The sequence below is a fragment of the Psychrobacter sp. TB55-MNA-CIBAN-0194 genome (assembly GCF_040309505.1).
GTDB lineage: Bacteria > Pseudomonadota > Gammaproteobacteria > Pseudomonadales > Moraxellaceae > Psychrobacter > Psychrobacter fozii.
The window spans coordinates 1-57,671 of sequence record NZ_JBEOOW010000009.1 but is presented as its reverse complement, the minus strand read 5'-3'; the positions used below and the strand labels follow the sequence as shown (position 1 = coordinate 57,671).

The 57,671-nt window shown below is 41.5% G+C and carries 49 protein-coding genes, 1 tRNA gene and 1 pseudogene; 27 read left to right on the top strand and 24 right to left on the bottom strand.

Annotation, left to right across the window (positions count from 1 at the left end; genetic code table 11):
- Positions 1–389: 389 nt before the first annotated feature.
- The 6 genes from AAEY75_RS11260 to AAEY75_RS11235 all read right to left on the bottom strand — a co-directional run bounded on the left by AAEY75_RS11260 (position 390) and on the right by AAEY75_RS11235 (position 7,771).
- On the bottom strand, positions 390–1,346 hold the full coding sequence (locus tag AAEY75_RS11260) for a MetQ/NlpA family ABC transporter substrate-binding protein (protein ID WP_352259613.1): 957 nt from the start codon (positions 1,344–1,346) through the stop codon (positions 390–392).
- A gap of 229 nt (positions 1,347–1,575) precedes the next feature.
- The gene (locus AAEY75_RS11255) at positions 1,576–2,262 is read right to left on the bottom strand and encodes a methionine ABC transporter permease (RefSeq protein ID WP_352259612.1); all 687 of its coding nucleotides are present in this window, start codon (positions 2,260–2,262) and stop codon (positions 1,576–1,578) included.
- 18 nt (positions 2,263–2,280) lie between these two features.
- The gene (locus tag AAEY75_RS11250; protein WP_194198161.1) at positions 2,281–3,051 is read right to left on the bottom strand and encodes a methionine ABC transporter ATP-binding protein; all 771 of its coding nucleotides are present in this window, start codon (positions 3,049–3,051) and stop codon (positions 2,281–2,283) included.
- Between the two features lie 256 nt (positions 3,052–3,307).
- Positions 3,308–5,395: an ATP-binding protein gene (locus AAEY75_RS11245; RefSeq protein ID WP_352259611.1), complete on the bottom strand. Its 2,088-nt coding sequence runs from the start codon at positions 5,393–5,395 to the stop codon at positions 3,308–3,310.
- Between the two features lie 106 nt (positions 5,396–5,501).
- Positions 5,502–6,224: a response regulator transcription factor gene (locus AAEY75_RS11240; RefSeq protein WP_110924036.1), complete on the bottom strand. Its 723-nt coding sequence runs from the start codon at positions 6,222–6,224 to the stop codon at positions 5,502–5,504.
- A 278-nt stretch (positions 6,225–6,502) separates the two neighbouring features.
- A complete protein-coding gene (locus AAEY75_RS11235; protein ID WP_352259610.1) occupies positions 6,503–7,771 on the bottom strand; it encodes an efflux RND transporter periplasmic adaptor subunit in 1,269 nt (422 codons plus the stop codon).
- A gap of 692 nt (positions 7,772–8,463) precedes the next feature.
- Here AAEY75_RS11235 and pilG point away from each other — a divergent pair.
- The 9 genes and pseudogenes from pilG to AAEY75_RS11190 all read left to right on the top strand — a co-directional run bounded on the left by pilG (position 8,464) and on the right by AAEY75_RS11190 (position 21,732).
- On the top strand, positions 8,464–8,841 hold the full coding sequence (gene pilG, locus AAEY75_RS11230) for a twitching motility response regulator PilG (protein WP_110924035.1): 378 nt from the start codon (positions 8,464–8,466) through the stop codon (positions 8,839–8,841).
- 281 nt (positions 8,842–9,122) lie between these two features.
- Positions 9,123–9,485, top strand: coding sequence for a response regulator (locus AAEY75_RS11225; RefSeq protein ID WP_110924034.1), 363 nt, complete (start codon positions 9,123–9,125; stop codon positions 9,483–9,485).
- Positions 9,486–9,488: 3 nt separating this feature from the next.
- Positions 9,489–10,019, top strand: coding sequence for a chemotaxis protein CheW (locus AAEY75_RS11220; protein WP_110924033.1), 531 nt, complete (start codon positions 9,489–9,491; stop codon positions 10,017–10,019).
- Positions 10,020–10,544: 525 nt separating this feature from the next.
- Positions 10,545–11,591, top strand: a pseudogene (locus tag AAEY75_RS11215) (methyl-accepting chemotaxis protein); the annotation flags it as partial.
- Positions 11,592–11,708: 117 nt separating this feature from the next.
- Complete coding sequence (locus AAEY75_RS11210) at positions 11,709–12,683, top strand: CheR family methyltransferase (protein ID WP_197218208.1); 975 nt, start codon at positions 11,709–11,711, stop codon at positions 12,681–12,683.
- 30 nt (positions 12,684–12,713) lie between these two features.
- On the top strand, positions 12,714–19,565 hold the full coding sequence (locus AAEY75_RS11205) for an Hpt domain-containing protein (protein WP_352259609.1): 6,852 nt from the start codon (positions 12,714–12,716) through the stop codon (positions 19,563–19,565).
- On the top strand, positions 19,555–20,559 hold the full coding sequence (locus AAEY75_RS11200; RefSeq protein ID WP_197102165.1) for a chemotaxis protein CheB: 1,005 nt from the start codon (positions 19,555–19,557) through the stop codon (positions 20,557–20,559). The genes AAEY75_RS11205 and AAEY75_RS11200 overlap by 11 nt, the downstream gene beginning before the upstream one ends.
- A gap of 17 nt (positions 20,560–20,576) precedes the next feature.
- The gene (locus AAEY75_RS11195) at positions 20,577–21,074 is read left to right on the top strand and encodes a hypothetical protein (RefSeq protein WP_110924028.1); all 498 of its coding nucleotides are present in this window, start codon (positions 20,577–20,579) and stop codon (positions 21,072–21,074) included.
- A 139-nt stretch (positions 21,075–21,213) separates the two neighbouring features.
- Positions 21,214–21,732, top strand: coding sequence for a cytochrome b (locus AAEY75_RS11190; protein ID WP_197102163.1), 519 nt, complete (start codon positions 21,214–21,216; stop codon positions 21,730–21,732).
- Between the two features lie 257 nt (positions 21,733–21,989).
- On the opposite strand, the gene minE is transcribed toward AAEY75_RS11190, so the two are convergent.
- From minE to yihG, 5 genes are all read right to left on the bottom strand, one after another.
- Complete coding sequence (gene minE / locus AAEY75_RS11185) at positions 21,990–22,283, bottom strand: cell division topological specificity factor MinE (protein ID WP_110924026.1); 294 nt, start codon at positions 22,281–22,283, stop codon at positions 21,990–21,992.
- A 2-nt stretch (positions 22,284–22,285) separates the two neighbouring features.
- Positions 22,286–23,098, bottom strand: a complete 813-nt coding sequence (gene minD, locus AAEY75_RS11180; RefSeq protein WP_110924025.1) for a septum site-determining protein MinD — start codon at positions 23,096–23,098, stop codon at positions 22,286–22,288.
- Positions 23,099–23,430: 332 nt separating this feature from the next.
- Positions 23,431–24,261, bottom strand: a complete 831-nt coding sequence (minC, locus tag AAEY75_RS11175) for a septum site-determining protein MinC (protein ID WP_352259608.1) — start codon at positions 24,259–24,261, stop codon at positions 23,431–23,433.
- Between the two features lie 146 nt (positions 24,262–24,407).
- The gene (locus tag AAEY75_RS11170; RefSeq protein ID WP_352259607.1) at positions 24,408–25,505 is read right to left on the bottom strand and encodes a hypothetical protein; all 1,098 of its coding nucleotides are present in this window, start codon (positions 25,503–25,505) and stop codon (positions 24,408–24,410) included.
- Between the two features lie 443 nt (positions 25,506–25,948).
- Positions 25,949–26,911, bottom strand: coding sequence for a 1-acylglycerol-3-phosphate O-acyltransferase, YihG family (gene yihG / locus AAEY75_RS11165; RefSeq protein ID WP_352259606.1), 963 nt, complete (start codon positions 26,909–26,911; stop codon positions 25,949–25,951).
- Positions 26,912–27,511: 600 nt separating this feature from the next.
- Here yihG and AAEY75_RS11160 point away from each other — a divergent pair.
- From AAEY75_RS11160 to AAEY75_RS11130, 7 genes are all read left to right on the top strand, one after another.
- Entirely contained in the window at positions 27,512–28,168 is a 657-nt protein-coding gene (locus tag AAEY75_RS11160) for a YiaD family glycine zipper/OmpA-like lipoprotein (protein WP_110924021.1), read from the top strand.
- Between the two features lie 423 nt (positions 28,169–28,591).
- Positions 28,592–30,052, top strand: coding sequence for an imelysin family protein (locus AAEY75_RS11155; RefSeq protein WP_197218218.1), 1,461 nt, complete (start codon positions 28,592–28,594; stop codon positions 30,050–30,052).
- Positions 30,053–30,494: 442 nt separating this feature from the next.
- A complete protein-coding gene (locus AAEY75_RS11150) occupies positions 30,495–32,144 on the top strand; it encodes a di-heme oxidoreductase family protein (RefSeq protein WP_352259605.1) in 1,650 nt (549 codons plus the stop codon).
- Between the two features lie 116 nt (positions 32,145–32,260).
- A complete protein-coding gene (locus tag AAEY75_RS11145) occupies positions 32,261–33,412 on the top strand; it encodes an imelysin family protein (RefSeq protein ID WP_197218222.1) in 1,152 nt (383 codons plus the stop codon).
- Between the two features lie 3 nt (positions 33,413–33,415).
- Entirely contained in the window at positions 33,416–35,089 is a 1,674-nt protein-coding gene (locus AAEY75_RS11140; RefSeq protein WP_197218224.1) for a DUF1513 domain-containing protein, read from the top strand.
- 25 nt (positions 35,090–35,114) lie between these two features.
- Positions 35,115–35,777, top strand: a complete 663-nt coding sequence (locus tag AAEY75_RS11135) for a M48 family metallopeptidase (RefSeq protein ID WP_352259604.1) — start codon at positions 35,115–35,117, stop codon at positions 35,775–35,777.
- 112 nt (positions 35,778–35,889) lie between these two features.
- Positions 35,890–36,492, top strand: a complete 603-nt coding sequence (locus tag AAEY75_RS11130; RefSeq protein WP_197218228.1) for a methyltransferase domain-containing protein — start codon at positions 35,890–35,892, stop codon at positions 36,490–36,492.
- Here AAEY75_RS11130 and AAEY75_RS11125 read toward each other — a convergent pair.
- Both AAEY75_RS11125 and AAEY75_RS11120 read right to left on the bottom strand, forming a co-directional pair.
- A complete protein-coding gene (locus AAEY75_RS11125) occupies positions 36,466–37,170 on the bottom strand; it encodes an HD domain-containing protein (protein ID WP_197218230.1) in 705 nt (234 codons plus the stop codon). The two genes, AAEY75_RS11130 and AAEY75_RS11125, sit on opposite strands and share 27 nt — an antisense overlap.
- 23 nt (positions 37,171–37,193) lie before the next feature.
- A complete protein-coding gene (locus AAEY75_RS11120) occupies positions 37,194–38,102 on the bottom strand; it encodes a hydrogen peroxide-inducible genes activator (protein WP_110924015.1) in 909 nt (302 codons plus the stop codon).
- Positions 38,103–38,418: 316 nt separating this feature from the next.
- On the opposite strand from AAEY75_RS11120, the gene ahpC reads away from it, so the two are divergent.
- A complete protein-coding gene (ahpC, locus tag AAEY75_RS11115; RefSeq protein WP_110924014.1) occupies positions 38,419–38,985 on the top strand; it encodes an alkyl hydroperoxide reductase subunit C in 567 nt (188 codons plus the stop codon).
- A gap of 163 nt (positions 38,986–39,148) precedes the next feature.
- On the opposite strand, the gene AAEY75_RS11110 is transcribed toward ahpC, so the two are convergent.
- The gene (locus AAEY75_RS11110; RefSeq protein ID WP_110924013.1) at positions 39,149–39,397 is read right to left on the bottom strand and encodes an HP1242/YdcH family protein; all 249 of its coding nucleotides are present in this window, start codon (positions 39,395–39,397) and stop codon (positions 39,149–39,151) included.
- 479 nt (positions 39,398–39,876) lie between these two features.
- On the opposite strand from AAEY75_RS11110, the gene ahpF reads away from it, so the two are divergent.
- Both ahpF and AAEY75_RS11100 read left to right on the top strand, forming a co-directional pair.
- Positions 39,877–41,454 (top strand): alkyl hydroperoxide reductase subunit F, encoded by a 1,578-nt coding sequence (gene ahpF, locus AAEY75_RS11105; protein WP_352259603.1) that lies wholly within the window; start codon positions 39,877–39,879, stop codon positions 41,452–41,454.
- Between the two features lie 116 nt (positions 41,455–41,570).
- Complete coding sequence (locus AAEY75_RS11100) at positions 41,571–43,400, top strand: SIR2 family protein (RefSeq protein WP_352259602.1); 1,830 nt, start codon at positions 41,571–41,573, stop codon at positions 43,398–43,400.
- 79 nt (positions 43,401–43,479) lie between these two features.
- On the opposite strand, the gene AAEY75_RS11095 is transcribed toward AAEY75_RS11100, so the two are convergent.
- The 6 genes from AAEY75_RS11095 to AAEY75_RS11070 form a co-directional block, all read right to left on the bottom strand.
- Positions 43,480–44,340, bottom strand: coding sequence for a bile acid:sodium symporter family protein (locus AAEY75_RS11095; protein WP_352259601.1), 861 nt, complete (start codon positions 44,338–44,340; stop codon positions 43,480–43,482).
- 140 nt (positions 44,341–44,480) lie between these two features.
- Entirely contained in the window at positions 44,481–45,236 is a 756-nt protein-coding gene (locus AAEY75_RS11090; protein WP_352259600.1) for a glutathione S-transferase family protein, read from the bottom strand.
- 202 nt (positions 45,237–45,438) lie between these two features.
- A complete protein-coding gene (locus AAEY75_RS11085; protein ID WP_110924009.1) occupies positions 45,439–45,771 on the bottom strand; it encodes a protein tyrosine phosphatase family protein in 333 nt (110 codons plus the stop codon).
- A 155-nt stretch (positions 45,772–45,926) separates the two neighbouring features.
- Complete coding sequence (locus tag AAEY75_RS11080; protein WP_197218235.1) at positions 45,927–46,253, bottom strand: protein tyrosine phosphatase family protein; 327 nt, start codon at positions 46,251–46,253, stop codon at positions 45,927–45,929.
- Between the two features lie 162 nt (positions 46,254–46,415).
- Entirely contained in the window at positions 46,416–48,125 is a 1,710-nt protein-coding gene (locus AAEY75_RS11075; RefSeq protein WP_352259599.1) for a SulP family inorganic anion transporter, read from the bottom strand.
- A gap of 72 nt (positions 48,126–48,197) precedes the next feature.
- Positions 48,198–48,569 (bottom strand): ArsR/SmtB family transcription factor, encoded by a 372-nt coding sequence (locus AAEY75_RS11070; protein ID WP_265090873.1) that lies wholly within the window; start codon positions 48,567–48,569, stop codon positions 48,198–48,200.
- A gap of 268 nt (positions 48,570–48,837) precedes the next feature.
- On the opposite strand from AAEY75_RS11070, the gene AAEY75_RS11065 reads away from it, so the two are divergent.
- From AAEY75_RS11065 to AAEY75_RS11055, 3 genes are all read left to right on the top strand, one after another.
- Positions 48,838–49,710 carry an MBL fold metallo-hydrolase gene (locus AAEY75_RS11065; protein WP_197218237.1) on the top strand — a complete coding sequence of 291 codons (873 nt, stop codon included), beginning with the start codon at positions 48,838–48,840 and terminating at the stop codon, positions 49,708–49,710.
- Between the two features lie 159 nt (positions 49,711–49,869).
- Positions 49,870–50,490, top strand: coding sequence for a class I SAM-dependent methyltransferase (locus AAEY75_RS11060; RefSeq protein WP_197218238.1), 621 nt, complete (start codon positions 49,870–49,872; stop codon positions 50,488–50,490).
- Positions 50,491–50,588: 98 nt separating this feature from the next.
- A complete protein-coding gene (locus AAEY75_RS11055; protein WP_197218239.1) occupies positions 50,589–51,026 on the top strand; it encodes a thioredoxin domain-containing protein in 438 nt (145 codons plus the stop codon).
- A gap of 140 nt (positions 51,027–51,166) precedes the next feature.
- Here AAEY75_RS11055 and AAEY75_RS11050 read toward each other — a convergent pair whose 3' ends face one another.
- From AAEY75_RS11050 to AAEY75_RS11035, 4 genes are all read right to left on the bottom strand, one after another.
- Complete coding sequence (locus AAEY75_RS11050; RefSeq protein ID WP_197218241.1) at positions 51,167–51,568, bottom strand: hypothetical protein; 402 nt, start codon at positions 51,566–51,568, stop codon at positions 51,167–51,169.
- A gap of 147 nt (positions 51,569–51,715) precedes the next feature.
- The gene (locus AAEY75_RS11045; protein ID WP_197218243.1) at positions 51,716–52,075 is read right to left on the bottom strand and encodes a SirB2 family protein; all 360 of its coding nucleotides are present in this window, start codon (positions 52,073–52,075) and stop codon (positions 51,716–51,718) included.
- An 89-nt stretch (positions 52,076–52,164) separates the two neighbouring features.
- On the bottom strand, positions 52,165–52,488 hold the full coding sequence (locus AAEY75_RS11040; protein ID WP_197218244.1) for a BolA family protein: 324 nt from the start codon (positions 52,486–52,488) through the stop codon (positions 52,165–52,167).
- A 360-nt stretch (positions 52,489–52,848) separates the two neighbouring features.
- Positions 52,849–53,661, bottom strand: a complete 813-nt coding sequence (locus AAEY75_RS11035) for a M48 family metallopeptidase (protein ID WP_197218245.1) — start codon at positions 53,659–53,661, stop codon at positions 52,849–52,851.
- A gap of 676 nt (positions 53,662–54,337) precedes the next feature.
- Here AAEY75_RS11035 and AAEY75_RS11030 point away from each other — a divergent pair.
- The 5 genes from AAEY75_RS11030 to AAEY75_RS11010 all read left to right on the top strand — a co-directional run.
- A tRNA-Gly gene (locus AAEY75_RS11030) sits at positions 54,338–54,412 on the top strand.
- A 245-nt stretch (positions 54,413–54,657) separates the two neighbouring features.
- A complete protein-coding gene (gene nhaC / locus AAEY75_RS11025) occupies positions 54,658–56,043 on the top strand; it encodes a Na+/H+ antiporter NhaC (protein ID WP_352259598.1) in 1,386 nt (461 codons plus the stop codon).
- Between the two features lie 515 nt (positions 56,044–56,558).
- The gene (locus AAEY75_RS11020; RefSeq protein ID WP_110924444.1) at positions 56,559–56,918 is read left to right on the top strand and encodes a hypothetical protein; all 360 of its coding nucleotides are present in this window, start codon (positions 56,559–56,561) and stop codon (positions 56,916–56,918) included.
- 181 nt (positions 56,919–57,099) lie between these two features.
- Complete coding sequence (locus AAEY75_RS11015; RefSeq protein WP_352259597.1) at positions 57,100–57,348, top strand: BLUF domain-containing protein; 249 nt, start codon at positions 57,100–57,102, stop codon at positions 57,346–57,348.
- Between the two features lie 6 nt (positions 57,349–57,354).
- Positions 57,355–57,671: hypothetical protein (locus AAEY75_RS11010; RefSeq protein ID WP_352259596.1), on the top strand; the 317-nt coding region annotated here is incomplete at its 3' end.

Below are 57,671 nucleotides of genomic sequence, written 5' to 3'. Positions count from 1 at the left end.
TTTAATTTATCAGTAATAGTTATATTTAATTTTGCCTAGTAACTATTTACCTAGCAACTATTAAGCTCATCTACTATAAGAAAAATTTGTGTGAAGTGAAAGAGCGAGTGACGGTTTCCTACAAAGGACTAACAGGTTGTAACGTCATTTTCACTATATAAGTTATTCCGTTATAAAAGTATTACTGCGTTAATCTTGTTTAATCTCCCACTTCTAGTACTTTCACTGGGCTTCGTTATATCCAAATTATGTTGGATAGACTACGAGTAATTGTTTGCCGTTCATAAAACTGAGATCAAAAAAAGCCCATCATTCGTGAATAATGGGCTTTTACTACTTAAGCTTAAAAATGGTTTATTTAGAGCAACCATTTTTGAGTGTTAGTCTACTTACTGAGCAGCTGCTTCAGCTTCAGCAGGTGCAGCGGCGTCAGTGTGCGCACCATGATCAGCGCCCCAGATTTTTGGATATTTATAACCTGGGAAAGTGTCATGAGCGTACTTTTTGAAAGCTTCTGAGTTATAAGCGTTGGTTACGTCTTCAACCCATTTTTTGCCAGTATCAGCAGACTTAATCGCTGACCAGTTGACATAAGAGAAGCTTGGCTCTTGGAATAGAGCTTCAGTTAGCTCGATACCCGCATCCGTTGCATAGTTACCGTTAATAACGGCAAAGTCAACTTCATCACGGGCGCGTGGCAACTGAGCTGCTTCTAATTCAATGATATCGATATCGTATTTACTGTTATCAGCGATATCAGCTTTTGATGCAGTCAATGGATCGATGTTGTCTTTTAGGGTAATCCAACCAAGATCATTCATCATAACCAAGGCACGTGCAAAGTTACTTGGATCGTTTGGTGCAGAGACGCTCATGCCTTTGAAAGCAGCGTCAAGCGTGTTCTTTTTACCTGAGTAAATACCAAGCGGAGCCGTTGGTACTTGGAATGCTTCTACTAGATCAAGATTGTTTTCTTTTTTGAAATTATCAAGATAAGGCTTGTGCTGGAAAATATTGATATCCAAATCACCTTCAGCCAATGCAAGGTTAGGGCGCACATAGTCAGTAAAGGCAATCAGTTCAACTTCATAACCTTGAGCTTCAAGTGAGCCTTTTACTTGGTTACGTACCATATCGGCAAAGTCACCTTCGGTAGTACCGATAATGATTTTTGTATGCTCAGGATCGATATCACTAGCAGCAGTTTCTGTAGTTGATCCTTCAGTCACAGGCTCTTGGGTCGCTTCTGGTGCTGATGAATTGCTACAGCCAACTAACACTAGGCCTGATACACCAACAGCGGCAAATGCAGTCGCCAACTGACGGCTGATATCTGTTAATTTCATGGAACTTCCTTAATAAGAGATATGGGATAAAGGGTTAAATAATGACCATTAAAAAAGCAACATTATCAATAGTAATGCTGCTGAGTTAACGGCTGTTAATTTAGTAACAAAATTAAAGGGTCTCAGTAACAAAGTCAAGCGTTTTGCTTAGTATGAATCGGCATGAAGCCTTGAATATTCTTCATATAAGCATTGTCGTACTTAGTTTTGTTTTTTATTGGAACCGTTTTTAGCGTTTATCCAAGCGAGTGGCTAACCAGTTACCAGAGGCTTGAATCGAAATGACCATTATCGATAATACGATGACGATAAAAATCATCACCTCAGTTTGATAACGATAATAGCCATAACGAATGGCCAAATCACCCAGACCGCCACCACCAATCATACCCGCAGCTGCTGAATAAGAGAGCAGGCTGATACAAAGTATAGTCACGGACAATACCAGTCCTGAACGGGCTTCATTGAGTAAAACCTTGATAATGGTCAAAGGCCGTGCGCCCATCGATTCAGTGGCTTCAATAATACCGCGCGGCACTTCACGTAAGTTTTGCTCGACCAAACGGGCAAAGTAAAACGAACCCGCGATAGCGAGTACTAATGATGCGGCAATAGGGCCAATACCAGTACCTACAATGGCCTTAGTAAAAGGACTCATGGCAATCATTAGAATCACAAAAGGGAAAGCGCGCATAAAGTTGGTGATACCACCAAGCACGCCATACAGCGTCTTATTTTGCAAAAACTGTCGATCACTGGACAAAAATAAGAATATGCCAAACAGTCCGCCAATGATAATGGCGACTGTTGTAGAGATACCGAGCATAATAAACGTATCAATAAAGGCACTTATAATTTCTTTGCGCAGCACCAACAGTTTATCTATCGAGGCGGATAATTCACTACCAGTTAACATGTTTTTTCTCCTGCCTCATTAGTCTTCGTGCACTAAGCCTTGGCCAATAGGGGTGGTTGCCTGAATCAGACCGTCTCTTACATCTGCAACTTCTAGTAGTTGTCCTTGATGTAGCAATGCAGCGCGATCACAGAGTCTACGAATGACACTCATCTCATGAGTCACAATGACAATGGTGACACCAAGTTGCTCGTTGATATCACGTAAGCATGTCAGCAAACTACGGGTCGTCGCAGGATCTAGTGCACTGGTTGGTTCATCGGCCAATAGTACTTTTGGACTGGGTGCGATTGCGCGGGCAATACCAACACGCTGCTTTTGTCCACCTGATAGCTGGGCAGGGTAGTGGCCAGCACGGTCGGTTAAGTCAACGATTGCTAGACAATCCATAACCCGTTTATGAATGTCACGGCTTGGATAACCAGAGATTTTTAAGTTAAATGCCACGTTATCAAAAACAGTTTGATTAGACATCAGGTTAAACTGCTGAAAAATCATACCAATATTATGACGTGCGATACGCAATTCACTAGCAGATAACGTCGTTAAGTCAGTACCATCGATGATGACTTGACCAGCATCTGGGCGTTCCAGCATATTAATCAGACGCAATAAGGTTGATTTACCGGCACCTGAATATCCCATTAGGCCGAATATTTCGCCTTGTTGGATAGTGAGGGATGTCGGCTCAACGGCAGTAAACCAATGCGGTTTGCCGTTTTTGTCCTTGATTGATCGGTCGCTTAAAAAGCTTTTGGTCACATCGTTTAAGACAATCATGTCATTCATGGAGGGCTCAAAATTCAATAATATTTTAATAGTCATGAACGTATTGTTTCGCCTCTACTACTGTGTAAGAAGCCAATTAAAAAACAATCGTTAATAACCCTATAATAAGGGGCGCTAATATAGCATATTATCAAGCACTTTGGATATGCACATCCGTGACACGCTTATGACTAATAGCTATTAGTAGTGAGAACTTTGAGGAAGTGAGAGGGTAGTGAGGTCGTGATAGGAAATGTGCATTTGATAGCACGATTAACTAATCATGCTGGTGGTAATGTGGATCATGCTCGACTGGTATGATGACTAAAAACCGAGTATGGCCATTCAGGGTATCAGTGAGAATACGGCCTTGGTGGGCAGTGACAATTTGCGACACGAGAGACAAGCCTAGTCCAGAGCCTTTGTTTTTTTGCTGCAAACGTACAAATGGACTGAATACTTCTTCACGTTTGTCTTCAGGAATACCTGTACCTTCATCAATCACTGCTAGTACGGCATATTTCGGTAATGGGCGTACAGGTTCCGCTTTGGCTTTCTTTATATGCTTGGCAAATAGGCTTTCTTTGCGTGGTGAACTCTGAGTTTCAACGACATTTTGATCATTATCTTTAGAGTCATTCTGCATGCTGGTTTTGGTGTTATTTTTCGAGATGCCAGAATAAATAGATGCCTTATTCGTTTTTTGACCGTCTTTTGAATGAATGCTTGTATCGCTATCAGTAGACACCTCAGTATCGGGGACGATTCTCCAAATAACTTTTTTGATTCTATCGGTCAAATCATTGGTAAAGCTATAATAGTCGGCAATCAATGAAGATTCGCTACTGGTCTCAACTGTGTCGCTGAGGTTTGTTGAATTTTTAGTAATATCAGCATCAGTCTGTTTATCGTTAGCATTGTCTTCTATAAGAGTAACACTAGTTTCTAGGTTTTCGTCATCAGTATCTGGCGTAATGCTTGTACCGTTTTTATAGATAGTCGGTGCTGGTAATATATCTTTCGTATCTGCTATTTCAGACTTGCTCTTATCGATAGTATTCAACGAATCATCTAAATCTGAAGCGTTGTGAGCGCCATTTTCGCTGACATCGATGGGTGCATCATATGATTCGAAATCAGAGCTACCATAATCAGCAAAGCTGTTGCATAACACGGTTTGTAGCAGATAATCAGGAACGTTATCAGCTTCATCGATCGTTTGAACACCGTACAGTAATACTGTCACTGGCGGTTTGCCATGTAACATTGCATTGGTTAGTAAGTTGCGGATTAAGTGAGTCAACATCGATGACTGGCCATCAATGACGATGTGCTCACCAATTAGAGTGGCTTCAGGGTAATGCTGACGCTCTTGATTGACTAAGTCGTATAAATCTAAATGCTCAACTTGTTGCAGGGCATGACCAGCATCTAAACGGCTGACTAGTAATATACTCTCTACTAAATCATTAAGTCCTGATAAGTCGCGATTGATTGCATGAGCACGCTTATCAAATTTTGCTTTGGTATCGGTTGGTAACGAACCAGTCAGCATGTCCATCATTTCGATTTGCAGGCGAATACGCGTAATGGGCGTACGTAGCTCATGAGAGGCGTGTGCTAATAGTAAATTATTAGCATCGATAAGATGTTCGATTTTCTGTGCAGCTTGGTTAAATCCGCGTGCCAATGATGCAATCTCATCGTTACCGCGAGCATTCACTCGTACCGTAAAGTCGCCATCACCCAATTGAGTCATCTGTTGGCTCATCTGATTGATACGCCAAGTAATGGTTCGAGCAATCCACCATAGGACACCTGCCATAATGAATAGCAGCAATAGCGTGCCTGTGAATAAATTCAGGGCAGCAGAGAGTACGGGTTTTTTGGGTGGTAAGCGTGATTCATATAACAGTGTATAGCCAGTAGCACTATAGACCTGAGCTTGCTTGGTAGGAGACGTTTCTGCAAATGAAGGGAAAACACGAGATAACAAAGAAGGCGGTTCTGGCAGCTCTAGCGGTAGGTCACTGTTGTCTGTTTGCATGAGCAACCGACCTTGACTGTCATACAAGCCCATCTTAGCTTGTAACGACTCATCAAAGATATCAAAGCTTTTTTTGACCACTGCCAACATAAAGCGAGACTGTAAGCGATTGTCTCGGCTAATGGAAGTATTTAGTTCGTGCAGGAACGGGTCTATCTGTCCCAAAATTTGTGTGGCGAGTACTTCTGAGCGAATACCTGCATCTTTATCATGCACAAGTTGCGTCAACAGCACCATAGCCACTGCAAATAAGATAAGTGCCATCATGACACTGGCAAACAACTTGGCAAATACGGAACGAAAACCCAACTGCTGCATTAAACCATCTCTATTATTGGACGCTTATATCGATGCATCCTGTTGATTTTGTAAAACTGAATCAATAGGATGGTCGTTTTCTCGATCCGTCAGCTGTTTTCTATGATCAAACCTGATCAGTGGCAAATTGATAACCAACACCGCGTACCGTGATGATACGTTTTGGCTGGCGTGGATTGTCTTCAATTAGAGCTCTCAAGCGTGAGATATGAACGTCAATGGCACGATCGATATTGTCCGAGCTATCATCGTTTGGCATGGCTTGCCAAAGCTGCTCACGATTCAGTACTTTACCAGAATGTGTGGCAAAATAATGCAACAATTGGAACTGATGCGTCGTCAAACGTACAGCTTCATCATCGATAGTGACTTCATGGCTATCAGGGAATACGCTCAAACGGCCAAAGGTCAAACTGTCTGACTGGCTATCTGCTTGATTCGGTTGCTCGTGACGACGAATGACAGCACGAATACGTGCTAGCAGTTCACGCGGTTCAAAAGGCTTAGAGATATAGTCATCAGCACCCATTTCAAGACCTAACACGCGATCGGTTGTATCACCTTTCGCTGTCAGCATGATGATTGGCACTTTGTTGGTCATGTTGTTTTTGTTGCCGCGAATTTTTTGACATACCTGCATACCATCCATATCAGGTAGCATCAAATCAAGAACAACCAAGTCAATATCACGCTCTTTGGTGTCTAATAATTCAAGACCTTCTTGACCAAGACCTGCATGATGCACATCATAATAGTTCATGGTTAGATAGTCGCTGATCAATTCAGCTAAATCAGGATCATCTTCAATCAATAAAATTTGCTTACTCATGGGTTATCCTCTAGTTGTTGTTATGGTTTATCAAAAGTTTCATATGCTCTGATATTTAAATCATGACAAATACATCAATGATTTTAATTTCTAAGGCATTCAAACTATCAAGCCTCTAAGATTTCAAAGTTTCTTTCATGGTTAGCTAGTATCTAGCCAGTAATTATTAGCGATTTATAATACTATCTATAGTACCGCTATATTGCCTAATTAGGCTGTTACAAAACAAGAGAGGCTTTGTTAATATTTCTACACAATGTAACTGTCAGTATAGAGGACTACGAAACATTGACCTTTTTACCATCAGAATCAAGCGGCAAATCAGCCAAACAAATCAGACTGTCATTGCTAATACCTGCAATCAAATATTGTTCTGTCGAGGGGTTGTACTCGACTACCTCAATAGGATATCGCTTTAAATGCTGATCTTGTCCGATAATCCAGACATTAGCCGTCAGTGGCTTGAGTGGTTTATACGGTGGCGCTTGCAACTCTGTCAAGTCGACATCGTGTAGCGCGCGCTTTGGCACAATAGTACCCACGTCTATCTGACCATAATTGACTCGCCCGGTTACTTGCATATTTGGTAATAACTGCTTACGACTGACCTCATTGTCAATAACATCAACATTGACCATAAGTCTTTTCGGTTGACTGGTCGCAGTCAGCTTACTGATTTGTCCCGTAAATTTTTCTAAGATATTTTCAGCAGTAAAATTGACAGTCTGACCTACCGACAGTTGGGGTTCAGCTTGGATAGGTAGCATAGCAGTAAAGTGTAATTTAGTCTCATCACTAAATTTCAGGAGTGGCATTCGAGCTTCTAGCTTTTGACCCGCTTTTGCATACAGGTTTTCTACACGTCCTGAAAAGCTTGCACGGATAGTAATCAGTTTATATTGAGGCTTTGAGTTCTCTACACCCTTACTACTATTAACCTCATCATCATCACCATCACTTGAGCTAGTTATAGCTGCATTTGTCGTTAATGGCTCTGTGCCATCAGATAAAGCCTTCTTAATGGTTGTATCATTATTTACTGCAGGTTGATTGGGTTTAGCGTTTGCGCTGGTATCTTGAGCATTAGTCTGTTTGGCAACATCAGTACCACTTTGCACCTCAGTGTCTTGATCAGGCTTACCGGAATCTGCCGCTGTATCGTCTGATGTATTAGATGAGTTGACCGTTTTACTTTCTGTTTCCAATCGTCTGACAATGAGTAGTGGTGTGCCTTTTTCTACCCATTGGCCTTTAGTAACCAAGATCTCTTCTACATTGATAGGATGTACTGTCACAAATTGGGTCTGCTTAATAGGTTCAATATTGCCTTGTAGGCCAAGACTAGGCTGGTAACGTGAAGGTTTTATACTCAATATATGATCAGGTGTAATGGTCACACTATCATCGGTAATGACAACGGGAGTATCTACTGCCGGATTGTTTTCAGTGGCCGCTGGATCATCGGTAGGCGCTGGCGGCTGACAGGCAGCAATGAGTAAAGCACTCAATAAATAGCTGCTGTTTTTTAAAATTTTGGAAACTGTCATCGCGTTCACCATAGTAGTTATCATTTTATTATATATTGAATTACAGTGCGGTGAAACGGCTGCTAAACACTTACTTCATTTTATAAATATGCGATGACCAGACCTAATAATGTTAAAAATAACAAATATAGCTAGCAAAAAAATGCTCTACATTACTGGTCAGTTTGTATATTGACTCGATTATGACTAGAAAAGGATCGATAATTGTGCTAAAAACGAATCTGATAAAGCATATTGATACATTTATAGAACAAAGGAAGATTATTCAGCAATATTTCCATCGTTTCTATATAATGTAGAAATATCATAAAGTTGTCGACTATTTTGATTTGAACTATCTCTATTTAGATAACAATTCAAACGGTTAGTGAGGAAGTGCTTTACATGATACAAAAAGAGCCCTACTTTAATTAGTGATAATGAAAGTTGTATGGTTCACCTAAAAAGCTTATTTTCTGGCTCATTTTTTTAAGTTTATTAATAAAAAAGTGCGTATAGTAACTCATGTTGACAGCATGTTTGATAGGCCGATACTGACAGATAGTAGGTTCGCTGTCATAACATCATGGTAATGCAAATTTAGCTGTTCGTATCAATCCGATAATAAGTGATATGACACGTTTAAATAACAGTTAAATTTTTGTATTGATCGATAGAATTACGAACAAATAGTCGTTTATAGGACAGTGATAATGGAAAATGATTTTAATGGTTTGAAAGTAATGGTTATTGATGATTCAAAAACCATTCGCCGTACCGCAGAAACCTTACTTCAAAAAGCGGGCTGCGAAGTCGTGACTGCTATTGACGGCTTTGATGCTTTAGCAAAGATTGTTGATAACAACCCAGACATTATTTTTGTCGATATTATGATGCCACGTTTAGATGGTTATCAGACTTGTGCTCTGATAAAAAACAACCCTGACTATGCTAACAAACCAGTCATTATGCTGTCTTCAAAAGATGGCTTATTTGATAAAGCACGTGGTCGTATTGTTGGTTCTGATGAGTATCTGACAAAGCCGTTTAGTAAAGACGAGCTGTTTGAGGCAATCAACCAGTACCGCTAATACGGCAAATGTCATTGCTAGTAGTAAAGTATGTACATCTGCAAATATAAAGTTTCGTTTAGGCTTATTGTTGGTATGATTTATGCATGTTTTTGTAGGTTGGGTTACAAAGTCAAAATACTTAACATGAGTGACAATTAATAATAATTGCTCAATATTTCACAACAACTGCTAAAAAAGTGATTTTGCCACTTATCTCTGGCAAATGATTTTTACTCTAGTTGTCTCAATAATATAACAACATATCCTCTTGGATATTTTCGAAAATAAAGGAAATTCCCATGACTACCGTTTTAGTCATTGACGACTCGCCATCTGAGATGGCGAAATTTCGCGATATGCTTGCTAGACATAACTTTCAAGTATTAGAGGCGACAAATGGTGAGCAAGGCTGTCAAATGGCAGTTGATCACTTACCAGATGTCATCTTGATGGATGTAGTGATGCCTGAGATGAATGGCTTCCAAGCCACTCGAAAAATTACTCGTGGTAAAACGACTGCTCATATCCCTGTGATTATGATCAGTACTAAAAATCAAGAAACAGATAGAGTTTGGGGAAAGCGTCAAGGCGCTAAAGAGTATATCGCCAAACCAGTTGATGAAAATAGCTTGGTTAATATCATTCGCAAAGTAATGGAGTAGCTTGTGGCTTCCAAAGGGTTTATTGAGCTTCTGCGTTTAGCAGATTTGGCACGCGCGCGCAAAAGTGGTCGCCGCGGTGGACAAGAGTATGATTGGCAAGGTGTGGTGTTTGAGATTGGTGGACAGCGTTTGGTTGCGCCAATGGGTCAGGTATCAGAAGTATTAGCCATGCCAGAGTATACCAGCTTGCCTTTAGTAAAACCTTGGATGCTGGGCATCGCTAATATTCGTGGACGTCTACTACCAATAACTGATTTGTCTCGGTTTCTACAGGTTCCTAGTGGCTTAACGCAAATGAGCCAACGTAAAGTCATTGTCATTGATCATGACAATCTCTTTTCAGGACTGGTAGTAGACCAAGTTATTGGTATCGAACAATTTACACATGACCAGTACCGTGCAGAGGCAATTGAGTCTAGTTCGCCTTTTGCACCTTATAATCATGGTAAGTTCTTTAAAAATGAACAAGACTGGTATGTCTTTATGCCCAGTTTACTCGCACAAGACTTACAATATACCGATGCTGCAATATAGCTATCGATAACAGATATCTGACTGTTAGGACTATGATCAAGTAATAGCACACGACACAGTTAGATATCAGCATTCACACAGGCTTTGTTAATCACTGTTGTTTTATAACAATAAGATTGTCAAAGTCAGTCACGATAAGACTTTGATGATTGTTTTAAAGGAATACGCACGATGAGTGATGTTATAAATAAACCTGTAGCTGGTACACCCAATGCAACAGCGGGTGGTGCAAACGCTAATAGTGAGTGGAAACTATTATTAGTGCTTTTTGTTTCGATAAGTGTGGCTTGTCTGATTTGGTTGGTAAACTCCTTATCATCAGTGAGTCAGTATTTTTCTGACTTTACTCAGTCAGTTGTTTTGCCTGTCGTCGTGTTCGTGATAGGGGTGTTAGGGATAATTTTTGCTCTGTACCAATTACTTAAACATCGTGGTGGCTCGGAAAGATTACTTATCGAAAAAGAAACATTACGTCGTCGCCAAGAAGCAGAAGCAGAGTCTGAGCGCGCGCGTCAAATCCAAGAAGAAAACGAGCGTAACCAGGTTGCTATTCTGCGTTTACTTGATGAGTTGGGTGATTTGGCGGAAGGTGATTTGACGGTCAATGCAACCGTATCAGAAGATTTTACTGGCGCAATTGCTGACTCAGTAAACTTTGCAATTGACCAACTTCGTCAGTTAGTACTGGTTATTAACAACACTGCTGATCGTGTCTCGCAATCTTCAGATCAAACGCAGATGAATGCGGTTGAGCTTGCTGAGGCATCTGAACATCAAGCGCAAGAAATTGCTGGTGTGTCAGCGGCCATTAATGAGATGACAATCTCAATTGACCAAGTTTCAAATAACGCCTCGGAATCTGCGACCGTTGCTCAGCGCTCAGTTGCCATTGCTTATAATGGGGCAGAAGTTGTACAGCGCTCTATTGAAGGTATGAACGTTATTCGTGATCAGATTCAAGAGACGTCAAAACGTATCAAACGTCTCGGTGAATCTTCGCAAGAGATTGGTGATATCGTTAGTTTGATTAATGACATTGCTGACCAAACCAACGTTTTGGCATTGAACGCCGCTATTCAGGCATCGATGGCTGGTGAAGCAGGTCGAGGCTTTGCGGTTGTTGCTGATGAGGTACAGCGTCTTGCTGAGCGTTCAGCTAATGCAACCAAACAGATTGAAACATTGGTAAAAACCATTCAGGCAGATACCAACGAAGCTGTTGTGTCGATGGAATCGACAACCTCTGAAGTTGTGCGCGGTGCCCGGTTAGCAAAAGATGCTGGTGAAGCACTAGAAGAAGTCCAGAGCGTTTCTAACACGTTGGCTGATTTGATTCAAAACATCTCAAATGCTGCAATACAGCAGGCTGAGTCTGCTGGGCATATCTCTCATACCATGAATATCATTCAAGATATTACTTCACAAACCTCCTCTGGTACGATGGCAACTGCACGATCTATTGGTGAGCTGAGTGAAATGGCTGCAGCACTACAAGAATCAGTAACAGGCTTTAAAGTACTAAGTGATGATGAGTTATTAGATAACGAGCAAGCATTATCAGAAAATGTATGATGATAAGTTTGAACACTATAAGTTGAGCCTTAGAGGCTTTACAGTATTTTTATTAATATGTTAATTATATTGCTATGTAGATAATAATGGTTTGCAGCAGCAATTATAGCGGGTGACATGAATAAATTTATTCAGCTAGACAGCCATGCTAACAAGCACATTAAGCCAATACTAGTTGAGGCCTCTTCGCAGAACAATAGCTTTGATGTGCAGCAATGGCGACGATACATAGAACAAGAAATAGGTTTTGTTCTACCCGATGTTCAATTGCAGTGGTTGATTAATGCGATTGACCATACGGCATCGTCGTATGGATTGACCCCTAAAAATTTATGGCATCGGTTGCCAAAAAACAACGAGATGCGTCAACAGCTATTAGATAACGTACTGATTCACGAAAGTCGTTTTTTTCGTTATATACCTTCTATTAATTTTGTCACAGAGTGTGCAGCGCAACATCAGCGACTCCGGTTAGCTGCTACCAATACTGATAATAGTGCTGAACGTAATTTTGATGAGTTATTTCGCATTTGGAGTGTTGGCTGTGCAAGTGGACAAGAAGTTTGGTCCTTAGCGATGAGCTTAATATCAAAGCAATTAAAAAATTATACGATATTGGGTACAGACATTAGCCATCGAGCTATCAAAAGAGCACAGTTAGGACATTATGATCAGCGGCAGAAATCTTTAATTCCAGACATCTGCCAGCAATTTATACAGCCATTGTGTGCTAATAGTGCAATTAGAAAACCAAGTTTTTGCGATTCAACAATAACGAAAGAAATGATCGCAAGTAATCAAGCACATTGGCAAATAGCACCGAGCTTGAAACAGTATGTTAGCTTTGCTTTACATAATATTATTGAACAAAAGCCACCCACTTCGCATCTCCAAAATGTCATTATTTGCCAAAATATGTTGCTGTACTTTCGTAAATTTGATCAACGCGATATTTTAGCAAGGCTATCAGAGCAGTGTGCATTAGGTGGTTATATTATATTGGCTCCAGGTGAGGCGTTGTTTTGGCGTCCTTCGAATATGCGCCGTATTGCGCACCCACAGGTTAATGTGTGGCAAAAAATAAATGCCTAAATTAGTGCTTAGACGAGTTAGGATAACCCTATGAAAAACCAGCCCAATGACATCGTGACGCTCGAGTGGTTATTGCCACTTTTGAATCAGCAACTATTACAGATAGCTGATGGCTGGCAATTAGGTGATGAAAGCACTGATTACGAGCAGATGGTGCAGAACTACCATCAAGTGGGCGGCGCGCTGACGATGATTCGCTTGCCTCTGCTAGCAGATCTTGCCAATAAACTGAGTTTATTGGTAGAAGCAAGTGGTCACGATAGTATTTCTATCAATAACAGCCATATCGGTCAGTTTGCTCATAGATTGTTAGAACGTGAGCTGAATCAATATGTGCGTACCACTAGCCACAACACGACGCTGATTAATAATGCTGCTAGTGACCTTACACAAGCACTATCAGAGCTAGGCATAGCGACAGAGTCCCTAGAAATGCTTGCAGCTAGCCAGAATGAAGGCTTAGGCAGTCATACTACCGATGACAATATCATTGATAATATTAAAGTGGTATTTCCAGAAAGTAGAATAACCACAAATCTAGAAAATCATCATTACCAACAGTTATTACTGGTTTGGCGACAGCAAGTACAAGAATTATTGGTGGCCAATACCAATGAATCTCCTTTATTAAAAGTATTAGGCAGAGTTAGTCAATATTTATGGCAAACCTCTCAGCATGAAGATGAGCAACGTCTTTGGTATCTAACAGACTTATGGCTCAACGATCTTGTAAATAATGAGACACCACTACCTGAAAACTATGCTCCACTATTGGGTCAGTTGGATCAAGTGATAGAATTTTATGCGGAGCAAACCGAACTCTCGTCGAACGCTATTAGAAGCTTGATTATCAGAGTATATATCGAATTAAGCAATCTTACACAAAATAGCAAAAGCACTCAGTCCATACTAAATAATTTGCCGCACAGTGCGGTTACTGTATCGCGTTTTTTACCGCGAATACTCAATGAGCTTGAAACACTTATTTTTAATCTGGATAACCCAGACACAATTTTAGACCCTCTACAAAAAATACAGCATCAACTCGAGAGTCGAGGTTGGATATATTATGTCGCACAAGTAGAGTCTATTCTGGTAAATCTAGAGCACGCACTGTCATCCGAAACAGGGTTTGCACAAGAGCAATGGCAAATCGAGCGTCAGCTTCAAGAGCTATATAATGCGCTCTATAATACAGAACAGACGATATCTCTAAAAATCGGAGATGCCGCCACTTTTATCACTATACCTGATGATATCGATACACAAGCTGAAAATAATCAGGTTGTGAATACTACCGATGGTAACTTGCGTGAGCTTCGCATTGCAGTAGAAGATGTCAAGCAAAGCTTTCATGAATATGTACAACGTCAAGATATTCATTTGCTGCCTACGGCTACTGATTTTTCTAAGATTGGTGATGCTTTTATTGATATGGGTTTGCCAGAAATTCGTGAAACCATCAATGCGCTATCCAACGTGTTTACACAGTTGGCAGCTCATGAAGTTGCAACGCTTAGTTGGGACGTCACTCAGGCATTGGCTGAGGGATTGACATCTATTGAGCTACTACTAGACTATCTTGCGCAGCAGGTTTTTGATCAAAAGTTATTGACTCAGGCATATGAGTACACTCTTAAAGCCACAGGTCTGCTTAATGACTATATTGCCGCACCAAGTACCGTCAAAGAGACTTTTCTTACTCGAAAGCAAGCCGCAACTAATGTAATTCGTTACGATGATAATGGTGAGTTGGCTCCTACTAATGCTCAGTCTATTCATGCTGAATCTTTGACTGATACCAGTGTTGATGATGTTCTTTTGCAAGAGAAAGGTGGTGTCGAGAGTAATAGTCTAGAGAGTGAGTTATTAACGAAAGCTCGCACGCAAGTTCAGCCCGATAACTTCGAGATGGATGCGGATATTCGTGACATCTTCATTGAAGAGGCGATTGAAGTCATCGCTGATTTAGACGACTTTCTACCTATTTGGCAGCAGGATGCACAAGATTTAACACCACTAACTGAAGTGCGTAGGGGTTTCCATACTTTAAAAGGCTCAGGCCGTATGGTAGGTGCTTTTAGTATCAGTGAGATGGCTTGGTCAATCGAAAAATTGCTCAATCGTCTTTTAGATAAGACACTGCCTGTCACTGATAATGTTGTAGATTTAGTCATTGAAACAGCAAAAAAATTGCCTGCGTTGGTCACAGATTTTGAAGCGCAGCAATTACCAAGTTTGGATCCTGCCATTACGGTTCTACAGAGCCATAATTTAATGGCGCAGCAACCCATGAATGCTGGGTTAAGCATGTCTGAGCCTGTTGAAGCCGAGTTGAGAGTTACTCTCGATACGATTTGTGACTCTCAAACGACAGATGATAAAGATGAAAGCAAACATATAGCTGCTTCATTATCTGATATCGAGATTCCTGCAGTACTCGTACCATTCATGCAAGCCCCACATCAGCTCGCAGCTGATGCTAACGATGCAGACCCTGATATTAAAGAGATATTTATAGAAGAAGCCAATGAAGTGCTGGCTGAAATTGTACCTCTATATGAAAATTGGCGCCTATCACAAAGTGACTTAAGCGGATTGACAGATATTCGTCGCGGTTTCCATACCTTAAAAGGCTCAGGCCGCATGGTAGGTGCCAATTATACTGCTGAGCTGGCTTGGGCAATAGAAAACATGCTCAATCGAATCTTAGATAATAGTATTGCCATTTCAGCAGATATGAGTCAGCTTATTGCAGATGTGTTAGCTGCTTATCCTTCAATGCTAATCGTGTTTGAAAATGACAGTCAAGATTACCCAACGACGCTACCACTTTGGATTGCTTGCGCCAATGCTTATAGTAAGCAGCATGGTGATGAGTTCAGCTATTCTGCTTTACATCAGAATGACATAGTATCTAATGGGTCCGATCTTGAAAGTACTCAAGCATCACTGTTGTCGTCTGAGCTAGGCGAGGCCAATCTTGTCCATGATAATGGCAACAAAGAAATTGATGCTACGCTGCAAACGATTAACTCTGTTAATGAAATGATAGCAGAAGCATCTATTATCATCGTGCCTCAAAGCGATGAAGAGAAAGAGTTTTTTGAGATTTTTATCGACGAAGCAGAAGAGTTATTACAGGAAATAGACCAATTCGTCGATGAGCATCAAGATGAGCCTCATATTGAAGTCACGGATGATATTGTACGTGCATTCCATACTCTGAGAGGTGCTTCTGGTTCTAGTGCTCTTGCGGCTATTAGTGAAGTAAGTGCGACCATAGAGCATAGTTTAGAGCTGCTACAGCAAAAAGATAAAGCCATGAATGCTCAGCATTTAGAGGCATTAGCAAAGTCATCTACGCTCATGGATGGTTATTTGAACAGTTACAAGCAAAACGTTCAACCAAAAAACATGTTATTAGAAGACGTACAAAGCCAACAAGATCTAGCCTCATTACAGGCGATGCTTGGTAAACAACATGTCGCTAGTGATACTGAGTTGATGTCTGATAATAAACCGACGATAGAGCAGTTATTAGATGATAATATTGATGAATTGTTAGATGCTCAGTGGGAGTTGGATGATGCGCTGAACCAAGCTGAAACAGCTAATATTCAAAAATATATAGATCAGCAAGTCTCACAAATAAAATATTTAACCAATAAAGCACAACCATTTCCCAAGTTCATCTCAATTCTTGATGAGTTGGGTAATACTTATAGCTATCTAAACGATAATCCTGAAAAAGCAAGAGATAAAGACATTCAAGCTATTTTGCATACTGGTCATGCTCAGTTGGTTGGTTTGTTTGATGCACTAGCGGGTAGTACCTCATTGAAGGTAGATCAGAAAGTTCTGGCTAATCTACAAAGTATCTACCATGCGGATAACGGCAGTGAAGATGAGGATGTTTTCGCGGTTCGAGCCATTTCGTCATCTGATCTAGAGCTTGAGTCTATCGATACTGATGCTGAGCTATTAGAAATATTTTTAGAAGAAGCGCAAGAGCTAGATGCTGCGTTAGATGAGAGCTTTAACAAGTGGCGAGCAGATATTAGCAATGTCAATGCTCTAAAAGTTTTGCAACGTCATCTGCACACTATTAAAGGTGGGGCACGGATGGCGGGCATTCGCAGTATTGGTGATCTGACCCACGAAGCTGAAAGTGTTTATGAAGCATTTGTAGAAAACAGACGAGTACCGACAGCTCAATGGCTCGAAATTATGCAAATGGTGCAGGACACAATGTCATTGCAAGTCATGCATATCGTGAGCTATAAAAAATCATTTTTTGCATCAGAGCTTATTGAGCAGTTACAACAGCTTCTAAAAGCACGAGTCTTGCCAGAAATGGTAGAGTTAATCATACCTGTACCAAAAAATCATTTTGAACCTGAGGCGCAAAGTAAGGTTGTCAGCAGTACGCATAGTAAAGATGATGTACTAGATAGCTCAAGCTTAGATAGAATGATTAAACAGTCATGGGCTAATGGTTTACCAGACCCTGATATATTAGCGGTATTTTTAGAAGAAGCAGAAGCCCTTACCAATCGCAATAAGTATCTGCAATTATTTTTAGAAAACACGGACAATAGAACAGCATTACAAGCGTTACAGCGTGACTTGCATACTATCAAAGGTGGTGCACGAATGGTTACTGCTACTGGTATTGCAGATTTGTCTCATGAGATGGAGTCTGTCTATCAAGACTTTATAGACAACCGCCGCCCTGCCACCAAAAAAGTATTGGAATTACTAGTTGCCAGCCATGATTGGCTAGCTGATGCGGTGTCTATTCTTAGACATCATGTCAATCCGCCAACGCCTGCGTTACTCATTGAGGCATTGCAGCAATTTAGCAAAAATCCTGATAGTTTAAAGCAAGCACCTAAAGAGTCTCTACAGTCTCAACGTGAAGCAATCTTGATCGCTAAAGAAAATCGAGATTCACAATATTTGGCAAAAGATATTAGTGAAATGCCATCTATGATCCTCAGTACAAGCGAAGAAGATCAGAGTGCCAGCAACAGTGAAATGATTCGTATCTCAGGTGGTTTGATTGAGCATATGATTAACTTGTCTGGTGAGTCAGCCATTAACCGTGCTCGTATCGATATGGGCATGAGTAGCTTGACTAACAGCATTGAAGATATGGGCATTACGGTGCAGCGATTGGCTGATCAGTTACGCCGAATGGAAATCGAACTTGAAGCACAAATTTTATCTCAAATAGATGATGAGTTGATTCAAAACGAAGACTTTGACCCTCTTGAGATGGATCAGTATTCTTCCTTAAATCAATTATCGAAATCTTTGACAGAATCAGCTTCGGATTTAATTGATATTAATCATACGTTATTAGAAAAGACACGCGATAGCGAAAGTCTGCTATTGCAATTATCACGGACACAAACTGAACTACAAGACGGTCTTATGAACTCGCGTATGGTGCCATTTACGCATCTGACACCACGTCTCGAACGTATTGTACGCCAAACTGCGAATGAGCTTAATAAATCTGTTGAGCTAACGATTATTAATGCTGATGATGAGATGGATAGAACCATCCTCGAGCGTATGACTTCACCACTTGAGCATATGCTACGTAATGCTGTCGATCATGGTATCGAAAATACCTCGACACGTCTCAGAGCAGGTAAGGAACGTAGTGGGCATATTACTCTCGAAGTCAGTCGAGAAGGCGGTGAAATTGTCATTCAGTTAACGGATGATGGTCGCGGAATCGACGTAGAAGCCGTTCGTAACAAAGCTATTTCTCAAGGGCTCATTGATGCTGGTGATACCAGTCTAACCGACCTTGATATCATGCAATACATCTTTAATGCTGGATTAAGTACCAGCAAACAAGTCACGCAGATTTCTGGACGCGGCGTAGGCATGGATGTAGTGATTAGTGAGATCCGTCAGTTAGGCGGTTCTGTGTCAGTTGTCTCAGAGCTCGGTAAAGGGTCTCGTTTTACGATGCGCCTACCGCTTACGGTTGCTGTATCTGATGCTTTGGTTGTGCGTGCAGCGGATCGTTATTATGCGATACCACTGGTACAGATTGAGCGCGTGGTTCGCGTTAATCCAGAAAAACTGTACGACTACTACCAATCTGGTGATTCAACGTTAAATTTTGAAGATGTTGACTATCGGGTACGCTACTTGAATGAGATTTTGTCGGGCAATAAGCTGAACGAGTTGGTTGTCAATACCAATACAAGTTTACCACTCATTATTATTAAGAACCGTACTGGACAGAATATCGCGTTGCAAGTTGATCAGATTGCAGGATCACGTATTGAGGTAGTCGTAAAACCTTTAGGGCAACAACTATCACATCTATCAGGTATCTCAGCTGCTACTATTATGGGTGATGGCTCGGTGATGTTAATTTTGGATCTAATCGCTTTAATGCGAAATGCACAGATGACTCAAAATATACCGCAACCTATCGACTTTAAACGAAGCGGTTTAGAGGCTAAGTCTACTATCTTAGTAGTCGATGACTCAGTCACCGTACGCAAAGTAACGTCACGCTTCTTAGAACGTCAAGGATTCAATGTAGCGCTTGCGAAAGATGGTGTTGATGCGATTGAGATATTACAAGATATGATACCAGACATGATATTGTTAGATATTGAGATGCCACGCATGGATGGTTTCGAGGTGGCTACCCAAGTCAGATATAGCAAGCGCTTACAGCATATTCCAATTATTATGATTACTTCGCGTACTGGTGAAAAGCATCGCGAGCGTGCACTAGAGATTGGTGTGAATGATTACATGGGTAAGCCTTTCCAAGAACAAGTACTGCTCAATAAAATCCAGCACATACTGGGTCAGAGGGTCAGTCTAACTCATGAAGGATAATACAGGTGTTTTGGCACTGAGGAATAAAAAAAAGAATGATATTAAGGTGATGGTCGTGGCAGAAGACCATCATCAGCGTATGGCATTTTCGGATACTGTCCGCAGCTGTGGTTTTACTCTAGTTGGGTGTATGTCACGGGCGCAGTTGCAAGCAAAAACTGTACTCTCTGATGTGGTCATTGATATCTGGCTGATAGATAGTGACTACGATGATAATATTGTGACTGCAACGACCGTCTCTAAACCTGCTGCAGTACTGGTGGGCTTTAGTCAGGCACCTTATCTCAATGAAGCCACGCAGTATGCAAAATGGCAGCGTAAGCTAAAACGTAAGCTTGCACAAATGCTTGAACTACCTATGCTAATAGATGCGCCAGTTCATAAGCATGATAGTACTGATACCGATTGGCACTATGTGGTTTTTTTGGGTGCCTCTATGGGTGGTCCAAGTGCGATCAAAGAATTTTTAGACAATTTGTCAGCCTCGCTGCCAGTTTGTATCTTATTGGCACATCATTTTAATGTAACCATGATAGATACCTTACCACGCATTCTAAATCGTCATAACGATTGGCAATGTCAGGTCATTACTTCTTCGCAGCGTTTGCGAGCCGGTCAGTGTCTCATAGCACCTATTGATAAACAGATTGTCTGTGACTCGACAGGTCGAGTCATACTGTTAGAGCAAGCTTGGGAAGGTGAGTATAAACCTGCCATCGGTCAAATCCTGAAGAACACCAGTGACGTTTATGGTAGTGATCTTATTAACATCATATTTTCAGGTATGGGTAATGATGGGTCTCAATATCTTGATCTCATTCAAGATAATAATAGTCAACTTTGGGTGCAAGACCCTAGTATGAGTGCTTGTCCTAGTCAGCCTCAGGCCATTATCGATTCAGGATATTGTGGTTTTATTGGTAGTCCGACAGATTTGGCACAAAAACTGACAGACTATATTGGCGAAAGGGCAGTCAAAGCCTCTTCACCCTAACTTATTGTGAGTGATGTATGAAACAAATTTTGAAACATTCGTTTGAAGCTGTGAGCTTGTTGACCACTACCAACGGGATGCTCGACGTTACTATTGTTCCTGCATTCAACCAGCCTGATTGGTTGATTCCAAGTAGTCTGATTTTGAGTGTGGATGAGCATGATCAACATACATCAATTTATGATTGGCAGGATCAAGAAGTTTCTGTGTTTCATTTGCTACCACAAGATAAGGCAGTAGATAAAATAATCGTACTAGAAGGTAATACCTCAGAGCATCGCTTAGCGTTGCAAACGGCAGGTGAGCTACACCAATTACAAGTACGTATTTCAGATGTCAAAGATATAGAAGTACCTGAAAATTTCGATAAAACAAACATCAACGAAACAGCAGTACCCTTTAATGAAAACGTTATGCTATCCTACCTTTTTCAGACCGTTATGATTGAGGACAAAGTCTATTTAGTACCAGACTTAGACAAAATTGCTCATCAGTTGGTTGATGTAAGCAGCTAGATTCGCTTCTATTTTTTATTCATTTACTATGAATTGAATGTTTAAATCATCTCAATGGCTTTTGAATGCTAAATGAGTAGCTGTTTTTATCTATATTGCTGATGACAGATAACTAGTAATGAAGGTGATAGGGTAGCTCATGAGTAATACGAATTCAAAGTGGTCAGTCAGTAGTCGAATTTTTCACTGGATCAGTGCAGTTTTATTATTGATTACGTGGATAATGATGCTGTTAAATAATAATCTTGATAGTAATATTTATATTGGGCTGCACAAAGCTTTTGGCGTTAGTTTATTGTTTTGGATGATAGCACGAGTGATTAATCGTGTATTTACTAAAGCACCACCACCTATATCGATGCCAAAATGGCAGTTATTATTGTCTCACTTGTCGCATTTTGGACTATATGCTTTGCTGATAGCAATGCCAACGGTTGGTTTGCTGATGACGGTCTATGGTGGTCGACCTGTTGATATTTTTGGCTTGTTCCAAATCCCTGTATTTGTCACGCCAGACAGAACTTTGGCTCGTTTCTATAACAACCTGCATACGGACGTTATCTGGCAAGCTATTATTGCCTTTACGGCTGTTCATATTAGCGCGGCTTTGTATCATCAGTTTGTCAAAAAAGACAATCTGATAGCACGTATGAAGTAGTCCGTTGTAAAATAGCTGTGTGTTAAAAAAATTCTGTGTGTTATCAAAAGTAATGTCATGACTTAAACTAAAAAAAGCCCTCAGTAATAATACTGAGGGCTTTTTTGAAATCCAGCATAAAAGCATCAATTGAAACTCTCTGCTGTTATATATCGCTTCAATTTAAAAGTAGTACAAAGCAATCGAGTGAAGATATATATTAAATACTTCAAGCGAGGTTGACGCAGTAATACTTTCATAGTGGAATGACGATAACTTTACTTTTTGTGCTCAGGCAAGCTGATATTCATCTCTAGTACGTCTAGGCTATCTTCAGAACGATGATTGATATTGACATCATCAATCTGCACGCCATTGACATACTTATTGACCACTTCTAAAATTTCACGCTTCATCTTTTCGATACGATCAGCAGTGAGACGGTTATTTAAGCGATTTTCACTAGCGACAATAACCTTAAGGCGTTCAGTCGCCAAATTAGCGCTACCTGCTGTGCCATTGCTGTCATCAGTACCAAATAGGCTACTCCAAAATCCTTTTTTCTTAGTCATCATTAACCCCCAAACCAGCGCTGTAATAAACTTTTCTTCTTCACGTCAAGATGACGGAGTGGACGCTCTTCACCCAAGAAACGGGCGACAATATCATCATAACACTGACCAGCAACCGAGTCGGTATAATGGATGACAGGCTCGCCATGGTTAGATGCTTCAAGCACAGCATGGCTCTCAGGAACAACACCAAGCAAAGGTACTTTCAGAATATCATTAGAAATCGTGTCGATATCCATCATTTCATTAGCCGCTGCACGTTCAGGGTTATAACGAGTAATAATCAAGTGCTCACGTACAGAGCCTTGGTTTTCTTCAACCTTTTTGGTCTGACTTTGCAAAATACCAATAATACGATCTGAGTCACGTACTGAAGAAATCTCAGGGTTTGTGACGATGATCGCTTCATCAGCATGATACATAGCCAACTGAGCACCGCGTTCGATACCAGCAGGTGAATCGCAAATAATATAGTCAAACTGTTTAGACAGCTCAGCCATGATCTCTGCCACACCTTCATCTGTCAGCGCGTCTTTGTCACGCGTTTGACTGGCAGGTAGGATGAACAAGTTTTCAAGCTGTTTGTCTTTAACCAGCGCTTGCGATAAACGTGCATTGCCGTTAATAACGTCAACAAAGTCATAAACAATTCGGTTCTCACAACCCATGATCAAGTCTAGATTACGTAGACCCACATCAAAATCGATAACGACTGTTTTATAGCCACGCAATGCTAAACCAGCGGCAAAAGAGGCACTTGTCGTGGTTTTGCCCACACCGCCTTTACCTGAAGTGATTACAACTATCTTCGCCACAATGGCACACTCCTATGAATCAATGGGATATCTTTATATAAATAGCGCAATTATATATTACATTTATAGCATATATGCACTACCTGCGAAGCTAGCCTAGCATAAATAAACAAAAATTTATAGCGAGTCTGCACTAAAGCAGGGAAACTGCTCATATATAGGCTACAAGGTAATATTGCCTAAAATTTATTAGCCAATACTGCCTATGATGAATAATAAAATAAACACTCATTAAAGGTACAAATAGTGGCATAGTCAGTGATTCATCATAGAACAGTTTTGTTAAATAAACTTACTATAGTATTTGAGAGTTTATTTAAAAGCCATTCAAATTAGGTATCACTTATCACCGTAAACACCAAGCCTTCACCTTCTACAAATCTTACTTGTACGGCTTTATCAACGACATGTGGTGGTAAGTTATCTCGTAAGCAATAAGTACCTGCAACCGAGACCAATGAAGGATTGAAAACCTGACAAAAAATGCGAGCATCTTTGTCACCCGTAGCACCTGCAACCAAACGCCCTTGAGCGCGGCCATAGACATGTAGGCTGTTGTCCGTAATCGCTTCAGCACCGCTATTGACACTGTTGGTCAAAATCAAGTCGCCACCGACGTGATTGAGACTTTGTCCTGAGCGTAGCATTTGGTCATAGATTAGGCTAGTTATATGCTCGTCGCTTGCTAGTGACTCTGTTGAGGTATCAGATATGGTTGTCTCAGTAAGTGATTCGTTGGCGGCAGTCGCAGGGTCATTATTGACTGAGTCTGTTTTACTGTCTTCGAGCGCTTTACTCACTGTAACAGCAGGCTTTTTAGTGGGTACGATACGCTCGATACGTTTGCCATCGGCAGGGAAAATCGCCAACCGTTGCGCGCGCGCTTGAGAATCCATCATACCCGTGACCACACCGATGGGCTGTAGACCACATGACCATAACAGTTCCACTAATGCTGACAAGTCTTGCTCGACTTCACTATCAATAAGAATGGGAATGTTGCTAGATTTGTTGCTAAAAGTCTCATTAAGCTGTGATTCAATAGCGCTCAAATCATTTGTATTGAACTGCAAACGTGAAAAGGTCAGCATCTTGCCATAAAATGCCAGTGCTGGCATTGGTGCGGCGTTCGAGGTCTGGTTGTCACTATCTAAAACTGTCATATATAAATCCTCAAAAATTCATTCTATCGCTGTGTTCACGGTGCTGTTTTTATTATCGAGCCATACTGTTTTGTGCTATGACTTTAGTCTCTGTTATGACTCCGCCAAACTATTTTATCATCGAAGCATATTATTAGCAGTAGGGCTTATAGATTAAGCATGTCTTGGTGTTTCCACTGTTGCACTTTTACCTGCGCTTCAAACTCAGTCAAACTGTCTTCAATGATACTCGAAATCAAAGTATCTAGCGCTGTATTATCCGTATTTATTTGTGCAACACCACGGGCAATCGCGACCATTAATGAGTCGAGAAGCTTAGGATCAAGGAGACGTTGATTCAGTGCGTAAACGACGTTTTCACCTATATTATGCCCAACATGTTGCAACTGTGATTCAATCAAACTGCCAGCGATAGGAATCATGCGTAGATAACGACGTAGCTCAGGCGTATTGGCCAGGCCTTCTTCGATGGCATTCCCTACCTCAGCGGCTAAGATACTGCCGCCACCTGATGCTGCCGTCAATTCTTGCAATTTGGGTGTTAGCTCTGTACGTAATAGAGAAAGTAACACCGCTTCGATTTCATCACGATTTCGCGAAATCGTCGATTCGATAAATGATTTGTGAGCTTCAGGGTCGGTCAGTTCTTGCCGAAAGTTTTGGATGGTGGTCAATATGACACGGTCCGATAACTCTTCTAGCAGTAAGTCGATATAGAACTTGATGCGATTAATCCACGGCTGCGGCAGCACTTGGTAGCCAAGCTGGTATAAGCGTCGTCCGATGACCACTGCTCGAAACAAACGTAAAGCGCGTAGTTGCGGAAAGCAACCTAATACTTCATACCAGTGTACAAAGGGAAAAAAGAACCAGCGGTAGTAGGCTCTTTCTTTAATAGCAATCATCCAACGCAGGAATAGCTCAACGATTAAGAATATCGTAAAGAACCCACCAGCAGTACGCAAAGGATCATGCAAGGTATTTTGATACCAACTGAGAGCCTCACCAATGGTCAGCCATCCTGCGATATGAGCACTAAAATTACTCATTAAAATAGCATCAATACTAATCAATAAGAGATCAATGCTGATGATGATCATCATTACGATGTCGTAAGTCAGCTTTAGGCGATTTGGCTTGGGGCGATTTGGTCGTGACGGCTTATTATCCGACTGATTAGGGGATTGGTCCGGTAATGACGCTGAGTCGTCTAGCGGCGGGCTAGTAGTAGGAGAGGCGGGCACAGTCAAACCTTATAAATAATAAATGGCATAAGAAGTAAGCGGCTTAGCGAGGGCGTGTCATCAATTAGATTGTAAAGCTTAAAATGAGAAAAATTGTAGATAAACAAGGAAGAAATTGCCGTTAATATGAACATATTGGCAAAATTACTGACGATGTTTAGCAAAATTTAGCCATTTTAAGCTCACTAAATATATTTATGTGCTAATTGATGATACGCCCTAATATAGCGTTATAAAAGTCGCTATTATTTAGAAAGTCATACGCTCATGACTGTTCACATTATCAATGAATAGGGCTAAAAAACAACCCATCTTTCATTATAATTAAGCATTACTATTTAAGAGTTATCATTTAAGGTCAGTGTTTAAAAAAATAGTGATTAATCTTGATACTGATATGCGCTGAATAAGGTTGCCGTTTGGTTTTTATTTTCCTAATGGTTTTAAGTATCTTTGATTTTGGGACTGGTATCGAAATCAGCCAGCATATTGGTAATGAGTTGGTCTTTTTCGCGCCATATCTGCTCAACCCAATCGAACATTTGGGCCTTTACCGCATCATCATTTTCGTAGCCACCATTTTTGATACCAGCAAATAATGAATCAGGTATCTCGATGTATCTGACATCAACACCCAAGCGCTTGATATTACCTTTCCATAGATCGCTATAGGTCGGTACACCATCGGGATAAACAATCGTCATATCGAGCATGCCATCGATATCTTCACCTAGTGCGTTAATTGCTAATGACAGTCCACCCGCTCGTGGTTTTAACAGGTGAGTATAGGGTGACTGCTGCTTAGCGTGTTTGGCTTTGGCGAAGCGCGTGCCTTCTAAGTAATTTAATAAGGTAAACGGCTTGTCTTTTAACAGTGCACAGGCGCGTTTGGCTTCTTCGATGTCTTTGCCTTTTAATGCAGGGTTTTTTGCGACGGCTTCTTTGGAATGTCGGCGCATCATTGGAAAATCTAAAAAGTAAAAAGCTTGACCAACAATGGGGATATAGATTAATTCAAACTTGGTAAAGAACCGTGTCAGCGGCAGGCGTTTTTCGCTGATGTACTGCACGATACTGGTATCGACCCAAGACTGATGATTGCTGACCAGTAGATATTTGCCATTGATATGAACATCATCGGGTAAGTTAATACGCCAATCTTTACGCGGCAACATGTTGTCGATTAAATCATTATTACTACTGATCCAATAAGTGGCGATTTTTATCACGGTTTTATCCGCCATAGGAGCACCAGTGATAATCTTGCCAACGCCCATCAACCATAGAGGAATACTACCGCCGAAACTATTGGCTGCGATAACGCCAGTTGCCGTCGCAAGTGAAATCGCTTTTGCTAGTTTAGGCGTGCGTTTGTGTATTTTTTTAATAGTGGAGGTCAGTCGCATGCTAATCCTTTTAGGTCAGTCTTATTGGTCTATAAGTTATTCAGTGCTTTACTAGGGCGTGTCATCAATTAGCACATAAATATATTTAGTGAGCTTAAAATGGCTAAATTTTGCTAAACATCGTCAGTAATTTTGTCAATATGTTCATATTAACGGCAATTTCTTCCTTGTTTATCTACCATTTTTTCATTTTAAGCCTCACAATCTAATTGACGACACACCCTAGTGACTATTTCGTCAGATACGCTTAAAAAGATAAATAAAGTTAAAATTCCGACGAATATGGGTGTTTATTTAGCAAGGTTGTTCATATTTTTGGCTCTGAGTATTGCTGCAGCATAATTCTAGCAGAAACAAATCATAGTGTACGAATACAAACGTGACTTGTGATAACACCTTATAGTCAGTAGCTAAAGGTCTCATGTTGATGGCTAGAATCATGAAAAGTTACTAGTCACTTCTCGTACACAGTTGTGACAAAATATTACACATAGTTAGACTGCAATTGCCATAATGATGAAAGTGCATGTAACTACATAGCGTCAATTAATAGACAATATTTATAAAAAGCACAATTTTTTAAACTTAAGAGGAAATATTATGCGTAATACATTAATGATTGCAGCAGTAGCATCAGGTTTAGTTCTTAGCGGTTGTGTTACTGATCCAACTACTGGGCAACAAAGTTTGAATAAAACAACGCTTGGAGGTTTAGCTGGTGCACTTGGTGGTGCCGCTATCTCTAAAGCGACTGGTGGCGATGAGACTGGTCGTGATGCTGCTATTGGTGCAGCTTTGGGTGCTGGCGTTGGTTACTATATGGATCGTCAAGCCAAGCAGCTTGAGCAGCAAATGGCTGGTACTGGTGTAACTGTTGAACAAAATCCAACAACTGGTAACATCGATCTAGTAATGCCAGGTAGCATCACATTCTCTTTTGACAATTCAACACTAAGCTCATCTTTCAAGCCAACGCTTGATAAGCTTGCTACTACTATGAATCAGTATAACCAAAACACGATTACTATCGCAGGTCACACTGATAGCCAAGGTTCAGATTCTTATAACATGGGTCTATCACGTGATCGTGCTTACTCAGTTGCTAACTATCTAACGGCTCGCGGTGTTGCTTCTAATCGTGTTAATGTTGTTGCTTATGGTGAATCACGTCCAGTAGCAGATAACAGCACTGACTATGGTCGTCAACAAAACCGCCGTGTTGAGTTAACTGTTAATGCGCCACAGAGCGTAAACTAATTAGTAGTTCTATATAATTATTGTTTAAATAATCTTTATAAGTGCTAAGATTATTCATAAAAAAGATCAGCGATAAGCTGGTCTTTTTTTTGTGGATTGAATTTGATAATTTTATTTATTTTCAGACTATGAAGCATCGATAGCATGAAACCAACATAGTAGGTAGGCGCTTAAATAGTGCTTTCAATATGATTACTTTTGCAGCTCAAAGGCTAGTGAAAGACCAGTTCAAAATTAAATATTGATAATGATTATCAATACTACTATAATTTGTAAAGTTTTCTTAATGTTTTAATGCTATATGTTTTAGTTGTGCATAATAAAAAATCTATGCATGGATAAACTAGCTTGCCGTAACATGCACTAATATCATTGATGAGCTTTCATCAAAACCAATTTTTTTGCTATATTCTGAGGATATGTATGACGATTACTACCGTAATGAGCCGCAAGACTTTACCAACTACTTTAGCTGCTGCGCTTGCAGGGTTGTTATTGGTGTCAGGTTGTACCAAGCAAACCGAAGAAAATACTGATACTAGTGTGGATACTCAAACAGAAGTACAAAACGCAGAAGCTACTGACAATACAGATCTATCAGCTGCTGATAAAGCGCACAATGACAGACTGATCAGCAGTTATGCAAATATGGCACACGCTGCGTACAAAGACTCGCTAGATACGGCTAAATTGTTGCAAACAGCAGTAGAAGCATACGTAGCAACACCAACTCAAGAAAACCTTGATGCGGCAAAAGCTGCTTACAAAGCCGCTCGCCAACCGTACTCACAAACTGAGATTTTCCGTTTTGACGAAGGTTTTGTGACTGCAAACGACAAACGTGCTATTGGTAGCATCGATGGTTGGGAAGGACAAATGAACGCTTGGCCACTTGACGAAGCATTGATTGATTATGTCAGTGACAGCTATGAAGGCGAGTACAACAGTCAAGACAACATCATCAATAGCGATACTATTACGGTTGGTAGCATCAATCAAGATACCAGCACTATTACGCCTGAGCTGTTAGCAGAGATGAATGAGATTGGTGGTAGTGAAGCCAATGTGACGACTGGCTACCATGCCATCGAATTCATGCTATGGGGTCAAGATACCAATGGCGTTAACGAAGGTGCTGGTAATCGCCCTGTGACTGACTATGCAACAGAAGCAGGTCAATGTACCAGTGGTGATACTGTCAATGATGATGCTAGTACATGTGAGCGTCGCGGCGAATTTTTGACATCCGCTACTCAATTGCTAGTAGATGATCTAACCGCGATGGAAGCCGAGTGGCAGCCTGAGAGCGAAAACACCTTGCGTAGCGATCTAATGGCACGTAAATATGACAATGGTCTGCGCCAGATTATGTATCAAATGGGTAGCTTAGCACTGGGTGAGCTTGCCTCTGAGCGTATGCAGGTTGCGTTTGTGACTGGCTCTACTGAAGATGAGCATGAGTGCTTCAGTGACTTAACACATCTAAGCTATGCCAATAATGCTCGCGGCATTCAAAATGTCTTTAACGGTAACTACAAGACAGTCACTGGTAAAACGGTTGGCGGTTATGGCCTAAAAGACTACCTCGTTGATACTGATAACAAAGCGGCTGCTGATCAATTGGTTACAGATTTTGCTAAAGTAGAAGCTGCCTTTAACGTGATTGTTGAAAAAGGCGAAAAAGAAGGTATCAAAATCGATCAAATGATTGCTACTGCAGGTCAAGTAAGCAAGCAAGGTATCTCTGCTGAAGAACAAAACGTTCGCCGTGGATGGGTTGAGGCTGGTATCACTAGCTTACAAGAGCTGACCGTTGGTATTGAAAATGCGGCAAAAGCAGTTGGTATCGATAATTTAGATGCTGATGCAGGTTCGCAGTTTTAAGTTGAGAGCTATACATTCTCAGGATGTCAAAAGCCTAACTGTATTTGTTTATAATTCCTGATAAGTCGCTATAAGCTAGGGCATGTCCTCAATTCAATCGATAGTTATCTAAATGGGTTAAAAATGGCTAAATCTTGCCAAACAGCGTCAAATAGCTGACTAATATCTCGATATTATTTGCGCTATTCTCCTTGTTTGACTGCAATTTATCTCATTTTTATCATCATTTTTAAAATGAGGACACGCCTTAATGAGAATTATTTTCCTAGCAAAATAATTTAGGTATAATACGCACGTTGTCGACCAAGTTGGCAACGTGTTTTTTTGCCGTATTAAAATAGCTTGAGAGGTCGGTGTCTAGCTGTGCCTTATCGACTAAAAGTGAAGAACTTTATAGCCCGCGATTTTAATGGTTCTATGCTAGAACTAAGGTACTTTTTTTATGAACACCGCAAACGTCTTAAAAATCAAAAAACCTGCCTCATTTTATTCTTCTTTTATCAATAAAAATATACCGTCAAAACTGACAATTGGTATCTTCTGTGCGCTGTCTCTCAGTGCTTGTCAGCCGAATGACAGTACGTCTGATGGTTCTGATGAACAAGCTGCAGTAGAAAATGGTGAAAACCAGGCAGTCGCTCCTGAGCGTATTGAGACGATAGAAACGCTCGCTGGCGTGCCAATGCAGCAGTTAGCAAGTTTTGATCCACAAGAGATCAAACAGGGCGGTGATACTGGTATCAGTATCAGTAGTGCGGAGAGTTACTCGAAGCCGTCATCAAACCTGACGGCATCACGTAAAGGCTCGTTTTTTATTGGTAATGCGTTCTTTAAGCAACCGTGGGTCATTGCACCTGCCAGTACAGATAGCCGTGATGGTCTGGGCGCACTATTTAATGTTGCCGCTTGTCAGTCTTGTCATGTAAAAGACGGTCGTGGTCATGCGCCTATGAATGCCGATGATGATGCCGATAGCTTGCTCATTCGTCTGGCGATGCCTGCGACGACCGATGAGCAGCGTCAACAGCTAAAAGACTCTTTGATCGAAAAAGTAGTGCATCCCATGTATGGTGGTCAGCTTCAGGATCGCGGTATCCAAGGTGTGCCTGCTGAAGCGAGGATATCGGTACAGTGGACAGATAAGCCAGTCACTTTTGCTGATGGCTACGTCGAAACGTTACGTGCACCTACTTTTAACCTAACCCAACCTGGTTACGGTAAATTAGATGATGAATTGATGGTATCACCGCGTGTGGCTTTACCTATGATTGGACTTGGGCTACTGGAGCAGATTCCAGATGAGGCTATCAAAAATCAAGCTATGAAGTTAAAAGGTGATATTAGCGGAAAATTCAACTGGGTAATGGATCCACAAACGGGTAAAAATGCACTCGGACGCTTTGGTTGGAAAGCGGGACAAACCAAGCTGATTACCCAAAACCAGAGTGCCTTTAATGAAGACATGGGGCTGACGTCAAATATCCGCCCTAATGAGTCTTGTATGCCGACGCAGACAGCTTGTCTGAATGCGACGACTGGTGCTGATGAGCAAGGTAACGGTAAACTACCTGTTGAAGTTAATGATGACGTGGCAAAGTTTGTAGAATTCTATACTCGTAACCTAGCGGTTCCAAATCGCCGTGATGCGGATAATGAATTGGTCTTGGCTGGCAAAAAACGATTCTATGACATTGGCTGCCAGAGCTGTCATACGCCAAGGTATCAGTTGCCAAAAACCGACGATGATCGTCTTGAGCAGCATGGGCAAGTGATCTATCCTTATACCGATCTACTGATACATGATATGGGTGATGATCTTGCTGATCGTACAATTGCTGGCAAGCTACCACCAAAAGAGGCGCAAGTTGAATTTTTGGCCAATTCTTATGAATGGCGTACCCCTGCATTATGGGGTGTGGGTCTTGCTCAGATTGTGGATCCACAAGCGACATTCTTGCATGATGGTCGTGCTCGCACCTTGATGGAAGCCGTTCTATGGCATGGTGGAGAGTCTGAAAAACAACAGAAAGAAGTGCTCAAACTTGATAAACAAGGGCGTGCTGAATTGAATGCGTTCTTAAAATCATTATAAAAGCGCGGTTGTTTATTTACGTTTAATACCTAAATAGGGCAGATATTAATAAAATAGTCTGCCCTATTACAGATACAACGATTGAAATAATTACTTATATAAATACCGAGAAACCTATGAAAATAAACCATGCTTTGGCAATGGCGTTATCTGCATTAAGCGCTGGATTGCTAATCAGCTGTGTTAAGCCTGCTGATGACAATAAAGCACAAGAGACGGATAGCCAAGAAGTTGCGCAAGACAGCGCTGCTGCCAGCAGTCCAGCAGAAGAGAATGGTGATATTACTGCTAAGATTAATGCAGTAGACATCAGTACCGATACCGAAACCGCTTATCTGACCCATGTGGCTGATGACATTGTCATTCCAGCGTATGCTGATGTGGCCAAGCAAAGTGACCTATTGCATGATTTGGCACAAACGCATTGCCAGTCAGGACCAGTCAGTGGTGAGGAACTACAAGCGCTGCGCGATCAATGGCTCGTTTTAGCACAAACATGGGCAAGCGCTGAGATGATTAACTTTGGTCCTGCGACTGCCAGTATGAGTAATTTGTACATTAACTATTACCCTGACGAACGTGGCTTGGTACATAGTGGCGTTGCAGATCTCATCACTGCTAATCCGCAGCTGACCGCTGAGCAACTCGCTAACGAAAGTGCGATTGTCCAAGGTGTCCCAGGACTAGAAGAAGCACTATATGCGAATGACAGTTTAGACGCTGGCCAATGTGCTTATGTCATCAGTGCAAGCAGTGCGTTGAGCACACGCCTAAAAGAGATTGAGAAAAACTGGCAGCAGAATTCAACGAAGTTATTGGCAATCGATAAAGTAGCTGACAGTGACCAAGGACTGAATCAATGGTTCAACTCTTTGCTATCGTTGGTCGAAACCATGAAGTCTAACGCCATCGATCAACCATTGGGTCTAACCGGTAAAGCGAAAGGTCACCTACCTGCTGCTACTGCCGCACAAAGTCGCGCGATTATCAATGCGAAGCTTGCGACATTGAATAAAGTGCTGACTGACCCAGTATTGACCGAAATACTAAATAGTAATAACGACAGCGAAGTGGGTAATAATTTATCAACCGAACTGGCTGAGACCACCACGCTACTAGCGCAAATGCCAGAGGACTTGGCGACGGCAGATAAAGACTCGCAGCAAGCGTTGTATGATCATCTAACGACGATAACACGCCTGATTAAACGTCAATTGATTCCAACACTCGGTATTCGTGTCGGATTCAATAGCACAGATGGTGATTAAGCGATGCAGACACAGGGTGATACAGTAAAAGACGCTACCGAAATAGATGCTACTGAAACAAACGGTATCAAGCGTTTAGTTCTATTGGATAGATGCTTTAAGCAGGAAGTGCTTAAAACGTCGGCATTGACAGCGCTTAGTACGGCAGCGTTGGTTGGAATACACCATCGCTACCGTAAGCAGCGTTATCCATCTGCGCGTTTGCAAGACTATGTGGTCGGGCTAGGTACGCAGTTTCAGTCATTGTCGTTACAGGTGTCATCACAGCTATCATTCCTAACGTCACCCCAATCCGCCGCTACGCAACAATTATCAAGGCTACAGTACGCCTATCAGCAGACTACCAATACTTGGCATCAGGCTTATCAAAGCTACTCATCGAGCATGGATTATGATGGCGATAGTTGTGTTGATAGTCATGTTGATAGTCGTATTAATAGTGCTGATGTAATTCCGGATTTTTCTACAGTTCATACCACCACCATGCTGGCACGTCCCGTATGTTGGGTGAGTGGTGTCGCATCAATGCCACAAGTGGCAGCATTGACGAGCGATGAGGAAAGCGTTGATGGCTACGGTGTAGTCGGCATCGATGCAGATCGCCAAATTGTCTGGCAAACGACTATGCCAGAGCGTGTGCATGATATTGTCGTTCAACCAGTGTTGTCTGACTCTCATAGCCAAGCAACTCGTGATGTCGTCGTCATGGGTCGCCGTCCCAGTGAAAAGTTTTGGGTATTGGATACGGCAAGTGGTCAAGTAAAGCATGCTATCGAAGCATCCGTTAATCGTCATTTTTATGGTCATGCTTGCTACAGCTTGGATGGCAAGTTGCTGTATGTCACCGAAAATAATACGGTAGATTTAGCGGGTAAAGTTGGTATCTATGATATCAATCAAGGCTATCAAAAAATTGTAGAGTTTGACTCACATGGCATCGGTCCACATGAGCTGATTATGCATCCAGATGGCGAGACGCTCGTTATCGCAAATGGTGGTATTAAGACTGAGCAAGCTTCTCGTGAAGAGCTAAATTTAGATACCATGCGACCATCGCTGGTGTATCTGAACCGTCATGACGGCACATTGCTTGAACAGGTCCTTCCTGAGCATAATCAGATGAGCGTACGCCATTTAGCCATGCATGATGATGGTACGGTGATGATTGGTATCCAGTTTCAAGGTGAGAGACATATCAATGTGCCATTAGTGCTCACACATAAGCGCGGTGATACTGATTTTGAGCCGCTTACGATGCCGAATAATCAATGGCAACGCTTTCATCAGTATATCGCCAGTGTGGCGGTCGATAGTGAGCGCAATCTATTATGCGTAACGACACCTATTGGTGGATGTGCGGCTATTTATGATTTAACCACTCGCGCGCTGATTGATACAGTAAGTTTGCCAGATTGTGCAGGGGCATCGGTATCATCTCGTAATAGTTATAACGAGTCTAACGGGCACAATGCGCTGTTATCAGAAAATCAATTACTAGGTTTTATCGTTAGCGATGGGCAAGGGCAACTGACAACTTTGAATGTGGCTCCATCAGCTCAAGCGGCAAACCAAGCAGATGAACAATTAGATAAGAGAGTGGCGTTAGCTGATCGAATTATTCAAGACAGTCAGCGACACAAAATGTCTTTTGATAACCACTTGCAGGCATTGTTGTGATAAGTGAGAGAGGCAATAGATAACGATGGCGACACAAGATACGACATCGATATCAATACTCGCCAAGCAACAACTTGCACAAGCAGGCATTGAGCTACAGGTTACTAAAAAACGTGTCAAAAATATTAATTTTCGTCTAAAGCCTTATCTGTTGATGGTATCTGTGCCAGTATCTATGAGTGCTGCACAGATTGTACAGGCTGTTGCTCAGCGCGTATCGTGGGCAGTGGCTAATCATGCACAAGTATTGGAACAGTATAAGCGCAAACAGCACACCTTAACCGAGTCCTCAACTACCAATAGCCCACTATTATTATGGGGTATAGCGCAGACCTTTACACTCAGCCCCGATGAAAAAATCGCCTATTATCGGCAACAGCTCTCCGACGTTATTCCTACTTTGTTTGACAAATGGCAGCCCATCGTTGGTGCCCGTGCTAATGAAATACGCCTAAAAAAAATGCATACACGCTGGGGTAGCTGCAATACGCGTGTGCGTCGGGTCTGGTTATCTGTCTATCTTCCCGCTTATCCCATTGAATGTACCGAATATGTCATCGTCCACGAGCTGTGCCATTTGCATCATGCCAACCATAGTTCTGCATTTTGGCAGACAGTAGCGACAGCGATGCCGGATTATCAGCATTGGCATAATATGCTGGCAGGTAAAATGGGAAAGTTAGATTAAAGATATACGTCAGAAAATAAATAAGACTGATATGATAGGTGAGAACGGTGCGTTTTGTGTCGTTGTAATTGTTTGTGTTTCAATGATTAAACCAGATAGATAAGGATGTCATATGGAGAGTGTCAATCAGGCTGATTTTTGGCAGCAGCGTTATGAGCAAGACAGTATCGGTTGGGACATGGGCGAAGTGTCGCCACCGCTCAAAGTATACATTGATCAGTTACCTGAGACTGCGAAAGGTCAGGCGATTTTAGTTCCGGGTGCGGGCAATGCATACGAAGTAGGTTATCTACATGAGCAAGGTTTTACCAATGTTACCTTGGTTGATTTTGCGCCTGCCCCGATTCAAGCATTTGCTGAGCGTTATCCTGACTTTCCAACTGAGCATTTAATCTGTGCAGATTTCTTTGGTTTATCACCTGAGCAACATCAGTTTGATTGGGTGCTTGAGCAGACGTTTTTTTGTGCGATAAATCCAGCACGCCGAGATGAGTATGTCGAGCAAATGGCTGCGTTGCTAAAACCTAAAGGTAAGCTGATCGGCTTGCTGTTTGATAGAGATTTTGGGCGACAAGAACCACCATTCGGTGGCACGAAAGAAGAATACCAACAGCGTTTTGAGAGCGTTTTTGATATAGAAATAATAGAGCCGAGTTATAACTCGCATTCTGCACGGCAGGGTAGTGAGCTATTCGTTAAGCTGCAAGTGAAGTAGCGACTTAATCTCACGCTTGATATTATCCCGAGCTTGCGTTTCTGACTGCTCATAGTAATGGTCACTCAGATAGAGTTTGGGATGCGCTAATAATCCTTTTAAGACTTCCGTTCGTCCAACGCAGTAATCTGCCATTGAAACATGTATGTATTCTTGGCGTACTGCTTTAGCGTATTTCTCATATTCAGGCCATGATGCACCCAAAATACTTAAATCCATATCCAATAAGTACGCCGCATCGCTATAGCTGTTTTTCTCTTTAGCTATGCCTGACCATTCATCAAACTTATTAATTTTATGGTTAGCAGTCATCATAATCAGAGCGTATATATGTTGGCATTGTTCAGCATTTAAATAAGGCCCTAACACATCTACAGCAAATTCTGCACTTTTCAGCTCATTGTCTGAGCGTGTTGGCTCATATATCACATCATGATAGTACATTGCCAATGCGATAATATTTAGCTCGTTAAGGTGGTGCTTAATCTGTTCGAACTGTCCAAATAACTGCTGAATATGTTGAAGGGTATGATAAGCACGTTGGTGTTCACTATAACGCACAGCGATATCTTGCCAGAGTACTTGTGCGTTTTCTGGCGTGACATCGCTATTCATAGCAGATAGATGCAAATAAAAACGATTGCCCAGCTCAGTGTGAATTTGCGACAACTCGTTCATATTTACCCTTCATAATCTACTATTTATGCTTTATTAGCCGCATCTTCAAAAGCTTGCTTGAATACTTTGCCAAGCAGATTGACATCATCGACACGAGCGTAATTCAGACGGGTGACAAAGGCTATATGGCGATGAGGGCCTTGCTCAGCTAATGGCACTGCGACGGCATTTTGGTTTTGTAGATGAAGCTGATCTAATGCCATCTCTGGTACCAATGTTGTGCCCATATTGGCAAGTGCCATTTGAATAAGTGTGTTCAAACTGGCATCTGAAAAGCTTGATTTCATCTGTGCACGATCAAAATGACAGACAGAAAGCGTCTGATCGGTCAAGCAATGCCCTTCGCCAAGCAGCATGAGATTAGCAGTTGCTAGCTCATCTGCATTGATGGTTTCAAGCTTGGCATGCACGTCCTCTTTTGGGAAGACAGCAAAGAAGTCTTCGCTCCAAAACTCAAAGCTATGTAATCCATCTACCGCATAAGGTAATGCAATAATAGCAGTATCGATATGACCGTAACGTACTTGCTCTAGCAAGCGCTCTGTCTGTTGCTCAACGATGGTCATGCGAAACTCTGGATGGTGAGCTCGCAGGGCAGGCAATACTTTCGGTAGCAAGTATGGCGCAATCGTTGGAATGATGCCGACGGTCATCGGATATGCAAGCGGCGATTGATGGCTGTGGGCACGTGTGGTCAAATCACTAACTTCAGAAAATACTCGCTGCGCCCGCGTTAGAATGTCCTCGCCAATAGGAGTAATCAATACTTGCTTATTGTTACGCTCAAAAATCTGTGTATCCAACTGCTTTTCTAACTCGGCAATACCCAAGCTCAGCGCAGACTGAGAGATGTTACAGTCTTCCGCTGCACGTTTAAAATGACGGTGTTTGGCCACTGCTAAGGCAAACTCGAGCTGACGTAAAGTAATCATAAAACCTCTCTATTAATGGGCTTTTAACAGGGTGCACTGTGGTGACTTATTTGGTGTATCCGTTCGATATCTGACCTTGGTGTCACCTTAATGTAATCTATGTGTTATATAGTCAATGACGTATCACGCACTGATGATAAAAAATAGAGATAATAGTTTAACAAGTTTAATAAAACAAAACATCACATTAAAAACTTTTAACTGGATTAACGATAGAATTCGCGTATAGTTTGTCAGGTAGCCCAAAGTACTAAAGGCTTAACAGAAACATCCATACCAAAAAATTCCAATTAACTTAACTATAAAGGAGCCAATCATGGCGTCTATCATCAATCAAGAAATCCCAGAATTTTCAGCAGATGCGTACGTAAACGGTGAGTTCAAAACCATCACTTCAGAAGACGTAAAAGGCAACTGGGCTATTTTCTTATTCTACCCAGCCGATTTTACTTTTGTTTGCCCAACTGAACTTGAAGACATGGCAGCTCATTATGACGAGCTAAAAGGCCTAGGCGTAGAAGTATACTCAGTATCAACTGACACTCATTTCACGCATAAAGCATGGCATGATTCTTCAGATGCAATCGGTAAAGTACAGTATCCAATGATCGGCGATCCTACTGGTAAAATCACCCGTGGCTTCAACGTTATGATAGAAGAAGCTGGTCTAGCTGAACGTGGTACGTTCTTAGTAGATCCAGATGGCTTGATTCAAGTTGCTGAAATCCATGCTGGCGGTATCGGCCGTAGTGCAAAAGACATGTTACGTAAAGTGAAAGCAGCACAGTACGTTCGTGAAAACGACGGCGAAGTTTGCCCAGCAGCTTGGGAAGCTGGTCAAGAAACGCTAAAACCAAGTCTTGATCTTGTTGGTAAAATCTAAGTAATGGCTCAATCAGTCAAATGATTTAGATATTTGCAGTGTTAGATATAGAGCTATTGGCTATATCAATGCTATAAACAAAGACCCCATCAGCATAAGTTGATGGGGTCTTTTTATGTCGTTTACTAATCAGTATTTTTACTGTTCAATCACAAATGATGTATTAAGCATGAGATTGTAATTTGTTTTTATCGATTATTTTATAAATCTCATCTTTTAGTTGCAGCTTTCGCCGCTTCATTTGTTCTATTTCTTCATCACGGCTAGCATGCTTTACCAAATCTTTTTCCAGATGATTAATCTGTTGATCAAGCTGAGTGTGTTCATCAAAAATATTGGCAAAATGGCTGTCTTTTTGCCTAAGTTCAGTAATAACATCTCGGTTGTCTTGCAAAGTATCAGTCTTTCTCATGTGTTCATCCTTGTTATGAAGCGCAAGCTAACAATAAGCATCCGCGCATTGTCGTTATGATTTTGAGACTTGATTTTTATTAAGCCAAAACGTTCACTCAATATTGATAAGGCTTAATACCAGCAGAGAGGCCTCATGATAAACCTATGAAAAAGCCAATCTGTTACGAGACAAATAAGAATTTTTCTTATCGGCCTTACTTGATTGTAGCGAAAAAACAACCTCTATACTATGATAATTAATCTGCATATGGATTAATATTTAATTTTAAATAATGATTTATGATTGGTTTTATAAAACATAAGGTTTGAGTTTCTCAGCTTGCCCAAATCCTCCAAACCTATGATAATAGAGACATCAAAGGGCATAAGCTTATTGCCTATAATATTTTAGACAACATTATTAATACTAAATAATCCATATTTGAACGCGCAACACAACAGTTGCCGTTACATATCCAGTAATGAAGAGGAACAAACATGATAGATCAAGGTTTATTAGACGCGATTAAGAGCTACAGTGAAAACATGACTCGTCCTATTACTTTTGTATTGGGTAGCGGCGAGCATAGTAAGCGTGCAGAGTTGATTGATTTTTTGACTAAAATCGCTGGTACGACGGATAAAATCAATTTTGATGCGACAGCGAACGATGACAGTCTACCAAGCCCAATCAGTTTTAAAGTAGTCAGTCATATCGATGGCTCACTGACAGATACAGGTATCGTCTTTAGCGGTATCCCAGGCGGTCATGAATTTACCTCGCTTATTTTGGCTATCTTACAAGCGGGTGGTCATACGCTAAAATTGGATGAAGGTATCCAGAAGTTAATCAAGCGTTTTAATAAGCCCTTACAGTTCCAAACCTATGTATCGCTGTCGTGCCATAGCTGCCCAGAAGTGGTCCAAGCGTTAAACCAATTTGCGCTACTGAACGACGATATCAGCAATGAGATGATCGATGGTGCATTGTTCCAAGAACAGGTAGAAGCGAACAACATCCAAGGTGTACCAGCGGTATTTTTAAACGGTAAGCCGTTTGCTAACGGACTAATCGACACTGCTAAATTGATCGGAAAATTGCAAGAGCAGTTCCCTGATTTATTGTCAGAAGTAGAAGACGATGCTGATCAACTAGAGCAGCAAGACGTGACCATCATTGGTGCAGGTCCTGCAGGAGTGGCAGCTGCGATTTACACCGCTCGTAAAGGCCTAAAAGTAACTATGGTTGCTGATCGTATCGGTGGTCAGGTCAAAGACACGCAAGACATCGAAAACTTGATTTCAGTACCATTAACGAACGGTACGGACTTATCAAACAACTTTGTTAAGCATCTGCACGAATACAACATCACGCTAAAAGAACACGTGAGCGTGAAAGAAATCAGTGAAACTGAAGATGAGAACTACCGTATCCATCTGAATACTGGTGAGATGTTTGAGACTCGTAGTATTATCCTAGCGACAGGTGCTCAATGGCGTAAGCTTGGCGTACCGGGCGAAGATGAGAACATCGGTAAAGGCGTGGCGTTCTGTGCTCACTGTGATGGACCTTTCTTCAAAGGTAAAGATGTATCGGTCGTTGGTGGTGGTAACTCTGGTATTGAAGCCGCGATTGATTTATCAGGTATCGTAAAACATGTCACGGTATTTGAGTTTGCTGATGATTTAAAAGCGGATCAGGTGCTCATCAACAAGGCCAAAGAAAAAGCCAATATTGATATCATTACCAGCGCGGCGACTAAAGAGATTAAAGCCACAGATGGTAAAGTTAGCTCTATCGTTTATGAAGACCGTAATTCAGGTGATACCAAAGAATTAGATTTGGCCGCGGTATTTGTACAAATTGGTCTAGTACCGAATACTGGATTTATCAAAGGTTTGGTTGATTTAAATCGTTTTGGTGAGATTGAGATTGATGAGCGCTGTCGCACAGATCGCAAAGGTATCTTCGCTTGTGGTGATGTCACGACCGTTCCATTTAAGCAGATCAACATTGCGATGGGTGAAGGTAGTAAAGCAGCACTGTCAGCGTTTGAATATTTAGTCATGCAATAAGCTATTCAGATCCAAACCCTACAGTGCTAATGTTAGTCTAAGAAGCCACCTCTTTTGAGGTGGTTTTTTGTTATGATATCCAAACAAATATAAGGTTATATGAAGGCACTTAGATAATGGATGACTCCATGCATCAATATACGATAAAAGATTTAGCTGAATTTATGCAGGCTGCCCGAGAGGATAAGGACCAAAAGCCATTTATATTTATTACTGGTGCAGGATGTTCTGTCACAGCAGGCATACCTTTAGCTAAAAAAATTGTATCAGAATTGAATGAACAGTTTGCTTTGGAATTAAAACCTTTATCTGATGAAGACCGTAGGGATTATGGTAAGTGCATGGGACGTCTTGAGACATCTAAACGTCGTAGATACCTACAAGAATATATTGGGAAAGCAAAAATAAACTGGTCTCATATAGCTTTGGCTTGCTTGATAAAAGAAGGTTATGTTCGTCGTGTACTGACATTTAACTTTGATAATCTATTGGCGCGTAGCTGTGGATTGCTTGGGCAATACCCACCGACTTACGACTTTACTGCTGCTAATCTAAACCTGCACCGTTTGATTGATGATCCTGCTATCGTACATCTTCATGGACAGGGCCACGGATTTGTCCAATTAAATACAGATTCTGAGACAGAAGCACATGCGACACGGCTCAAAGAATTCGTTGGTCATACTTTGAGTGAGTCACCAACATTGTTCATTGGCTATAGTGGTGAGAATGATGCATTTCTACCACAAGTTGAAGAGCAGTTCAGTGATCAGCATCGGCTGTTTTGGGTTGATATGGGCGATAAAGCACCAGAGCATCTGCAACAGAAACTTTTAACTTCTAGCTTGGCGCATTATATGAGCTGCGAAAATGGTGCAGATTTATTTCTTATTCAGTTGGCACAGGAGTTAGGCTGCTTTCCACCTAAAATTTTTGCAGATCCTTATCAGCACTTGCTTGATGAGCTAGATGAGATAGCAAATTATCCAATGCCAAAGGAAGAATCATCAGAAAAGAAGAAGGAAAATCGAACGACCCTCGCCAATACTAGTACGGAAGATATTTTACTAGGAACCAAAAATAAACTTAAAGAAGTGAAGCAGCAAGATAAGGAGGCAGAAAATGATTTTTTAAAAGAATACTTGCAAGGTAATTATGAAGAAATTATACAAGTGTTAGAGAAAAAAAATCATCTAAATCATGAACAGTCTTTAAGGTTGGCACAAGCTTATTTCAGTTTGGCACAACGAGAAACCAGTGTGGATAAACAAATTGGCATGTACGAAAAGCTGGTCGATAGATTTAAAGAAGATATTGAGTTGGATATACAAGAGCAAGTAGCGAAAGCATTAGTAAACAAAGCTGTTGTATTTATAAGGCTTAAGCAATTAGACAAAGCTGTTGAAATGTGTGATGAGCTTATTGCACGATTTGGTGAGAATGATGAACTTGCTTTGCAATTACCAGTTGCAATGGCTCTCACAAATAAGGCTGCTATACTAAACAAGCTCGAACAGTCAGATAATGAAATGACAGTTTGTAATGAAATTATAAAGCGGTTTAGGAATAGTAATAACAAATTTCTCCAAACCTCTGTAGCAAAGGCTTTTAATCATATAGGTTACGTCAAATTATTAGAGGCAAAAAAACAATGGCGAAATCCAAGTGTCGCAAAGGATTATCTGTATAAAGCATCAAAGGAGTTTTCGACAGCTTTGAAAAAATCTTTAGATTATGACCATCCGATAATTTTGGGAAATATGGCTTACACTGAGTTTTTACAAGGAAACATAGATGACTCTGAAAGTCATTTACGCAAAGCATTACAGCAGGGCGGACAGTCTCTATATGATGAAACGATAAGAGATATAGCTAAACATCCCATAGATATTGATAATAATTTTAAAGATTTGTTAGAAAAAGTCTGGAGTGAGATAAACGAATAGAAGTATAAGTATGACGTTCTATACTATTAAAAAACGCCTATCCAATATCTGGACGGGCGTTTTTTTATGTCTACTATAATCAGTTTTTATTCCTAATCAACGCAATAACTGGCAGAGCAATCACATACATCAATACACCATATACCGCCGCAGGTAAAGCGATGGCAGGCAGGCCAACAGCTGTTCCCATAATGATAGGTGCTAAAGTAATCGCAGTCGTACTGTTCTGAATGCTCGTCTCTATAGAGATGGTTTTGGTATCAAACCAGCTCAGCTTTAATAATTTAGAAGTCAAAATACTAAATATAAATAAAGCCATAATGATAAGGACAAGCTCAAGCCCCATTGATGTCAACTGTGACTTTAGCAGCTCCCAGTTAGAAGCGATGGCAGCGAAGACTATCAATACGAAGAAGATACTGGCCAAGCCATTTAGAATACTGCTTCTACGTACCATAAAATTGGTGAACTTATAGCGAGCGAGCATACCAAGGGTAACCGGTAACGTCGTTAAGAGAAACATGACAGCGCCAATCTTTACCGCGCTAATAGAGCCTGTTTGGTCTTGCATAAAGTGGTTAAACGCTAAGGTGATTAGGATGGGCAAGGTAATGACTGATAACAAGCTGACCACGCCAGTGAGAGCGACCGACAGTGCGACATTGCCTTTGGCGTAATAGGTGAGCATGTTGCTCGTGACACCGCCTGGACAAAAGCTAATCAGCATAATGCCAAAAGCGATTTCTGATGGTGGTGCCATTACTAAAATCACTGCCAAAGCAATCAAAGGCACGAAAATAACTTGATTGACGAGACCTACAAAAAAAGCTTTGGGATAATTGACGATAACCTTAAAGTCACTGGGTTTTAGCCCTGTTCCTAAGGTAAACATAATGTAGGCAAGAGCCAGTGGGAGTAAAGCCAGAGCAGTACCGCTCATAAAACATTCCTTGTTGAATTAAAAGCCATATTAAAATGACTTTCTAAATAGATCACATTCCTTGTGTCTCTAACATCTTAAGTGTTATTAAAAATTTAGTAAACCTTTCACCTAAAGTTTGATGTGGGCTTGATTCAGTTTTACTCTGCCAATGCCCCAACCAATGAGACTATCTGGCCCGCTTCATCTTCTTCAATGATACGAGTTTCTGTAAGCGCAGCATTTCGCCAAGTTTGTATATGAGGGTTGTTTAGCATTGCCTCACAGTACTGCTTGGTCATCGGTTGTAACTTTATGCCTGAGGCATTCGCATAAGTTTGCAAGCGTAGAACCACAGGAGCGAAAAAAGCATCGGCAGCAGTAAACTGACCAAACAGATAGCTGTCTGTTGAGCGAGATTTTAAACAATCTGCAAAGATATCTTCTATACGGGCGATATCACTCAAACATGCAGCACTTGGCTGTATTTTTGCAGTGGCTCTGATATTCATCGGCATCTCACTACGAATACCCATCAGCCCTGAATGCATCTCAGCGACGATACTCTGGCAATAGGCGCTATTTATTCTGTGGCTATTATCATTAGTAGTGTCAGCGTCAGATTTGCCTAATCCGGTCCAAATATCTATATCTGTCAGGTAATCATTGGCATGAATGGCAATCGCTAAAGTATCCCATACCGTCACCTTATCATCACCTTGACCATATACTAAAACGGGCACTTTTCCCGTTGGGGCGTGCTCGTCGAGAATTTGTGTAGATGACGGATGAAGCAACTCAATCAGCTGTTCATCGAAATCAATGTCGAATGCCTTCAGCAATAACCAAGCCCGCAATGACCATGACGAATAGTTTTTATTACCAATAATGAGTAGAGGTTTTTGTGAATTGCTCATAATGATGTCCTATTAAGTTTTATAAGTAGCATTTAATTATATTCTCAGCACTACAATCTTATTAGTACGATATTCTATTAGTATTGGAGCAATAGCAAATTCATTATTAGCGATAGCTCTAACAGAAAACGCCCATCCAAATGTTGGACGGGCGCAATTATTAATGGTCTGTGACGATTGTCATAATTCATCAATCAACGAATTAGTCGTCTAACAAATCCATTTGCTTGGCTGCTTCATAGATACCGTTTGAGCGGTTACCCGTACGGCAGAATATCAGCATTGGCTGCTCAGCTTGATTGAAAAAGTCCGCAAACGTTTCGACGTGCGTTTGATTTAGCTCATTACCAGCAAAAGAAATCTCTTTATAAGCAAGTCCTGCTTCTTTCGCAGCGGCTTCAATATCAGCGCTGGTCGGTTGATTTGGTTCTTCACCATCTGGACGGTTATTGATAATAGTTTTGAAGCCGTTTTCGGCAATCATTGGTACTTGATCAGGGGTGATTTGTCCAGTAAAACTAACTTGATGGCTCATAGGAGCTCCTTGTTATTTTTTATATGAAAGAGTGAAGTGTTTGGTCTGTAACGACTGTACTAAGCCTAAGCTGAATGCGCAAAATTCTAAAGATGAGCTATGTAAACATCGTAACAGTTTTTATAAATACAACGGTTTTTATGAATCCAACAATTCTATAGCAGACCTTGCATTAACGCACTTTGATAAAGCAATTTGGCGCGTGCACCAGTACCACAGAACATAAGTATAGGCTTGGGCATAGAGTGATAAAAATCGGCAAACTGTTTGACAGTTAGCATGCTCAAGCGCTCATCATCAAATGGTAGGTGATGATAGGTCAAATTTGCGTTTGCAGTTGCACTGGCAAAGTCACAGCTATTCGGCTGCGTTTCTGTCTCAGCATCAGGACGAATATTGAGCACAGAGCGGTAGCCAAGTTCAGCAATTTTGAGACATTGGCTTGGATAGATTTGCTTATAAATAGTGATGTTATCGGTCATAAGTCGCTTCGGTTACGGATATAAAAAGGCATTTGAAGATAGAAGTATGGCTAGATGCCGCTTCTCTATAGTATGTTTGATGACTAGCATAACACAGCTTTTATCATAGCTATATCTTGCCACAGACAATAATGGCTATTGATTTAGTCTATAAGCGTTGGTTCATATATCCTTTAGCGCATCTACTGCATCCATCGTACTTAAATAGACGTGTCCTGAGAGGTCGGTGATCACAGGGGTATTTTCAATGATATCCATGACCGGCCCTTTAATAAAGCTAAAATTTAAGTGCTTATCCTGAATCAGCAGCTCTTTATTTAGGCTGATGAGCATCTCTTGTCCAGTCAAATCAATGTGATTGACGGCTGACATGATAAGGACGATCTCGTACGCTTGCGGGTATTGTTGTGTGGCGTGTATCACGCGGCGGTGCACGGATTCACTATTACCAAAAAACAAGCTTTCATCGACACGTAACATCAATAAGTGACTAAATGTCAGCACATCATGACGATTGATATTGCGAAAATGCCCCGTGCCGGCAAGCTGTCCGACGATTGCCACATGCGGTTTGCTCGATTGCCAAATCAGGCTAGCAAACGAAACCATAAGACCAATGACTAGGCCTGTATTTAGCCCAAATATCAGCACGCCTATAAATGCCGCCATAAAGCTGGCAGCATCTAAGCGGTCTCGTTGCCATGCTGACTTCAATGTCGTCATATCAATGAGGCCGATAATAGAGGCCATGATGGTTGCGCCTAATATCGCATAGGGCAGTGGCGCTAGCACGTTGCCAAAAGCAATCAAAGCCGCAATCATTACCAGCACCGTTACCAAGCTAGCAACAGGCGTTTTGGCACCTGAGTCAGCATTGATAGCAGTACGAGAAAATCCGCCAGCGACTGCAAAGCTTTGAAAGAAACCACCTGCGATATTGGCAAACCCAAGTCCAGTCAGTTCGCGGTTGGCATTGAAGCTCTCACCGCGCAGACGGGCATAATTACTAGCGACTGAGCTGCTTGAGACAAATACAATCAGCGCCATTAGCCCCGCGCTAGGTAATAGGTTGAGGGCGACATCGAAGTTGGGTACATAAGGAAAGGTAAAGGTCGGTAGCCCTTGCGGAATACTACCAATCGTTGCGACACCGCTTGTGGTCCAATGCAAGCTCATACTCATGACAATCGCAATGCCGAGCAGAATAAGCGGAAATAAGCGCTCTGCCCATTTGGCATATGTAGATGGCAACCAAGATCTCCATACCCATTGGCTGCCGTAACGATTGGCAACCAACAGTGCAAAAGCGATCACACCAATGAGTAAGGTGAGCGGATGCAGCTGACGGGCATACAGTTGCATACTGGACAAATAACCGAATAAGCCATTTCCTGCTATGGGAATAGCCGTTAGGTATTTCAGCTGACTGATAAAGATAAGCACCGCGGCACCACTGATAAAACCAGCAGAAACCCCTCGACTGATAAATTGCATGATCCAGCCAAGCTTTAGCCACCCAGCTAGCGATAACATCGCCCCAACCATCAATGATAGCAAGCTGGCCATCAACACATACTGTTGAGCGCCTTCTGCTGCATAAGGATGCAGACTACTGGCGGTCATAATCGCAGTGATAGCGACAGGCCCCACTGCTTGAATATTACTTGAGCCTATCCATGCATAGACCATAACGGGCACGATAGCAGCGTACAGGCCATATACAGGTGGCAGACCTGCTAGCACCGCATAGCCTAAGCTTTGCGGAATCACGAGCACACCAACGACCAATCCTGCGATGACGTCAGTCGGCAGCGCAGATAGCTTGTATTGACGCAACCAAGCGGGAATTAGACGAGTGGCAATAGAAAGCATAGCAATACGTCATCATGATAAAAAAGTTAGAGTGTGTTGAACGTTATTACAGCCGATTCTTAAGCGGATAATCTATCCGTCTGTTTTGGCACAAAAGCGTTGGTAAAGGAGATCTAGAACCGCTAAAGCATCGTCACTGGCAATACTATAGTAGATGTTCTTGCCTTCACGGCGTGTCGAGACCAGCTCGTCTTTGCGTAGGATACCCAATTGCTGTGACAAGCTTGGTTGTCCAACACCGACTAAGCTTTGAAGTTCACTGACGCAATACTCTCCTTGAGTCAGCTGACATAGCAGTAACAGGCGATCAGGATGCGAGAGTGACTTTAATAGCTGGCTGGCTTGCATCGAAGCTTGTTTCATTTGCTCAGCAAGGTCTTTAGGTGCAGACTCTGTCTCACTAGGTGATATAGGGTCGCTCGGGCTAGTAGTTGATGTGCTCAATGCTGAAGGTTTCAGAGCGAGCTCCTTATATTAAGTATAAATAGTAGGGTATAGCATTTATAGATAAACGTGATTAATTATCAATGATACATGAGTCTTTATCAAGTTATGTTTATTTACATTATATAAATTTATAAAATGTATAATAACTGCTATGTTAGTATGCACAGTCAATTGATATGTCGCTGCAGATACGAGAGCTGAGCGCATATTATACTTAAGAATTTATTAAAAACTAAAATATTCATAGAAATACAAAGAGGCAGCCATGCAAGTCCATTCATTCTTACATAGCGATACAGAGACCTATACTCACGTACTGGCAGATGTTCAGAAGCAAGTATGTGCCATCGTCGATCCCGTATTAGACTTTGATGCCAAGTCAGGACGTACTGGCACTACGAGTGTCGATGAGGTGATTGAGTTTGTCCGTGAGCATGGCTGGGGGCTGGTCTATATTATAGAAACCCATGCCCATGCCGATCATATCTCAGGGGCTGCACACGTCAAAGAATTGTTAGGTGGTCAGCTCGTCATAGGGCAGCATATCACCGAAGTACAAAAAACATTCAAGCAAATCTTTAATTTCGATACCAGTTTTCGCACGGATGCCAGTCAGTTTGATATTTTGACAGATGATGGCGAGACTTTGGCGCTTGGCGATATTACTATTACGGTCATGTATGTGCCAGGTCACACGCGAGCTGACATGGCGTATGTTGCTGCTGATGATGAAAAAACAGTGGTCTTTGTCGGAGATACTTTGTTTGCGCCAGATGTGGGTACGGCTCGCTGCGATTTTCCCGGTGGAGATGCCAAAACCTTGTATCATTCAATCAAAAGGCTGCTGGCACTCCCTGAAGATACGATGATGTATCTGTGCCATGATTATCCAAGCAAGGGTCGAAAACACTGTCCAAGCACTACTGTGGCAGCGCAAAAACTGGGTAATATCCATGTGAAAGAGGGGATCAATGAAGCCGAGTTTGTAGAAATGCGTGAGCGTCGTGATGCTACGCTTGATATGCCGCGCTTAATTATTCCTTCGGTACAAGTTAATATTGATGCAGGTCATTTCCCAGAGCCGGAAGACAATGGTATCCGTTATCTGAAAGTACCGATTAACGCTCTTGGTAAATAAAAAAACGGTGTAGTAAGTAAAAGTTGTTACCCCGTGCAGCACGATGCAAGTATCGTATGCTAGATCTCTATAATAATGCTAATCTGTAGATGGTCCGCTATATAGAAGCTCGGTATATCTACCTGCAAGCGCTAATCTCGGCGATAACTGGAGAGAGCAATGAACCCTTACAAACGTTATGTATTGCCCAAGCTGATCGATGTCGCTTGTAGTGCGGGTAATGTGATGAAAGCGCGGTCTAAAATTGTTCCTCAAGCACTAGGCGAAGTACTCGAAGTTGGGATTGGAAGCGGTTTGAATCTACCGTTTTATAATGCCAAACGAGTCTCTTCTATTGTTGGTATCGACCCAGCCGCTCAGATGCAGACACTCGCACGTAAGCGGGCGAGTGACATCAGCATTCCAGTTGAAGTGATAGCCGTGGATGTCCAAGGCATTCACGCTGATACGGATCGATTTGATACGATTGTGATGACCTTTACTTTATGTAGTATCGATGATCCGGTATCGGCACTTCAAGAAATGGCACGAGTGCTAAAACCTGATGGTCGCTTGTTATTTTGTGAGCATGGATTAGCGCCAGATCTTTCTGTCGAGCGTTGGCAGCATCGATTGACACCTTTTTGGAAACCTATCGCAGGAGGGTGTCATTTAGATCGCGATATTCCAGCACTGATTAGGGCAGGTGGTTTTGCCATCGAGGAGTTAAGCGAAGCGTACTTGCCAGGTCCACGACCGATGAGCTACGTGTATAGTGGTGTGGCAGCGCAAGTGGTATAGAAAATGACCATAAATCATCATAATAAAGTTGCTTGTATAATCAATTTATACAAGACGAACTGTTAAGACAATAGAGTAATTAGAATAGGAATTAAATCATGAATGAGCAAAACTTCCATCTAGTCTGCCCACATTGCCACGCAACCAACCGTCTCCCTGCTGCACGGCTTAGCGCTGCACCAAAATGCGGTAAATGTGGCCAGCCACTACTGACGGCTAGCCCTCACGAATTGAACGCGCAAACGGTCAGCAAGTTCATTCAAAAGAATGATGTGTTGACCATCGTTGATTTTTGGGCAAGTTGGTGCCAGCCTTGTATTATGATGGCACCGCAATTCAAAGTGGCTGCCAGTCAGTTGCCGCAAGTAGTTTTTGCAAAGATACAAACCGATAAATACGAGCAAGCAGCAGCTCCTTATAATATTCGTAGTTTGCCTACTATGGTTGCCTTTAGAGGCGGTAGAGAAATCGCGCGGCAGTCAGGCGCACTGCCCAGTGACCAAATCATCCAGTGGGTGCGAAGCTTAAGCGTTTAAGCTTCAGAGAAGTTTACAGTCGTGATGATGAGTCATAAAAAAGCCAATACGTTGATTGCGTATTGGCTTTTTTAATCACAATAATCGTCTAACATTATGGGTACTCGAAGCTATCGAATATAGCTCATTTTATTTAAATGCTACTCACCATAAATTTTGATACCGTTGACGAAGCTACAACGTTGAATACGTGCAGATTGTACTATGGCATCACTCTCGCCATAGAGCCGTGATAACTTGGCATCGCGTGCTTGAGTACTGTTGCTTTTGCCAAGACCAAAACTGATGTTAGGAGAGATACCCCAACGTCCTGCAGAAATCCCAACCCCGACACCTGAGGCAGATAAGCTTGACTGCTCGTTACGTGCTGCGTCTGCATAGCGATTGACTCGAGTATATTCTTGGCTGAGTGCTTGGCAATCATAGCTTTGATAGGTGCTTGGCGGCACATACTGCGGTGTGACATTACCTGTAGAAGCACAGCCTGAGAGCCCCAAAATACCAGCTGTGGCTAGTAACGTCGCTGTAGTAAGAGTTTTCATGGTGGCTCCATTAGGCTGAATTATTGTCTTTGTATGTATTCAAGATAGCAAAAATAATGTGATTAAGATATTGAAAGTCCATCGATTATCCAATATTTTGCCTCTGAGTAGTCTTGCTATATGTGCAACTTTAATACGGCAGACGGATCAAAATAAGTTGCCAGGCTTTGTAAAGGCCAGTACTACAATACCAAAATACGCGATACTCGCAATGACAATACCCGCTTTTCTTTGGGCAGGTGTTGCATGATTTTTGAATGCTTTTACACTAGCGCTAATAGCAGTGAAGAGCAAAATTATTTTGGCGAAAGCCCATTGGACAGGGGCATTGACACTCATTAGCTGCATGAGCATCACTGCGCCTGATACGATAATGAGTGCATATAAAATATGAGACGCTATCTTCACCGCACGTGGCGCTCGTCTATTAGAGCTTAATACCAAATAACTCTGGTATATAAATACCACAATGATCAGTAATGCCATTAGCATATGTAAATGTTTCATTGAATATGGTTTTCCTTAAATTTGCATTGGTCAGCTTGTTTATAGCATTCAATTATTATATGAAAACATGTGATCTAAACAACAACATTCTAAGCTTTGTTTTGTCCAGCGCATAACGGGCTATCAGGGCTTTGGCCTTGCCACTCGACGGGCGTATAAGCATGAATAGCTAGAGCATGTACTTGACCACCTTGTGAGGTCAGTAGCGCATTAACCAATCCATATACGAGCTGATGGCGTGCGACCAAGCGTTTGCCTTCAAAAGCATCACTGACAATAGTAAGCTTAAAATGGCTTTCTTTACCATCGAAATAACCAGCATGATTCATTGACTCATTGACCAGTTCTAAATGTTGTGACTGCAGAACTTGTAGCTCTGCATTAAGTGCATTAGCAGTCGGTGTGGTAGTCATAACAATCCTTCCATATGTTTTGCTCAACAGTATTTTGCTTAATAATATTTAGCAATGTGTAGATTATATATTGTGGGCATTATAGCAGACACAATTATCCAGACTGCATGCTCTTGAAATGCGTAGACAAATAAATTGTTCTTACTTACCAAGTATAGGGCTAACAAATATAACCATCAGCAATAACGCGATTAATAGCGATACGCTCAATTGCCAAACTCAATAGTTATTGTCATTTCTTACTAAAATTGTCATTTCTTACTAAAAATGAAAAGAGCAGAGCACAATACTTCATGTGCACTCTGCTCTTATAATCTATAAACATTGACTCAAAACGTGACATCTACCAATAAGTTTTGATTAACGGCGGGCTTGCTGATACAGCGGCGTTACTTTAGGCATCAATGCCTGTAATTGAGAAATACGACTGCTACTAGATGGGTGAGTGCTTAAGAATTGTGGTGGCTCGCCTTCGCTTGCTTTCTGCATTTTTTGCCATAAGCTAACGGCTGCCTGTGGGTTGTAGCCTGCACGTGCCATCAGCTCAAGACCGATTTGGTCAGCTTCAGACTCTTGAGTACGACTGTGGGGTAGGCTCAAACCTAAATTGCCAGCAGTACCTGCTAACTCAGCCTGTCCTTGTGATAAGCCAAATATGCTAGCAGCCACACCGATACTTGTTTGCGTTGCATATTCACGCGACAGACGCTCACGTGAGTGTTCACGTAGCGCATGTGACATCTCATGTCCCATAATCGCTGCAATCTCATCATCAGTTAGGCTCAAGCGATCGATAATACCTGAATAAAACATAATCTTACCACCAGGTACAACAAAAGCATTCAGTTCATCAGATTGGATAGTATGCACTTCCCAGTCCCACGCTGCCGCATCTGTACGGTAAGTACCAACCTGGCCGATTAAACGATTAGCAATAATCTTTAGGCGATTAAGCTGAGCTGTATTTTTGTCTAGTACGCCCTTTGATTTGGCTTCTTTCAGTGTGTTCGCGTAGCTTTCTGCTGATAACTGAAGGACTTGCTCACTAGAAACTAATAGCAGCTGCTGGCGGTTGACACCAACGGCACCCGTGTTGGTCGTGCTAGTACAGCCTGCTAAAGTCAGTGTGGACAGTGACACTGCCATCACGGTAGTGGTCATTAGCTTTTTCATAAAAATATCCTCGCTGTAAATGATAAAAGTAAAAGTTGTACAAAGTATATATCTATAAAATAGGTCAAATGATAATTCTTAGCTGATATGTGGACAGCACTTATTACTCTATTTATCTGTCTTAATAGTAAAATTTTACCCGAACCGGCATTGCCCATAAGTATAATAATGTTAATAGGCTAAAACCAATGTAGAAACAGTAACAACACAACGTATGATTGTAAGTGGAATATCATCAAATCTTGATTGCTCTGCTACCGTATCGACTTTGCTATACTTATTATCTCTACTTGGTTTATTTGTATCGAACACCTTAAGCTTTGACTGTGGTCATATGCAGTAGAGTGGAATATGTTCTTAAGGTTTGTTTATAAAATAACGTAGCGGTGCACTACGAAAATAGCAGTTTGGTTGATGGGCATGGGCGTGATTAAACATAGTTCATGATGATGGTACATAATATTTTCATCACTAGTGAAAATAATGATTACTTCAGTAAATGAGATACTTATTATTAAATCAATTACTTATAGGTAGACTCTCTAGAAATAGAGACTTAAAGTGCAAATATTGGAAATAAATATAAAAAAAGGTGTTGACACACTCAGGAATTTTGATAGAATAGCCAGCCTATCGAGACGGAGTTGTTGTTAACAACACTGCAATTCGATAATCAGCGGGAATAGCTCAGTGGTAGAGCATAACCTTGCCAAGGTTGGGGTCGAGAGTTCGAATCTCTTTTCCCGCTCCAAATATGGCTTGAAAAAGCACTAAATCCTCACTTCTTATCATAAGAAGTGAGGATTTTTTTATGGATAAAATTTGGTCGAGACTAATCAAAGATAACCACTCATTCGCACCCAAAGAGTCTGGCCGATGAACTAATAGAAGTACGGAGTACTAATAAAAAGCCAGCAACCAGTCACGCGCGTGGCCACAGAAGAAACCAGTAAACCCTTAAATATCTCAAACCAACCTGCATCATAAGGGCGCATCATGCCTCCAAGAATTCTCACCCATATCTCCCCTCAGCAAGCCTTCATCATATCAGCCATCGTCATCGCCATTATGGGTATCACCATGATTGGCTTTGGTTGGGTGCCGCATCTCTCCTTGATACTTGCTATCTGTGTCCTACTGGGCATTGGCGCCTTTAAAGGGCTGAGCTTTGATGACATGCAAGCACAAATGGCCTCAGGCATCATGCGTGGTATCGGTGCCATCTACCTGTTCTTCTTTATTGGTCTGATGGTCGCCGCCTTAATGATGTCAGGTGCCATACCTACTCTTATGTACTTTGGCTTTCAGCTCATCTCACCAGAGTATTATTACATCTCTGCCTTTGTGTTGACTTCCATTATTGGTATTGCATTGGGTAGTAGTCTAACCACAGCGGCAACCCTTGGTGTGGCGTTTATTGGGATGAGTAATGCCTTTGACGCCAATGTCGCGATTGCGGCTGGTGCCGTCGTCTCAGGGGCGTTCTTTGGCGATAAGATGTCTCCCTTGTCTGATACTTGTACCATCGCATCTTCTGTTGTCGGTATTGATCTGTTTGAACACATTCGCAACATGATGTACACCACCGTTCCTGCTTGGATACTCACGGTTATCTTGTTCTGGATGTTCTCAGGTCAGACAGCAGGGTCTGATCTCAGTCAGGTGACTATTCTACAAGGGCAGCTGATTGATAGCGGCTTGGTACAAAACTATGCGGTATTGCCGTTTGTGGTGTTGGTCGGACTGGCTATCTTTCGAGTCAATGCCATCTATACGATTATTTGTACCATTGCTGTGGCACTCATTATCACTTATATACATAGCAGCCCAAGCTTTGGACAATTGGGTGGATATCTGTTTGCAGGGTATGCGCCGGCTGAGTCATTAGAGTTGGGTGAAGTGGGGGGTATGCTGTCACGTGGCGGTGTACAAAGTATGTTCTTTATGCAGGCGATTGTGATATTGGCACTGAGTTTAGGAGGGTTACTCACGGCATTGGGTGTGTTACCAGCATTGTTATCTGGTATCAAAGACACGTTAACGACGTCAGGACGGGCGATCTTTGCGGCGGCGATGTCAGCACTGAGCATCAATGTGCTCATCGGTGAGCAGTACTTGAGTATTTTACTGTCAGGGACGGCGTTTCGTTCGACGTTTGAGCGTTTGAACTTACATCCAAAGAATCTGTCTCGTACGATTGAGGATTCTGGGACGGTCATTAATCCACTGGTGCCTTGGAGTGTGTGCGGGGTGTTTATCAGTCAGGCATTAGGGGTGCCGGTGTTGGATTATTTGCCTTATGCGTTTTTCTGTTATTTATCTTTGCTATTGACGCTCCTATTTGGTTTTACGGGAGTGACTATTAGTCGTCGTTTGGGTTAGGTATGCCATTATTGAATACAACTTTTCCTGAGTGAAGGTATTTCATTCAGCCTTTACTAATAGAATTTTAAAGATTGGTAACAAACCCTTCAAGAGAAGTACTCAAAATACTATCCTTTGTCATTGTTGGTATAAATTAATGCATTAATCGTGCTTATGCCAAGCTATAAAGTTATGACACTTAGGTTTTTCTATTTACTCCTATCCAAACATATTTTTTTGGCTAAGAATGTTTCTAATAAACGTGCTTTTAGATTTAATATGTGTGTATAATAAAATCTACTAATTAATGTTAATTTTTGTAATAAGTATGGTGTGCCATCTGTGCTAATAATAATTAGTTATTGATATATCACTGCCATAGGTATCTCAAAATTTAATAGTTGCCTCAAAGCAGTCTAAGGCCTAAGTTAGTTAACTGGCAATTGGATTTTAGTTTAGTATTGTTAAGTAACGAATGTATTTCATCGATTAAATTACTTTATTGAATCATAACCACATGGATAGGGAAGAATATGTCAAATATTAATGAGTCTTTACAAGAATTAATGAGCCTTGATGGCGCTATGGGTGGCTGTATCGTCGACTATATGTCAGGCATGGTACTGGGTATGACTGGTGGCGGTGTTGATCTAGAGCTTGCTGCTGCAGGCAACTCACAAGTGGTCAAAGCGAAAGTCGCTACCATGAAGTCACTTGATATCAAAGGTGAGATTGACGATATCTTAATCACGTTAGAGTCACAACTACACATCATCCGTCCTGCATCTAAGCATGAAGATTTGTTTATCTATTTGGTGCTTGATAAGGCTAAAGCCAACCTTGCACTAGCACGTCGTAAAGTACAGTCAGTGGAAAACAATCTAGAACTATAATTTGGTTGGCAATATTCAACCTAATGAATGCTGATCGATATGTTCTTGTTGCTTTTACTTTATTGAAGATTATGAGCAACAAGATCATATTCGTTATATAAACCTATTGCATAACGAATGTGATCTTTATGTCCGACAATGAGTTAACTGATTCTTATATGTCTTATTAAATGGTGGTAAAATGAAATGTATTGCATACGTTAGCAGAGCACCTATCAGCAGAGCGTCAATTCGTGAACATAGTGTTCGTATGCCTACAGGGTTATCAGAGATTATTAGTGCCTCTCGTGAGCATAATCCAAAGTCGCAAATTACTGGTATCGTCTCTTATCGTGAAGGTCAGTATTTCCAAGTATTAGAAGGGCCAAATTTTGAAGTAGACAAACTCATGGCTAAGATAGCTGCCGATCCTAGACACGAAGATATTTAGGCTTTTTTGGACGTAGATATTATTGAACGTAGCTTTCCCAATTGGGGTGTTAGTGTATTCAACTTTGTAGACCAAGGTGTTTTCTTTAGTACCTTTGTAGAGAACCATAGAATCATTTTCAATAACTTTGATGACTATCAAAAAAAACGTATTAAGCCTTTTATTGATATAGATAAAATCGACACAGTTCCTGATGAATACTATCAAGGTAAGAACTTGCGATTATTGTCATGGCCTGACCTGAACAATGAAAGTAATCCTCAAATGATTATGAATCTATGTATCAAGTTGACCAAAAAACCGTATCCATTTAACTTTTTGGC

Bases quoted from the DNA above. Each gene is read 5' to 3' on its own strand.
- AAEY75_RS11205 (WP_352259609.1), top strand. From the start codon at position 12,714: ATGAAAAACCAGCCCAATGACATCGTGACGCTCGAGTGGTTATTGCCA.
- AAEY75_RS11040 (WP_197218244.1), bottom strand. From the start codon at position 52,488: ATGACTACCACACCGACTGCTAATGCACTTAATGCAGAGCTACAAGTT.
- yihG (WP_352259606.1), bottom strand. From the start codon at position 26,911: ATGCGACTGACCTCCACTATTAAAAAAATACACAAACGCACGCCTAAA.
- AAEY75_RS11245 (WP_352259611.1), bottom strand. From the start codon at position 5,395: ATGCAGCAGTTGGGTTTTCGTTCCGTATTTGCCAAGTTGTTTGCCAGT.
- AAEY75_RS11200 (WP_197102165.1), top strand. From the start codon at position 19,555: ATGAAGGATAATACAGGTGTTTTGGCACTGAGGAATAAAAAAAAGAAT.
- AAEY75_RS11145 (WP_197218222.1), top strand. From the start codon at position 32,261: ATGAAAATAAACCATGCTTTGGCAATGGCGTTATCTGCATTAAGCGCT.
- AAEY75_RS11250 (WP_194198161.1), bottom strand. From the start codon at position 3,051: ATGAATGACATGATTGTCTTAAACGATGTGACCAAAAGCTTTTTAAGC.
- nhaC (WP_352259598.1), top strand. From the start codon at position 54,658: ATGCCTCCAAGAATTCTCACCCATATCTCCCCTCAGCAAGCCTTCATC.
- AAEY75_RS11135 (WP_352259604.1), top strand. From the start codon at position 35,115: ATGGCGACACAAGATACGACATCGATATCAATACTCGCCAAGCAACAA.
- pilG (WP_110924035.1), top strand. From the start codon at position 8,464: ATGGAAAATGATTTTAATGGTTTGAAAGTAATGGTTATTGATGATTCA.
- AAEY75_RS11160 (WP_110924021.1), top strand. From the start codon at position 27,512: ATGCGTAATACATTAATGATTGCAGCAGTAGCATCAGGTTTAGTTCTT.
- AAEY75_RS11090 (WP_352259600.1), bottom strand. From the start codon at position 45,236: ATGAGCAATTCACAAAAACCTCTACTCATTATTGGTAATAAAAACTAT.
- AAEY75_RS11190 (WP_197102163.1), top strand. From the start codon at position 21,214: ATGAGTAATACGAATTCAAAGTGGTCAGTCAGTAGTCGAATTTTTCAC.
- minC (WP_352259608.1), bottom strand. From the start codon at position 24,261: ATGACAGTTTTAGATAGTGACAACCAGACCTCGAACGCCGCACCAATG.
- AAEY75_RS11255 (WP_352259612.1), bottom strand. From the start codon at position 2,262: ATGTTAACTGGTAGTGAATTATCCGCCTCGATAGATAAACTGTTGGTG.
- AAEY75_RS11050 (WP_197218241.1), bottom strand. From the start codon at position 51,568: ATGAAAACTCTTACTACAGCGACGTTACTAGCCACAGCTGGTATTTTG.
- ahpC (WP_110924014.1), top strand. From the start codon at position 38,419: ATGGCGTCTATCATCAATCAAGAAATCCCAGAATTTTCAGCAGATGCG.
- AAEY75_RS11065 (WP_197218237.1), top strand. From the start codon at position 48,838: ATGCAAGTCCATTCATTCTTACATAGCGATACAGAGACCTATACTCAC.
- AAEY75_RS11195 (WP_110924028.1), top strand. From the start codon at position 20,577: ATGAAACAAATTTTGAAACATTCGTTTGAAGCTGTGAGCTTGTTGACC.
- AAEY75_RS11045 (WP_197218243.1), bottom strand. From the start codon at position 52,075: ATGAAACATTTACATATGCTAATGGCATTACTGATCATTGTGGTATTT.
- AAEY75_RS11085 (WP_110924009.1), bottom strand. From the start codon at position 45,771: ATGAGCCATCAAGTTAGTTTTACTGGACAAATCACCCCTGATCAAGTA.
- AAEY75_RS11055 (WP_197218239.1), top strand. From the start codon at position 50,589: ATGAATGAGCAAAACTTCCATCTAGTCTGCCCACATTGCCACGCAACC.
- AAEY75_RS11125 (WP_197218230.1), bottom strand. From the start codon at position 37,170: ATGAACGAGTTGTCGCAAATTCACACTGAGCTGGGCAATCGTTTTTAT.
- AAEY75_RS11080 (WP_197218235.1), bottom strand. From the start codon at position 46,253: ATGACCGATAACATCACTATTTATAAGCAAATCTATCCAAGCCAATGT.
- AAEY75_RS11095 (WP_352259601.1), bottom strand. From the start codon at position 44,340: ATGAGCGGTACTGCTCTGGCTTTACTCCCACTGGCTCTTGCCTACATT.
- AAEY75_RS11155 (WP_197218218.1), top strand. From the start codon at position 28,592: ATGACGATTACTACCGTAATGAGCCGCAAGACTTTACCAACTACTTTA.
- AAEY75_RS11140 (WP_197218224.1), top strand. From the start codon at position 33,416: ATGCAGACACAGGGTGATACAGTAAAAGACGCTACCGAAATAGATGCT.
- AAEY75_RS11130 (WP_197218228.1), top strand. From the start codon at position 35,890: ATGGAGAGTGTCAATCAGGCTGATTTTTGGCAGCAGCGTTATGAGCAA.
- ahpF (WP_352259603.1), top strand. From the start codon at position 39,877: ATGATAGATCAAGGTTTATTAGACGCGATTAAGAGCTACAGTGAAAAC.
- AAEY75_RS11110 (WP_110924013.1), bottom strand. From the start codon at position 39,397: ATGAGAAAGACTGATACTTTGCAAGACAACCGAGATGTTATTACTGAA.
- AAEY75_RS11060 (WP_197218238.1), top strand. From the start codon at position 49,870: ATGAACCCTTACAAACGTTATGTATTGCCCAAGCTGATCGATGTCGCT.
- AAEY75_RS11120 (WP_110924015.1), bottom strand. From the start codon at position 38,102: ATGATTACTTTACGTCAGCTCGAGTTTGCCTTAGCAGTGGCCAAACAC.
- AAEY75_RS11020 (WP_110924444.1), top strand. From the start codon at position 56,559: ATGTCAAATATTAATGAGTCTTTACAAGAATTAATGAGCCTTGATGGC.
- AAEY75_RS11235 (WP_352259610.1), bottom strand. From the start codon at position 7,771: ATGACAGTTTCCAAAATTTTAAAAAACAGCAGCTATTTATTGAGTGCT.
- AAEY75_RS11225 (WP_110924034.1), top strand. From the start codon at position 9,123: ATGACTACCGTTTTAGTCATTGACGACTCGCCATCTGAGATGGCGAAA.
- AAEY75_RS11075 (WP_352259599.1), bottom strand. From the start codon at position 48,125: ATGCTTTCTATTGCCACTCGTCTAATTCCCGCTTGGTTGCGTCAATAC.
- minE (WP_110924026.1), bottom strand. From the start codon at position 22,283: ATGACTAAGAAAAAAGGATTTTGGAGTAGCCTATTTGGTACTGATGAC.
- AAEY75_RS11015 (WP_352259597.1), top strand. From the start codon at position 57,100: ATGAAATGTATTGCATACGTTAGCAGAGCACCTATCAGCAGAGCGTCA.
- AAEY75_RS11150 (WP_352259605.1), top strand. From the start codon at position 30,495: ATGAACACCGCAAACGTCTTAAAAATCAAAAAACCTGCCTCATTTTAT.
- AAEY75_RS11240 (WP_110924036.1), bottom strand. From the start codon at position 6,224: ATGAGTAAGCAAATTTTATTGATTGAAGATGATCCTGATTTAGCTGAA.
- AAEY75_RS11035 (WP_197218245.1), bottom strand. From the start codon at position 53,661: ATGAAAAAGCTAATGACCACTACCGTGATGGCAGTGTCACTGTCCACA.
- AAEY75_RS11260 (WP_352259613.1), bottom strand. From the start codon at position 1,346: ATGAAATTAACAGATATCAGCCGTCAGTTGGCGACTGCATTTGCCGCT.
- AAEY75_RS11210 (WP_197218208.1), top strand. From the start codon at position 11,709: ATGAATAAATTTATTCAGCTAGACAGCCATGCTAACAAGCACATTAAG.
- AAEY75_RS11100 (WP_352259602.1), top strand. From the start codon at position 41,571: ATGGATGACTCCATGCATCAATATACGATAAAAGATTTAGCTGAATTT.